The organism is Shimazuella sp. NTD247, assembly GCF_059510415.1.
Genome location: NZ_JCAJZU010000009.1, coordinates 57,672 through 115,342 on the forward strand (window position 1 = coordinate 57,672; position 57,671 = coordinate 115,342).

The 57,671-nt window shown below is 37.3% G+C and carries 66 protein-coding genes (2 of these 66 cut by a window edge); 24 read left to right on the forward strand and 42 right to left on the reverse strand.

Translation table 11 applies throughout. The features are described from left to right. The 3 genes in view from AC5WOC_RS19295 to AC5WOC_RS19305 are tightly spaced (at most 15 nt apart) and all read right to left on the reverse strand, a layout consistent with a single transcriptional unit that may run on beyond the window. Positions 1-273: the 5' portion of a DUF1462 family protein gene (locus AC5WOC_RS19295; protein WP_496057046.1), read on the reverse strand. Its footprint begins 39 nt before the window's first position; the window shows 273 of its 312 coding nt (coding positions 1-273); its start codon is at positions 271-273; its stop codon lies off the left edge, out of view. 15 nt (positions 274-288) lie between these two features. Next, positions 289-1,419 (reverse strand): bifunctional cystathionine gamma-lyase/homocysteine desulfhydrase, encoded by a 1,131-nt coding sequence (locus tag AC5WOC_RS19300; protein WP_496057047.1) that lies wholly within the window; start codon positions 1,417-1,419, stop codon positions 289-291. A gap of 2 nt (positions 1,420-1,421) precedes the next feature. Beyond that, positions 1,422-2,342 carry a PLP-dependent cysteine synthase family protein gene (locus AC5WOC_RS19305; protein WP_496057048.1) on the reverse strand — a complete coding sequence of 307 codons (921 nt, stop codon included), beginning with the start codon at positions 2,340-2,342 and terminating at the stop codon, positions 1,422-1,424. A 142-nt stretch (positions 2,343-2,484) separates the two neighbouring features. Here AC5WOC_RS19305 and AC5WOC_RS19310 point away from each other — a divergent pair, with 142 nt between their 5' ends. After that, positions 2,485-2,706 (forward strand): NifU family protein, encoded by a 222-nt coding sequence (locus AC5WOC_RS19310; RefSeq protein WP_160802915.1) that lies wholly within the window; start codon positions 2,485-2,487, stop codon positions 2,704-2,706. A 16-nt stretch (positions 2,707-2,722) separates the two neighbouring features. Here the strand turns inward: AC5WOC_RS19310 and AC5WOC_RS19315 are convergent, their stop codons facing one another. From AC5WOC_RS19315 to AC5WOC_RS19325, 3 genes are all read right to left on the reverse strand, one after another. Further along, positions 2,723-4,378 (reverse strand): peptide ABC transporter substrate-binding protein, encoded by a 1,656-nt coding sequence (locus tag AC5WOC_RS19315; RefSeq protein ID WP_496057049.1) that lies wholly within the window; start codon positions 4,376-4,378, stop codon positions 2,723-2,725. Positions 4,379-4,461: 83 nt separating this feature from the next. Further along, complete coding sequence (locus AC5WOC_RS19320) at positions 4,462-4,797, reverse strand: PqqD family protein (protein WP_496057050.1); 336 nt, start codon at positions 4,795-4,797, stop codon at positions 4,462-4,464. Then, positions 4,790-6,664, reverse strand: coding sequence for an OPT family oligopeptide transporter (locus AC5WOC_RS19325; protein WP_496057051.1), 1,875 nt, complete (start codon positions 6,662-6,664; stop codon positions 4,790-4,792). The genes AC5WOC_RS19320 and AC5WOC_RS19325 overlap by 8 nt, the downstream gene beginning before the upstream one ends. A 132-nt stretch (positions 6,665-6,796) precedes the next feature. Between AC5WOC_RS19325 and AC5WOC_RS19330 the strand changes: the two genes are divergently transcribed. Then, positions 6,797-7,291: a phosphatidylglycerophosphatase A family protein gene (locus AC5WOC_RS19330; protein ID WP_496057052.1), complete on the forward strand. Its 495-nt coding sequence runs from the start codon at positions 6,797-6,799 to the stop codon at positions 7,289-7,291. A 36-nt stretch (positions 7,292-7,327) separates the two neighbouring features. Here AC5WOC_RS19330 and AC5WOC_RS19335 read toward each other — a convergent pair whose 3' ends face one another. Both AC5WOC_RS19335 and AC5WOC_RS19340 read right to left on the reverse strand, forming a co-directional pair. Beyond that, positions 7,328-8,290 carry an MBL fold metallo-hydrolase gene (locus AC5WOC_RS19335; RefSeq protein ID WP_496057053.1) on the reverse strand — a complete coding sequence of 321 codons (963 nt, stop codon included), beginning with the start codon at positions 8,288-8,290 and terminating at the stop codon, positions 7,328-7,330. Beyond that, complete coding sequence (locus tag AC5WOC_RS19340; protein WP_496057054.1) at positions 8,280-8,720, reverse strand: DUF86 domain-containing protein; 441 nt, start codon at positions 8,718-8,720, stop codon at positions 8,280-8,282. The genes AC5WOC_RS19335 and AC5WOC_RS19340 overlap by 11 nt, the downstream gene beginning before the upstream one ends. A gap of 33 nt (positions 8,721-8,753) precedes the next feature. Here AC5WOC_RS19340 and AC5WOC_RS19345 point away from each other — a divergent pair, with 33 nt between their 5' ends. From AC5WOC_RS19345 to AC5WOC_RS19370, 6 genes are all read left to right on the forward strand, one after another. Continuing rightward, on the forward strand, positions 8,754-9,608 hold the full coding sequence (locus tag AC5WOC_RS19345; protein ID WP_496057055.1) for a DUF4349 domain-containing protein: 855 nt from the start codon (positions 8,754-8,756) through the stop codon (positions 9,606-9,608). A gap of 64 nt (positions 9,609-9,672) precedes the next feature. Next, on the forward strand, positions 9,673-9,909 hold the full coding sequence (locus AC5WOC_RS19350) for a hypothetical protein (RefSeq protein ID WP_496057056.1): 237 nt from the start codon (positions 9,673-9,675) through the stop codon (positions 9,907-9,909). A gap of 14 nt (positions 9,910-9,923) precedes the next feature. Continuing rightward, entirely contained in the window at positions 9,924-10,247 is a 324-nt protein-coding gene (locus tag AC5WOC_RS19355) for a spore coat protein (protein ID WP_496057057.1), read from the forward strand. A gap of 157 nt (positions 10,248-10,404) precedes the next feature. Then, positions 10,405-11,010 (forward strand): hypothetical protein, encoded by a 606-nt coding sequence (locus AC5WOC_RS19360; protein ID WP_496057058.1) that lies wholly within the window; start codon positions 10,405-10,407, stop codon positions 11,008-11,010. Positions 11,011-11,053: 43 nt separating this feature from the next. After that, complete coding sequence (locus tag AC5WOC_RS19365; protein ID WP_496057059.1) at positions 11,054-11,320, forward strand: DUF3055 domain-containing protein; 267 nt, start codon at positions 11,054-11,056, stop codon at positions 11,318-11,320. 32 nt (positions 11,321-11,352) lie between these two features. Next, entirely contained in the window at positions 11,353-11,604 is a 252-nt protein-coding gene (locus AC5WOC_RS19370) for a hypothetical protein (RefSeq protein ID WP_496057060.1), read from the forward strand. Between the two features lie 7 nt (positions 11,605-11,611). Here AC5WOC_RS19370 and AC5WOC_RS19375 read toward each other — a convergent pair whose 3' ends face one another. Further along, positions 11,612-11,896 (reverse strand): YutD family protein, encoded by a 285-nt coding sequence (locus AC5WOC_RS19375; RefSeq protein WP_496057061.1) that lies wholly within the window; start codon positions 11,894-11,896, stop codon positions 11,612-11,614. A 187-nt stretch (positions 11,897-12,083) separates the two neighbouring features. On the opposite strand from AC5WOC_RS19375, the gene AC5WOC_RS19380 reads away from it, so the two are divergent. Further along, positions 12,084-12,266, forward strand: a complete 183-nt coding sequence (locus tag AC5WOC_RS19380) for a hypothetical protein (RefSeq protein ID WP_496057062.1) — start codon at positions 12,084-12,086, stop codon at positions 12,264-12,266. Between the two features lie 19 nt (positions 12,267-12,285). On the opposite strand, the gene lipA is transcribed toward AC5WOC_RS19380, so the two are convergent. The 3 genes from lipA to AC5WOC_RS19395 are packed head-to-tail and all read right to left on the reverse strand — an operon-like array spanning position 12,286 to position 15,196. After that, positions 12,286-13,158: a lipoyl synthase gene (gene lipA, locus AC5WOC_RS19385; RefSeq protein WP_496057063.1), complete on the reverse strand. Its 873-nt coding sequence runs from the start codon at positions 13,156-13,158 to the stop codon at positions 12,286-12,288. A gap of 59 nt (positions 13,159-13,217) precedes the next feature. Further along, positions 13,218-14,222 (reverse strand): FecCD family ABC transporter permease, encoded by a 1,005-nt coding sequence (locus AC5WOC_RS19390; protein WP_496057064.1) that lies wholly within the window; start codon positions 14,220-14,222, stop codon positions 13,218-13,220. Next, positions 14,219-15,196 carry a FecCD family ABC transporter permease gene (locus AC5WOC_RS19395; protein WP_496057065.1) on the reverse strand — a complete coding sequence of 326 codons (978 nt, stop codon included), beginning with the start codon at positions 15,194-15,196 and terminating at the stop codon, positions 14,219-14,221. Before AC5WOC_RS19395 ends, AC5WOC_RS19390 begins: the two co-directional genes overlap by 4 nt. Positions 15,197-15,436: 240 nt before the next feature. On the opposite strand from AC5WOC_RS19395, the gene AC5WOC_RS19400 reads away from it, so the two are divergent. The 3 genes from AC5WOC_RS19400 to AC5WOC_RS19410 all read left to right on the forward strand — a co-directional run bounded on the left by AC5WOC_RS19400 (position 15,437) and on the right by AC5WOC_RS19410 (position 18,438). Further along, a complete protein-coding gene (locus AC5WOC_RS19400; RefSeq protein ID WP_496057066.1) occupies positions 15,437-16,381 on the forward strand; it encodes an ABC transporter substrate-binding protein in 945 nt (314 codons plus the stop codon). Positions 16,382-16,574: 193 nt separating this feature from the next. Then, positions 16,575-17,354, forward strand: coding sequence for a YjgB family protein (locus AC5WOC_RS19405; protein WP_496057067.1), 780 nt, complete (start codon positions 16,575-16,577; stop codon positions 17,352-17,354). A gap of 130 nt (positions 17,355-17,484) precedes the next feature. Next, complete coding sequence (locus AC5WOC_RS19410; protein ID WP_496057068.1) at positions 17,485-18,438, forward strand: M23 family metallopeptidase; 954 nt, start codon at positions 17,485-17,487, stop codon at positions 18,436-18,438. A gap of 60 nt (positions 18,439-18,498) precedes the next feature. On the opposite strand, the gene bcaP is transcribed toward AC5WOC_RS19410, so the two are convergent. Then, positions 18,499-19,899 carry a branched-chain amino acid transporter BcaP gene (gene bcaP, locus AC5WOC_RS19415; RefSeq protein WP_496057134.1) on the reverse strand — a complete coding sequence of 467 codons (1,401 nt, stop codon included), beginning with the start codon at positions 19,897-19,899 and terminating at the stop codon, positions 18,499-18,501. A 186-nt stretch (positions 19,900-20,085) separates the two neighbouring features. Further along, positions 20,086-20,313: a glutaredoxin family protein gene (locus tag AC5WOC_RS19420; RefSeq protein WP_496057069.1), complete on the reverse strand. Its 228-nt coding sequence runs from the start codon at positions 20,311-20,313 to the stop codon at positions 20,086-20,088. A 73-nt stretch (positions 20,314-20,386) separates the two neighbouring features. Between AC5WOC_RS19420 and AC5WOC_RS19425 the strand changes: the two genes are divergently transcribed. Then, positions 20,387-22,153 (forward strand): menaquinone biosynthesis decarboxylase, encoded by a 1,767-nt coding sequence (locus tag AC5WOC_RS19425; protein WP_496057070.1) that lies wholly within the window; start codon positions 20,387-20,389, stop codon positions 22,151-22,153. Between the two features lie 2 nt (positions 22,154-22,155). Here the strand turns inward: AC5WOC_RS19425 and yunB are convergent, their stop codons facing one another. Then, positions 22,156-22,824: a sporulation protein YunB gene (gene yunB / locus AC5WOC_RS19430; RefSeq protein WP_496057071.1), complete on the reverse strand. Its 669-nt coding sequence runs from the start codon at positions 22,822-22,824 to the stop codon at positions 22,156-22,158. Positions 22,825-22,962: 138 nt separating this feature from the next. Between yunB and AC5WOC_RS19435 the strand changes: the two genes are divergently transcribed. Both AC5WOC_RS19435 and AC5WOC_RS19440 read left to right on the forward strand, forming a co-directional pair. Then, positions 22,963-23,757: a thymidylate synthase gene (locus AC5WOC_RS19435; RefSeq protein ID WP_496057072.1), complete on the forward strand. Its 795-nt coding sequence runs from the start codon at positions 22,963-22,965 to the stop codon at positions 23,755-23,757. Further along, positions 23,754-24,230: a dihydrofolate reductase gene (locus tag AC5WOC_RS19440; RefSeq protein WP_496057073.1), complete on the forward strand. Its 477-nt coding sequence runs from the start codon at positions 23,754-23,756 to the stop codon at positions 24,228-24,230. The genes AC5WOC_RS19435 and AC5WOC_RS19440 overlap by 4 nt, the downstream gene beginning before the upstream one ends. A 7-nt stretch (positions 24,231-24,237) precedes the next feature. Here AC5WOC_RS19440 and AC5WOC_RS19445 read toward each other — a convergent pair whose 3' ends face one another. From AC5WOC_RS19445 to AC5WOC_RS19535, 19 genes are all read right to left on the reverse strand, one after another. Next, positions 24,238-24,804: an isoprenylcysteine carboxyl methyltransferase family protein gene (locus tag AC5WOC_RS19445; protein WP_496057074.1), complete on the reverse strand. Its 567-nt coding sequence runs from the start codon at positions 24,802-24,804 to the stop codon at positions 24,238-24,240. A 2-nt stretch (positions 24,805-24,806) separates the two neighbouring features. Then, a complete protein-coding gene (locus AC5WOC_RS19450; RefSeq protein WP_496057075.1) occupies positions 24,807-25,871 on the reverse strand; it encodes a type III polyketide synthase in 1,065 nt (354 codons plus the stop codon). Positions 25,872-25,996: 125 nt separating this feature from the next. Further along, positions 25,997-26,290, reverse strand: a complete 294-nt coding sequence (locus tag AC5WOC_RS19455) for a hypothetical protein (protein WP_496057076.1) — start codon at positions 26,288-26,290, stop codon at positions 25,997-25,999. 28 nt (positions 26,291-26,318) lie between these two features. Further along, the gene (locus AC5WOC_RS19460; RefSeq protein WP_496057077.1) at positions 26,319-28,916 is read right to left on the reverse strand and encodes an ATP-binding protein; all 2,598 of its coding nucleotides are present in this window, start codon (positions 28,914-28,916) and stop codon (positions 26,319-26,321) included. Between the two features lie 11 nt (positions 28,917-28,927). After that, the gene (locus tag AC5WOC_RS19465) at positions 28,928-30,463 is read right to left on the reverse strand and encodes a CD3337/EF1877 family mobilome membrane protein (RefSeq protein ID WP_496057078.1); all 1,536 of its coding nucleotides are present in this window, start codon (positions 30,461-30,463) and stop codon (positions 28,928-28,930) included. A gap of 20 nt (positions 30,464-30,483) precedes the next feature. Continuing rightward, positions 30,484-32,964 carry an ATP-binding protein gene (locus AC5WOC_RS19470; RefSeq protein WP_496057079.1) on the reverse strand — a complete coding sequence of 827 codons (2,481 nt, stop codon included), beginning with the start codon at positions 32,962-32,964 and terminating at the stop codon, positions 30,484-30,486. After that, positions 32,961-33,362, reverse strand: coding sequence for a TcpE family conjugal transfer membrane protein (locus AC5WOC_RS19475; RefSeq protein ID WP_496057080.1), 402 nt, complete (start codon positions 33,360-33,362; stop codon positions 32,961-32,963). Before AC5WOC_RS19475 ends, AC5WOC_RS19470 begins: the two co-directional genes overlap by 4 nt. After that, complete coding sequence (locus AC5WOC_RS19480; RefSeq protein WP_496057081.1) at positions 33,359-33,622, reverse strand: hypothetical protein; 264 nt, start codon at positions 33,620-33,622, stop codon at positions 33,359-33,361. Before AC5WOC_RS19480 ends, AC5WOC_RS19475 begins: the two co-directional genes overlap by 4 nt. A 4-nt stretch (positions 33,623-33,626) precedes the next feature. Further along, positions 33,627-34,511, reverse strand: a complete 885-nt coding sequence (locus AC5WOC_RS19485) for a conjugal transfer protein (RefSeq protein WP_496057082.1) — start codon at positions 34,509-34,511, stop codon at positions 33,627-33,629. Positions 34,512-34,533: 22 nt separating this feature from the next. Further along, positions 34,534-35,130, reverse strand: coding sequence for a class D sortase, LPxTATN-specific (gene srtD, locus AC5WOC_RS19490; RefSeq protein WP_496057083.1), 597 nt, complete (start codon positions 35,128-35,130; stop codon positions 34,534-34,536). Then, positions 35,130-35,972, reverse strand: coding sequence for an LPXTG cell wall anchor domain-containing protein (locus AC5WOC_RS19495; RefSeq protein WP_496057084.1), 843 nt, complete (start codon positions 35,970-35,972; stop codon positions 35,130-35,132). Before AC5WOC_RS19495 ends, srtD begins: the two co-directional genes overlap by 1 nt. Before the next feature lie 299 nt (positions 35,973-36,271). Then, positions 36,272-36,742 carry an SRPBCC family protein gene (locus tag AC5WOC_RS19500; protein WP_496057085.1) on the reverse strand — a complete coding sequence of 157 codons (471 nt, stop codon included), beginning with the start codon at positions 36,740-36,742 and terminating at the stop codon, positions 36,272-36,274. 13 nt (positions 36,743-36,755) lie between these two features. After that, complete coding sequence (locus AC5WOC_RS19505; protein ID WP_496057086.1) at positions 36,756-37,244, reverse strand: TspO/MBR family protein; 489 nt, start codon at positions 37,242-37,244, stop codon at positions 36,756-36,758. A 13-nt stretch (positions 37,245-37,257) separates the two neighbouring features. Next, positions 37,258-38,160 (reverse strand): TIGR01777 family oxidoreductase, encoded by a 903-nt coding sequence (locus tag AC5WOC_RS19510; RefSeq protein WP_496057087.1) that lies wholly within the window; start codon positions 38,158-38,160, stop codon positions 37,258-37,260. Between the two features lie 67 nt (positions 38,161-38,227). Next, positions 38,228-38,656, reverse strand: coding sequence for a pyrimidine dimer DNA glycosylase/endonuclease V (locus AC5WOC_RS19515; RefSeq protein ID WP_496057088.1), 429 nt, complete (start codon positions 38,654-38,656; stop codon positions 38,228-38,230). A gap of 61 nt (positions 38,657-38,717) precedes the next feature. After that, positions 38,718-39,824: a radical SAM/CxCxxxxC motif protein YfkAB gene (yfkAB, locus tag AC5WOC_RS19520; protein ID WP_496057089.1), complete on the reverse strand. Its 1,107-nt coding sequence runs from the start codon at positions 39,822-39,824 to the stop codon at positions 38,718-38,720. 30 nt (positions 39,825-39,854) lie between these two features. Beyond that, a complete protein-coding gene (locus tag AC5WOC_RS19525; RefSeq protein WP_496057090.1) occupies positions 39,855-41,450 on the reverse strand; it encodes an ABC-F family ATP-binding cassette domain-containing protein in 1,596 nt (531 codons plus the stop codon). 802 nt (positions 41,451-42,252) lie between these two features. Then, a complete protein-coding gene (locus AC5WOC_RS19530; RefSeq protein WP_496057091.1) occupies positions 42,253-42,426 on the reverse strand; it encodes a hypothetical protein in 174 nt (57 codons plus the stop codon). Between the two features lie 94 nt (positions 42,427-42,520). Continuing rightward, positions 42,521-43,165, reverse strand: coding sequence for a hypothetical protein (locus AC5WOC_RS19535; protein ID WP_496057092.1), 645 nt, complete (start codon positions 43,163-43,165; stop codon positions 42,521-42,523). A 250-nt stretch (positions 43,166-43,415) separates the two neighbouring features. Between AC5WOC_RS19535 and AC5WOC_RS19540 the strand changes: the two genes are divergently transcribed. Beyond that, positions 43,416-43,847, forward strand: coding sequence for a DUF2621 family protein (locus tag AC5WOC_RS19540; RefSeq protein WP_496057093.1), 432 nt, complete (start codon positions 43,416-43,418; stop codon positions 43,845-43,847). Positions 43,848-43,983: 136 nt separating this feature from the next. Next, entirely contained in the window at positions 43,984-44,187 is a 204-nt protein-coding gene (locus AC5WOC_RS19545; RefSeq protein ID WP_028776793.1) for a cold shock domain-containing protein, read from the forward strand. Between the two features lie 181 nt (positions 44,188-44,368). On the opposite strand, the gene AC5WOC_RS19550 is transcribed toward AC5WOC_RS19545, so the two are convergent. Further along, positions 44,369-44,677: a YunC family protein gene (locus AC5WOC_RS19550; RefSeq protein WP_496057094.1), complete on the reverse strand. Its 309-nt coding sequence runs from the start codon at positions 44,675-44,677 to the stop codon at positions 44,369-44,371. A gap of 57 nt (positions 44,678-44,734) precedes the next feature. After that, a complete protein-coding gene (locus AC5WOC_RS19555; RefSeq protein WP_496057095.1) occupies positions 44,735-44,992 on the reverse strand; it encodes a DUF6154 family protein in 258 nt (85 codons plus the stop codon). Positions 44,993-45,040: 48 nt separating this feature from the next. Here AC5WOC_RS19555 and AC5WOC_RS19560 point away from each other — a divergent pair, with 48 nt between their 5' ends. Next, a complete protein-coding gene (locus AC5WOC_RS19560; RefSeq protein WP_496057096.1) occupies positions 45,041-45,517 on the forward strand; it encodes a QueT transporter family protein in 477 nt (158 codons plus the stop codon). Here AC5WOC_RS19560 and AC5WOC_RS19565 read toward each other — a convergent pair. From AC5WOC_RS19565 to AC5WOC_RS19575, 3 genes are read right to left on the reverse strand one after another with little or no spacing between them, the layout of a single operon-like run. Beyond that, positions 45,465-46,907, reverse strand: a complete 1,443-nt coding sequence (locus tag AC5WOC_RS19565) for a bifunctional metallophosphatase/5'-nucleotidase (protein ID WP_496057097.1) — start codon at positions 46,905-46,907, stop codon at positions 45,465-45,467. The genes AC5WOC_RS19560 and AC5WOC_RS19565 overlap by 53 nt on opposite strands. 14 nt (positions 46,908-46,921) lie before the next feature. Continuing rightward, positions 46,922-47,752, reverse strand: a complete 831-nt coding sequence (locus AC5WOC_RS19570) for a sulfite exporter TauE/SafE family protein (RefSeq protein ID WP_496057098.1) — start codon at positions 47,750-47,752, stop codon at positions 46,922-46,924. A gap of 26 nt (positions 47,753-47,778) precedes the next feature. Next, on the reverse strand, positions 47,779-48,630 hold the full coding sequence (locus AC5WOC_RS19575; RefSeq protein ID WP_496057099.1) for a DUF72 domain-containing protein: 852 nt from the start codon (positions 48,628-48,630) through the stop codon (positions 47,779-47,781). A 71-nt stretch (positions 48,631-48,701) separates the two neighbouring features. Between AC5WOC_RS19575 and AC5WOC_RS19580 the strand changes: the two genes are divergently transcribed. Both AC5WOC_RS19580 and AC5WOC_RS19585 read left to right on the forward strand, forming a co-directional pair. Beyond that, positions 48,702-49,115, forward strand: coding sequence for a M67 family metallopeptidase (locus AC5WOC_RS19580; RefSeq protein WP_496057100.1), 414 nt, complete (start codon positions 48,702-48,704; stop codon positions 49,113-49,115). 12 nt (positions 49,116-49,127) lie between these two features. Further along, on the forward strand, positions 49,128-50,570 hold the full coding sequence (locus tag AC5WOC_RS19585; protein WP_496057101.1) for a nicotinate phosphoribosyltransferase: 1,443 nt from the start codon (positions 49,128-49,130) through the stop codon (positions 50,568-50,570). Between the two features lie 135 nt (positions 50,571-50,705). Here the strand turns inward: AC5WOC_RS19585 and AC5WOC_RS19590 are convergent, their stop codons facing one another. After that, positions 50,706-51,026, reverse strand: a complete 321-nt coding sequence (locus tag AC5WOC_RS19590) for a hypothetical protein (RefSeq protein ID WP_496057102.1) — start codon at positions 51,024-51,026, stop codon at positions 50,706-50,708. A gap of 362 nt (positions 51,027-51,388) precedes the next feature. Here AC5WOC_RS19590 and AC5WOC_RS19595 point away from each other — a divergent pair, with 362 nt between their 5' ends. Together AC5WOC_RS19595 and AC5WOC_RS19600 are read left to right on the forward strand one after the other, a co-directional pair. After that, positions 51,389-51,964 carry a hypothetical protein gene (locus AC5WOC_RS19595; protein ID WP_496057103.1) on the forward strand — a complete coding sequence of 192 codons (576 nt, stop codon included), beginning with the start codon at positions 51,389-51,391 and terminating at the stop codon, positions 51,962-51,964. After that, a complete protein-coding gene (locus tag AC5WOC_RS19600; protein ID WP_496057104.1) occupies positions 51,942-53,513 on the forward strand; it encodes a transglycosylase SLT domain-containing protein in 1,572 nt (523 codons plus the stop codon). The genes AC5WOC_RS19595 and AC5WOC_RS19600 overlap by 23 nt, the downstream gene beginning before the upstream one ends. A gap of 95 nt (positions 53,514-53,608) precedes the next feature. On the opposite strand, the gene AC5WOC_RS19605 is transcribed toward AC5WOC_RS19600, so the two are convergent. Together AC5WOC_RS19605 and AC5WOC_RS19610 are read right to left on the reverse strand one after the other, a co-directional pair. After that, the gene (locus AC5WOC_RS19605; RefSeq protein WP_496057105.1) at positions 53,609-54,700 is read right to left on the reverse strand and encodes an AI-2E family transporter; all 1,092 of its coding nucleotides are present in this window, start codon (positions 54,698-54,700) and stop codon (positions 53,609-53,611) included. A gap of 89 nt (positions 54,701-54,789) precedes the next feature. Further along, entirely contained in the window at positions 54,790-55,608 is an 819-nt protein-coding gene (locus AC5WOC_RS19610; RefSeq protein ID WP_496057106.1) for a YihY/virulence factor BrkB family protein, read from the reverse strand. 155 nt (positions 55,609-55,763) lie between these two features. Between AC5WOC_RS19610 and AC5WOC_RS19615 the strand changes: the two genes are divergently transcribed. Together AC5WOC_RS19615 and dapD are read left to right on the forward strand one after the other, a co-directional pair. Beyond that, on the forward strand, positions 55,764-57,092 hold the full coding sequence (locus AC5WOC_RS19615) for a helix-turn-helix domain-containing protein (protein WP_496057107.1): 1,329 nt from the start codon (positions 55,764-55,766) through the stop codon (positions 57,090-57,092). 141 nt (positions 57,093-57,233) lie between these two features. After that, on the forward strand, positions 57,234-57,671 hold the 5' portion of the coding sequence (gene dapD, locus AC5WOC_RS19620) for a 2,3,4,5-tetrahydropyridine-2,6-dicarboxylate N-acetyltransferase (RefSeq protein ID WP_496057108.1). 273 nt of this gene lie beyond the right edge of the window; the window shows 438 of its 711 coding nt (coding positions 1-438); the start codon lies at positions 57,234-57,236; its stop codon lies beyond the right edge, outside the window.

Here is a 57,671-nt window from a genome sequence, read left to right on the forward strand (position 1 = left end):
ATAAATTGTTTTTAATTTCGGATTGCCTTCTGCAATTACCTCATTTTGAATTACAACCACAGGATACCATAAATCTTCTTCTAATACTCTTCTAGCAAAAATTTGTTGCTCACTGTCCTTAGGTTGATGTATATCAACATAATGAACTATAACTTGATCGCCATATTTCCGTTCAATAGCGTGGCGAAGCCAAGAAGCAGTCTCCTTCGAAGATGGAAATGATACACAGCTAGGGCAAATTTGCTCTGCCCCATATACATACAAATCTATCATGGTTGTCAACTCTCTTTATGCAAAGATAGCTTGATCCAAATCATTGATTAGATCTTCTACGTCTTCTATACCTACAGAAATTCGAATTAGTCCATCTGTAATACCGAGTTTTGCTCTTGTTTCTGGAGGAATAGATGCATGAGTCATTTTCGCTGGAATGGAAATCAGACTCTCTACAGCACCTAAGCTTTCAGCTAAGGTGAAATATTTCACTCTCGTTAGCGCCCGAGCTGCCTTTTCACCATCTCCTACATCAAATGATATCATACCACCAAATCCACGTGCTTGGTTTTTCGCTATGTTGTGGTTTGGATGAGTAGTTAAGCCGGGGTAGTAAACTTTTTCAGCTTTCGTGGATAACCACTCAGCAATTTTATTTGCTGCAAACTCATGCTGTTTCATTCGCAGCCCTAATGTTTTCATTCCTCTCATCAAAAGCCAAGAATCTTGAGGCCCTAAAACACCGCCAATCGCATTTTGATAAAAATGAAGCTTTTCTCCCAACTCGGCTTCTTTTGTAACGACTAGACCAGCAATGACATCGCTATGTCCACCTAAATATTTTGTTGCACTGTGAACAACAATATCAGCTCCAAGATCAAGCGGATTTTGCCAGTACGGGGTATAAAACGTATTATCGACAATAAAAATTGCTTGTTTCGACTTTGCTATCTTACTCAATTCCGCAATATCAGATACTTTTAAGAGCGGATTAGTCGGAGTTTCGACAAAAAGAGCTTTTGTGTTGGCTTGAAAAGCATTTTCTACTTCCGAGAGATCACTTGTATTTACATAAGATACTTCTAAACCAAAACGAGTAAACACTTTATCCATAATGCGGAATGTGCCCCCATATACATCATCACTGCAAATGATGTGATCTCCTTGTTGAAATAATGAAAGTACTGTTCCTGTTGCTGACATACCAGAGGAAAATGCAAGTCCTCTCGCTCCGTTTTCCAGAGCTGCAATATAGTCTTCTAGAGCTTGACGGGTAGGATTGCCTGTTCGAGAATATTCATAACCCCGATGTTTTCCCACTTCATCTTGTTTATATGTCGATACTTGATAGATCGGAATACTTACTGCACCAGTTTCATCATCCATTAAATGGCTGCCATGGATTAATTTTGTATCTATTTTCATTCTCATTCTCCTCCTTGGAAGATCTTTTTACTGAGATAACGATCGCTTCCATCTGCAAATAGTACCACAATATTAGCATCTTTTGCTGCAAGTTTTTCTTCCTGAACAGCAGCATAGCATGCAGCTCCAGCAGAGCTGCCAACAAGCAATCCTTCTTGTTCTGCTAGTTTATTCACCATGCCAAAGGAGTTTACATCATCAACAGTATACACTTTATCCACTAAAGACTGATCAAAAAAAGGTGGGAAAAATTCCATTCCTATGCCTTCGGTTTTATGTGGGCCTGATTTCCCGCCACCAATAATCGAACCTTGTGGTTCCACAATAACACAACGGATATTTGGATTTTTTTCCTTCAAATATCGAGCCACTCCCATGTATGTACCAGATGATCCAGCACCAGCGATAAAAACGTCTACTTCCCCATTTGTTTGCTGCCAGATTTCCGGACCTGTTGTCTCATAATGAGCAAAGGGGTTTGCAGGATTATCAAACTGTTGGGGGATATAACTTGCAGGGATCTCTTCAGCTAATTCTTTTGCTTTCGTAATCGCTCCCTTAATTCCTTTTTCGGTTGGTGTGTTAATCACTTTTGCGCCTAGAGCACGCATTATCTCTTGCTTTTCCATTGAAAATTTTGATGGAACAACACATATTACTTGATAATCCATGCCAATTGCAGCTAATGCAAGCCCTATCCCAGTGTTTCCAGCAGTTGGTTCGATAATCGTTCCTCCTGGTTTTAACTTTCCCAAACGCTTCCCTTCTTTAATCAACGCAACTCCTAATCTATCCTTTACACTCCCACCAGGGTTAAAAAACTCCAGCTTTGCAAGTATATTGGCATCAGATGAGAAAGATTTTAACCTCATTATCGGTGTATTCCCGATTAAATCATGAATACCTTCATAAATTTTTCCCATTGTCCTTTACTCCCTTGAAATAGCCTAAAAACGTATTCTTTATTTTAACAGGAATTTGAATAAATTTGCCACATTGCTTTCTTTCAAAAGAAGGCATACAATAACAATGATGTATTTTTACACCGAAAGGAGATTCACTACGATGGAAGAAAAAGTACAAGAAATTTTAGATAAATTACGCCCTTATATCCAACGTGATGGTGGCGACGTGGAGTTAGTGGAAGTGGAGGAAGGCATTGTACGCGTTCGTCTGCTCGGAGCATGTGGCAGTTGCCCAAGTTCTACTATTACCCTAAAAGCGGGTATTGAACGTGCTTTGATGGAAGAAATACCTGAAGTTCGTGAAGTGGAACAAGTACTCTAAAGTAACAAGAGGCGGCCTATTTGGTCGCCTCTATTGCTTTTGGAGGGTTATAAGCTGCCCATTTAAGTGAATAGTCTGCTCCAAACGGGTGATAGTAAATATTTTTTACATATTCTTTTTGTAAACGTAAATCGTTCACATAAACCAATGGCATAACCACTGATTTTTCTACAACTAAATAGTGCTCAGCTTCTTGAAATAGCTTCTCTTTTTTTGTTGGATCAACTTCTAAATTAGCATGAGCCAACAGGGAATCGTAGTGGGCATCTTTAAATCCAGAGATGTTTAAATTATTATTTGATACCCAAAGTGATAGAAAATCAATAGGATTCGGATATTTTAAAGACCATTCAGCAATAGACAGATCGAATTCATTCTTATCCTCAATGTTTGTCTTTTGATTCACATCATATTCTCTTACTTCTACATCTAAGCCAATTAAGCTAAGGCTGTTCTTTATTTCATTCGCTAAAATTTTTGATTGACGATCATTATATGTTACGAGGGTAAGTTTTTCTAAATCAGATTGCTTTTTATTAATTTCTTTTAATCCTTCATTTAAAAGTACTCTAGCTTGTTCTATCTGATAAACAAATAAAGCTCTATCTTTATCTTCTTTTTTAATACGGGGTACAAGATTACTTGCAACAGATATTTCCTTTGGGAGCTTTTTTATAATTGAATTTAAATCCAAAGACAATTGTATGGATTTTCTTATTTTTTCATTTTTTAACAAATTGTTATTCTCATTCATCTCCAAAAAATCCGTTACTGCTTTAGGATTGTATTTAATTGATTTACTATCAATTGCCTTAATGTAGTCAGAATCTACTTTTATCATCCCAGTTAATTCTGATTTAAATAAAGCCATTTGCTTAACAGCATCAACATTTATATTTACAGCAACTTCTGGCAATTTTACATGCATCTGATCCCAATAACTACGATTTTTTATTAATACTGCTTTTTTGGGAGTAACTGTTTTTAAAACAAAAGGTCCTGTAAAACTCATTTTTTCTGGCGCAGATGCATATTCATCACCAAATTTATTTACCAAATCACTTCTTTGGGGTAAAAAAGGTGTCAGGGTTAATAAACTCAAAAAATTGGGATCAGGTTTATCTAATTGAATCGTAAGGTGCTTGTCATCTTGCGCAGTGACTCCGACTTGATCAAATCCAATTTCACCATTTGCAAATTTCTCAGCATTATGTATTGGGAAAAATAAAAATGCATATTCGTATTGATTTGCAGCAGATAATGCTCTCTCCCACGCGAATTTAAAATCATTTGCAGTGACGGTTTTCCCATCACTCCAAACTGCATTATTGCGAAGAGAAAAAGTATAAGTACGGTAATCGGAACTAACTTTATATGATTCGGCTAATCCTAAAACCGGCGTATTATTAGGCCCCAATCTCATTAGTCCTTCTTGAACTTGATTCAATAAATTGTATGTAATTTGTTCATTTGCTTTTGAACTATCTAGATTGGAGATAGGTGTAGATTCCGTTATTGTTAATACTTTCGGTGGAGTCAAATAGTGTTTTTCACAACATACCTTCTCTGCATTGTTTTCTTGGAAAAATGTTATATAAATATATCCAGTCGCTATACTTACCAAGACTGCAAGCGTTAAAAACAACCATCTTTTTTTAATATAAAAATGCAAAAAATGTGCCTCCTTTGTGAATTTAAATTTTACCAATTATTTTCATTATAGTCGAAACTACCTGACAAAAAAAGAGAGAGACCTTATGGTTCTCTCCATTCAATCCATCCATTTGCTTCCATAATCGACAAAAAGGTTAATAATCGTTCTCTAATGGGAGAAGCTTTTTGCCCAAACGATTGTGTGAGTCTCTGTTCTAAATCCCCTACACAATTACTTCCATTGCATAATTGAATGACAAAACTACCTAATGGATCCAATTGAATTTTATGATGATCCGGCTGCTTAAAAAAACGAACGGATAACTTCTCAAGCCAATTGGTTCTGGGAATACACACAAAGCAACAAGTATCGTTTGTTTGTTTTAGAATGATCTCATCTTTTACCATTGGTTTCATTTCTAATATATTTTTATTCATTTATTCTCTTCCTTACTACCCAAACAAAAAATAATGCCAGTGCAAGAAACAAACCAAACGGCAAGAATATACTTTCTACATAAACCGGTGCGTCTGGATTAATGAGTCCAGGTATAATTAAAATTGCAATAATAACACTTATTAATGCTTCACCTGCAATAAGCCCTGAAGCAAACAATGTACCTATTCGATCCCGTCTGGCTTTCTCTTCTTGATTTGCAAATAACTCACTTACAATACGTACAACTCCACCAATCATAATAGGTGCACTCACGGAGAGAGGCAGATAAAAGCCTACAGCAACCGTCAAAGAATTTAGTCCCAAAAATTCGATCGTAACTGCTAATGCAACGCCAATGAATATAAATTCCCATGGAAGATCATTTGACATAATACCTTGGGCAATGATTTTCATCAAGGCCGCTTTTGGGGCAGGTAAAGCATCAGAACCTAAACCATAACTTCGATCAAATAATATCAAAATAATCCCGATAAATAATCCGCTCGACAATACTCCAATCATCATAGCCACTTGTTGTTTCCATGGAGTTCCACCAACTAAATATCCTGTCTTTAAATCTTGTGAAATATCCCCTGCAACTCCAAGTGCCACACAAACAATTGCCACAACAATTAAAGAAGCTACCATTCCACTCTGTCCAGTCATACCCGATGCTTTAAAAAGCATCGTAACAACTAGTAGAGTTGCGATCGTCATACCAGAGACGGGCATTGATGTACTTCCAACAATTCCCACAATACGTGAAGCAACAGTAACAAATAAAAAACCGAATATTGCAATTGAAAAAGCACCAATGAGCCCTACATTTGTAAAAGGAGAAAAAGCGATAATCAATACCAAAAGCCCAATACCGATCAATGTAACTTTACTAGGAATATCTCGATCTGTTCTTTCAAAAGTATGCAAATTATCTTTGCTCTTTTTTTGCAAACCTGAAAAAGTATCTGCAATCGTCCGAAATAATAAAGGTAATGTTTTTAAAAGAGTAATCAAACCACCTGTAGCTACTGCTCCTGCACCTATATAACGAATATAATTGACATAAATATCGTGAGCCGTTAGTTTGCCTACTGGTGCAATTGCTGGGAAAATAGCTGCAGGATTACTGGAACCAAAAAAACCAATCAAGGGGACAAAAACAATAGAAGACAGCAAACCGCCTGCAATCATCTGCCCTGCAATCCTTGGACCGATAATATAACCAACACCAAGGAGTGCTGGCATCGTATCCATGCTCAATGTAGCAAACTTAAACTTTCCCAGACCAGTTTCAATAGAGGTTTTAAAAAAATGGAATCCATCTCCTACAAGTTTGAACAAACCACCAATTCCAAAACCAAGCCCGATCATTTTTGCTTGACTGCCGCCTTGTTCTCCAGACTTCAATACTTCTGCACAAGCCGTTCCTTCTGGATACGGTAAAATTTCATGTTCCCTAACGATTAACATTCTCCGTAAAGGAACCATCATAAAAACTCCTAGAAATCCCCCTACTAAAACAATAAAGGTTATTGTTATTTGATTCGGAGCTGCATGAATAAAAAAAAGTGCTGGCAGCGTAAAAATTGTTCCAGCTGCAAGTGCTTCACCAGCTGTAGTCATCGTCTGAACGATATTATTTTCCAAAATCGATTGTCTTCGAAACAATCCTCTTAAAATAGCCATTGATATTACTGCAGCTGGAATAGAAGCGCTTACAGTCAATCCTGTTTTTAACCCTAAATAAGCATTGGCAGCACCAAATACAATCGCTAATACAAACCCAATTATAATTGCAATGACAGTAAGTTCAGGTAAAGACTTATTCGCAGGAATATAAGGCACAAAATTCGGTTTTTTATTCATATCTTAGCTCCTCTCTATCTCTTTATCGTATAATAAATTCACTATTTAGAAAACCATCTTTTTCCATGATTTTGCAGGATATCATTATGTCTTCCGGCAAAAATAATAAAAAAGTTGGAAGGGGCATAATCAATGACACCACTAGAACAGACTGTTTATTTGTGGTTAGAAGAAAGAGGTGTACAAATAGAAGAAATAGCGGAGTTGACCTTTTTTTTGCAAATAGACTATATTCCTGATGTAACAATGGCAGAATGCATTGAAAACGTCCAAACTGTGCTTACCAAAAGAGAAGTGCAAAATGCTATCTTAACAGGTATTCAACTGGATATTTTAGCGGAAAAAGAAATTTTGCGAGAGCCGCTACTGCAAATGCTCCGTGCTGACGAAAGTTTATATGGGATTGACGAAGTGATTTCACTAGCTATTCTTAATGTATATGGAAGTATTGGTTTCACCAATTTTGGATATATCGACAGGCTGAAACCCGGTATTTTATGTCGCCTAAATAGCAAAAATGATGGGAAAATACATACCTATTTAGATGATTTGGTTGCCGCAGTCGCTGCAGCAGCAGCTTCTCGGCTTGCTCACACTCGTCATTTAGGAACAAATATGATTGAATAAAAAAGAAACACCCGTGGAATTCCACGGGTGTTTCTTTTACATGTGATAAATAAAAATACCATTTTTCTCGATTCGTTGAATAATCGCCTCGCATCGTAAAAATTCGAGATGAGCGATCGTCTCTGAAAATGCAAATCGCAAATTATGAGTATCTAGTTTGCGATGAAAAAATAACTTCTCACATACTTCATAAGCTGTCATTAGGTGATTCTCTCGCAGCATCGTAACCATATCTTGTAAACGGATATCGTGATGCCGTTTCAATTCACCTATCCTCTTACTGGCAGTGTGAAAAGGATATCCATGCCCAGGGTAAACAACATTTATATCAAAACTGCTCAACTTTTCCAATGTTGTAAAAAAAGTTGCTAATGGGTTCGGATCACTGTATGGCATAAAAGGAATATTAGGTGTTATTTTTGGCAAAAGTACATCTCCAGCAAATAATATCCCATTTTTCCCTTCGTATAAACTCAAGTGTCCATCGGAATGTCCAGGTGTTTCTACCAATTGGTAATCCATGTTTCCAACTGTGATCATTTGATCGGCTTCCAACCACTTAAATTCAATTGGGTGAGGTTCGATTACCTTTCGAAAACCTTCCATATGCCTGGTTATTGCTGGCAACTTTTCTTCTGGAAAACCATATTGAAAAAATAAATCAGCCATCAGGGAAGGTTCACCTTTTGTAGTATGCCAATATCGTTGGATCTGTTCATATTCTATTTTGGCAAGCCAAACAGGAGCATCAGTCCATTGCTGAAGTACACCAGCAAATCCATAGTGATCTGGATGATAATGAGTTAAAATAATTTTTTCTACTTGGCGCCAATGCCAATTCTGTCTTTGAAAAAATTCCATCCAAGCCATTTCAGTATCTTTCGTATGTAAACCAGTATCAATAATCGTTAATTTCCCTTCCCATTCAATCACATAAGAACTAATCTGTTTGAGAGAGAAAGGTAATGGGAGTGATACATGATGGATGTTAGGGAACATATACATTTCCAGCCGCTTTTTCTTTCTCTAGAAAAAGAATAACTTGTTTAATAAACAAGGAAAACACATTGAGTTTTCTCATATAAGGCTGCAACTGTTCTTCTTCATAAACTTCTTCATAATTTCTGACCAATTGTTCCCTCAATTTCACAAAACTTTTTAAATCATTTGCTAAAATGGTAGAAATCACTTTTTCATCCTCTAAAATATCTATTATGTCGGAGTATCCACCTGGATCTCTCATAATAAAACCATCAATGATGGTATTTCCAACATCAATCACACATTCTACTCCGATATGAAAAGCTCGCATAACAGCAAATTTTTCTACATTATTTCGAGTTGACTTCACATCCTTCACTACTTCTATACAAGTTTGTAAGTAATGAAGCTGGCTCTGAATTTTTTCAAGATTAATTTCGTACAACATGAAATACCTCCATCAGGAAAGGGGTCTAAAGTTTTGAGTAAAAAAAAGATTTGGTCTACCTTTGCAATTATTATTATCTTTGTCATGATTGGGAGCTATCTATTCGGTTCTTATCAGGATGAAAATGTAAATTCCTCCTATTCACCTAACATGCAGGCAAATTCAGAAAAGAGCAGTACAACAAACTCAATCCCTTCTTCGAACAGTCAAATAACGGAAAGATCACAGCAAATGGTTTACCAAGCAGATATCCAATTACAAGTGGATAAACTCGATTTCGCAAAAAAGAAATTAGATGAAATTACCAAGCAGTTTTCCGCTGCTTTAGTCAATAGTTCAGAAACAACAGATTACGATATGAAACAAATTCGTATCACTTACCATGTACCACAAAATAAATTCCAAATCTTTTTAGATCACATTAAAAAGATATCAGAAAATCCAGCTAGTGTACAAATATCAGGAGAAGATGTTGGAGAAGAATTAGTAGACCTGCAAGCGAGAATCAAAGCCAAAAAGGCGATGGAAACACGTTTACTTTCCATGATGAACAAAGCAAGTACAACTAGTGATTTGTTGGATATTGAAACAACACTGGGAAATGTACAAGAGCAGCTGGAACAACTTACAGCAAGACAACAATACTTACAATACCATGTTGCTTATTCTACAGTTACAGTTGAATTAAAAACATCTACTTTCCAGCTACCACAAACAAAAAATTCTTTTCTGCAAGCAGTCATTCGAAGCTTTATTAATTCCTGCTCCGATATGGGTATTGGCTTACAATTATTAGTTATTTACCTTGCCAAAGCTCTGCCTTACCTTATTTTGATTGGATTTATCGGCTTGGCAATCGTATTTATACGCAGAAAACGCAGATCATAGTTAGGTATAAATGCTCTCTTTTTGGTTACAGTATGATCGTAAACCACAAAGGGAGTGTTTTCTTATGCAGATTTCTTCGAAAGATCTTTCTTATCTTAGCGATGAAATGTCTTGGGAATTGATTGCATTTAAAAAATGTAATCATTTCGCGGGTGAAGTTCAAGATCCTCAAGTAAAAGCAGCAATCAATAAAATTGGCGCGATGCATCAACAACATTATCAAGAGCTTCTACAATGCTTACAATCCGCGAATGGAACAAATGCTCAGTCACAGATGCAATCAAATTCTTATATTCAATAAGGAGATCGATACTCATGCAAAATCAACAGATGGGACAGCAAAACATCGGGGTAAATGCACAGCAATCACCACAAATGACTGATAGAGACTTTATCAATGATATTTTATCAACCGAAAAATATCTTTCCAACAGTTATAATACTGCTGTGCATGAAGCTAGCATTTCGCAGCTTTACCAAATTCAATTAAAGCATCTAAATAACACCCATAAAGCAGCTTGGGAATTATACCAGATCATGCAACAAAAAGACTGGTACCAAGTGGAACCAGCAGAAAATCAAAAAGTCAGCCAAAAAACGACACAATTCGAAGGTTATAAAAGTCAATTCCCTTATTAGAGTCTAAAAAAAGCGATTATCAACACGATAATCGCTTTCTTCTTTTGAACTTTCTGGCTTCCTTTGTCAAGTAGTGACTTCCTTTGTCAACGAGCAGGATAGAAAGACTTTATGGTAGAAAAAGGTATTAATATCTTTTTATAGGAGGTAATCTATCATGGATCAACCAGAAGTATTCTCCATTTCTACTCGTGAAGTTGCTGCCAGACTAAAAGTAAATGCACGCTGTATTCGGAAATGGATTGATATGTATGGAGAGTATGTAGGCTATGATGTTAGCGAAAAGGGGCATTACCTTCTGTCGGAGAAAAGTATTGGACGGTTAACAGAAATCCAAGAACAACTTCAAAAACCTAACAATTCTATGCGGAAATTACGAGAAGAAATGATCAAAGAAGGAAAATTATCGCAACCAGTTGAAACTTATTACTCTCAACAAACCTTCGATGAAATGATCAATTCCATGCACCAAATGGGACACATGATGGAAGAATTGTTCACTCGTATGGAGCGAATGGAAGAACATCTATACGGGATCTATGACTCTTTTGAAGATATGGAACAAAAGATGGGTGTGGTCGCTCAAGATGCAGTATCATCTGGAGAAGTACATAAAATGTTCGATGAAATCCGCAAAAAGCAAGATCAGCTAAAAATTGAACTGCGCAATGTTCATTTTACCCAGAGATTAACATCTGCTACTTCGGAACAGGGTTTGTTACCCCGTCGTCAGAAAAAAAATCGTTTTCTGTTCTTTTTCTAGTATACTAAACATATTATATGCATCTTAGATAGGAGCCTTTCCAATGGAAGAATTTGAGTTTTTGTATGATGATACCGAAGAAACAAAGACACGATTCGTCAGTTTCGTCGGACAAGAAAACCGCTATGATCTTGTTATTATGATGTCAGGTCGTTTTTATGGAAAACACCTTATTATGCATTTGCAATCCAATCAATTTGCAATTATAGGTCCAGATGATTTGGAAGAAGAAGGATATTTAGAGGAAGCATATTCTTTATCGGAAGCGGAAGCTGCTGAACTTCATTCCTTTTTACATACCCTCGTATAATTTGGACACCTTAACAAAGAGGTGAACAAATCATGGCTGAAGACAAAAAAAAGTACGAGGAACTCGACACCGTTATTGCTTATCATTCGGAACTAGCGCCAGAAGAATTTCCAGAAGGACCTTATGGAGCTGCTCATAACGAAGAAAAATTGGGTAAAAATTCTCCTTGGCTTCCTGGACAGCATGCTTCTCCTAGATTCACATATGAAGACCGGGAACTGCACGAAGGATTACAGCGACAAATGCCAGGCAGTCACCCTACCCATGACGAAGAGGAAAGCTAGCCCAAGGTTAGCTTTTTTGGATTTTTTTCAAGATAAAGTAGGCACATCCATAATTGCAATATTCGGAAAGATATTCATCAAAAAAACTAAACTTTGTTTCCCTTTCCGCTAATTCATTCGTATCTTCATAAAATCCTTTTAGCCGGAGCTGGCCATATCCCCAGTCACCAACAATATAATCATATTTTTCCAATAAATCCACGTAACGTTTGCGAAACGCATTTTGTTTCCAACCTTTGCGATAGCTTTTTATCAGCTTGTACTGATTCTCTTCCACTTGGAAAATATCCATTTCATTCTCTCCTCTCGAAATGAAATGGAACTAGCCGAAAAGGCTAGTTCATTTATATGAAAAATAAATTTTCGGCGTTGAATGGAGAAGATTCCCCATGCAACCCAATGACTAACTAATTCCCACATGCCGGACATGCGCCACGTACATCCTGTGGCCGGTTATTTTCGATGAAATTGGTGAATGCATGCTTGACAACATTCCCATCGGACCAGTTGGAATCAGCGTTCACCCCACCTTCAATGGTACAAATCAGTCGGCTGACCTCTTCACGAAGACAAATGGGCTTGCGGTTCCTCGCTGTAACCGTGTGAACATGTCGATTAGCCATTGTTTTCTCCTTAGAGAATTGATTGCTGTATTATTATAAAATAATTTTTGTCGATTAACTAGACCCCTACTCTCGCTTCTGCAGACTTTACCTGCTCATGCGCATGATAAGAGCTGCGCACCAATGGACCAGACTCCACATGAGAGAAACCCATATCCAGCCCAATTTGTTTCCAGGAAGCAAACTCATCTGGAGTATAATATTTTTCGATTTTCAAATGTTTTTTTGTCGGTTGTAAATATTGTCCGATCGTTACAATATTAACGTTATGTGCTTGCAAATCCTGCATCGCTTCAATTACTTCATCAAATGTTTCCCCTACCCCTACCATAATACTAGATTTGGTTGGGATTTGCGGCTGCATTGCTTTCGCTCTTTTTAATAACTCCAAAGACCGAGGATATTTTGCTTTGGAACGTACACGATCCGATCTTCTTTTTACCGTTTCAATATTGTGATTGAGGATATCTGGTTTAGCGTCCATCACCACCTGCAACGCTTCCCAATTGCCTTGAAAATCAGGGATCAGTACTTCTACGGAAGTTAATGGATTGCGCTCACGAATCGCACGGATAGTCGCAGCAAAAATCGATGCTCCACCATCTTGTAAATCATCACGGGCAACAGAAGTTACTACTGCATGACGTACTCCCATCTGCTCAACAGCTTCAGCAACGCGGTCTGGTTCCTGTAAATCCAATTCGGTTGGTTTTCCTGTTTTCACCGCACAAAAACGGCATGCTCGTGTACAAATATCTCCTAAAATCATAAAGGTTGCTGTACGATTTGCCCAGCATTCATATATATTAGGGCAGCGAGCTTCTTCACAAACAGTATGTAAAGTTTTGCTTCGCATCATTTTTTTTAATTCTTGAAAATTCTCGCCTGTGCTCAATTTTACTTTTAGCCACTCCGGCTTGCGCTCTGTCATATGATCACTCCCACACCTCTAGGCATCTATCCTATCTTACCACATTGTTACCGATAATTTTAGGAAGATACCTGTCTTCTATTTTGATAGATTAGATAAAGAAAATATGGTACTCCAATTAGAGCGGTAAACACACCTGCTGGGATCTCACGGGGAGACAATATTGTACGTCCAACGAAATCTGCCCCAACTACCATAATAGCACCAATTAAAGCTGCTGTCGGCAAAATATATCGATATTGATTACCAACCAAACGGCGAGCAAGATGGGGACCGATTAATCCAATAAAAGTAATACCTCCGACAAATGCCACAGCAGATCCTGTCAATGCTGTACAGAGCAGGAGTAAGACAAAACGCTCCCATTTTGTTTTTACACCCAGTCCGATCGCCGTATTTTCGCCTAGTTCATGGATAGTCAAACTGCGGGAGAATAAAAAGACAATCGGTACTAATATACAAAGCCAAGGGAAAAAGACCATTACTTCTTTCCAGGTTGTCCCATATATACTTCCAGCTAGCCATGTTTTTGCTTGTACTGCACGAAACAATGGACCTAACAAAACAATAAGATGAACAAATGAATTGAGCAATGTATAAAACCCAATTCCAACTAAAATCAGTCGCAACGAGGAGACACCTTGCTTCCAAGCAAGCAGGTAAATCAACAATGCAACGATTGTTGCACCGATAAACGCAAAGATAGGCAAAAAATGCAAGTTAATAGAAAGCGAATTTTTGTTATCACTGAAAATCATAATAACAGAAACAGCAGCTACAGATGCCCCACCACTTATTCCCATCATTTCAGGAGTAGCCAATGAATTTCTGGTAATCGCCTGCAATATTGCGCCTGCTACTGCTAGAGCAATCCCGGCAAGCGCTGCGATAATAATTCTCGGGATGCGCAGTTGGAAAATAATTAAAGATTCAAATGGATTTGCTTGTCCAAAAAAAGCACGAATGACCGTTAGCGGAGAAAGTCTTACTTCTCCAATACCGATACTCAATACAATAAGTCCAAATAATATAAGTACTAGAACAATCCAAACATACTTTTTCATAAGCTCTGCCCCCAAGATTTCCGGACCAAATACAAAAAGATAGGAGCACCAATCACTGCTGTCATCACTCCCACAGGGATGGCTTGCTGGATCATGATAATCCGAGCGAGCATATCTGCCAACAGTAATAAGATTGCGCCAAGTAAGGCTGCAAATGGAATAACAATACGATGATCTTGTCCAACCCAAAGCTTTGCTAAATGCGGCACCAGTAATCCAACGAAAAGAATTGGGCCAGCAATAGCAACGGAACTACCAGCTAATAGAACAACTGCAAATCCAGCCATTATTTTATTCATCGTAATAGATAATCCTAAACCTCTTGAAACTTCCTCTCCCAGTGCCATTAAGTTGAGCGAGCGCGACAAAAATAGCGCTATTACTATCCCAAGACACATATAAGGTAAAACAGGGTATATATCTGTTAATTTTCTCCCTTCTACTGAACCTGTTAACCAATACAACATTTGCTCCAAACTACGATCATTTAATACAAGAAAGCCTTGTGTCATCGAATTAAATAATGCAGCAATACTCGTTCCAGCTAATGTTAACTGTAATGGAGAGTGACCGCGCCCAATTAGAAACACCAGCACATATGTGATTCCAGAACCAAGAAAACTCACCCAAATCAACTCACGAAGTGTCCAATCGGTAAAAAGTGTTACCGTTAGAACCATGATAAAACTGGCTCCACCATTGATACCCAGTGTAGTTTCAGAAGCCAATGGATTTCGAAAAATAACTTGTGTGATCGCGCCAGCGACTGCCAAGCTAGCACCAACCAAAACTGCTATCAGCGTGCGGGGTAAACGATCCGTTATAATTATCAACTGATTTACAGTTGCATGATAATCTCGAAATGTATCTATCACAGTTTGTAATGGAATATCTCTTGTACCAACGACTAAACTCAAACCCATTAAACATACGAGGAAGATTCCCCCTCCTAGAAAACCAATCCAACTCTTCATTTGACCCAACCTTTACATTTTCTGTCTACTTTTTCAGTTTAAAAAAAGGAAAAGTCATGGTCAATGATTTTCATTCTCAATTGGTGTTTTTTTGTCTTAAAATATAAAAATCATGCTATTTTTATATAAAATAAAATAACTCAAAAATATTTTGTCATAAATACGTTGACGAATGTTTTCATTTTAGATACATTTTATATGAGAATGATTATCACTATTGAGAAGGGAATCACCGAATACATGCGTAAAATCTTATCGTCTATTGCTATATTATCAATGTTTGTCTTGCTATTGGCTGGATGCAATCCAGAAAAGACACAACAAACAAATTCTAACTCCACTATTTCGATTACCCATGCGATGGGTACAACGAAAGTACCAACTGCGCCAAAAAGAATCGTTGTATTAACAAGCGAGGGCACAGAAGCACTTTTAGCTTTAGGGATCAAACCAGTAGGAGCTGTTCAACCATACAATGGTAACCCTTGGTATCCTCATACCAGCAGCCAATTACAAGGAGTAAAATTACTTGGTAATGAAAGTACTCCCAATCTTGAAGCTATTGCGAGTTTGAAACCAGATCTCATTCTCGGAAACAAAATGCGTCAGGAAAAAGTTTATAATCAACTTTCTGCAATCGCTCCAACGGTCTTTACTGAAGAACTACGTGGAGACTGGAGTCAAAATCTTCAATTATATGCAAAAGCAGTGAACAAAGAAGAGCAAGGGAAAAAAGTACTTGCTGCTTACAATCAGCATGTTGAACAAACAAAGAAAGCATTAGGCGATCTTGTAAATAAAAAAGTATCTGTTGTTCGTTTTATGCCTGGTCAAACGAGAATATATCAATTGAATACATTCACAGGAGTAATCTTTAAACAACTCGGTTTTCAACGCCCAGCTAATCAAAATAAAAACAGTTTTGCCATTCAAATAACAAGAGAACAAATTCCAGATATTGATGCAGATATCCTTTTCTATTTAACTTATGATAAGCCAAGTGATAAAGGCGGGACAAAATTAGAACAAGAATTTACCACTGATCCGCTTTGGAAAAATTTAAATGCTGTCAAACAGAAACATGCTTTTCAAGTAGATGATGTAATTTGGAATACTGCTGGGGGAATATTAGCAGCCAATAAAATGCTGGATCAGTTAGTAGAATTATCCAAACAGATGAAGTAAAACTCAGAAAACCGTTGGAATTGTTCCAATGGTTTTTTTATATGAGCAAATTTCATCAAACGATCACACCAAAGAAATTACAATATTTTAAGTTACGATAAACTATTAGAGCCTGTTGAGTTTTAATATTGTGTTATTTCGAGTTAGGTAAAATAATATTTTTTATTTTTGGGTAATAAGGGAGATGTTAGGTTTGGAAGAAAGAGATACGATTAAATATGAGCGAATAAAACCAAATGAAGGAAATAAAGATCTATCTATCAGAGAAATTAAGCATCCCAATACCAACCAAAGAAAATCAATAAACAAAAAAACAACCCTAGAAGATGCACCTGCAGAGAACAAAGAAAAGGCAATAAAATTACAAATGATTTTTAAATTCATGGGTATTATTATTACTACTATTTTAGTTCCAATCATTTTATCTGCGTATCAAGACACAACAAACCAGTGGGTTAAAAATTTGTTCGGTCAAAAAGAGACAAATCAACTTTCTGCTAAATCAAAACAAGTTACTGCAACGCCAAAGCAAAATAATATAGACTCAAATGAACAAATATTAATTAAACTTAATCAATTAGCTACAAACGGAAGAATTATAAACTGTCCCTTTCCAATGGAAACTAATGAGCAAAATGTCCGCGAAAAATGGGGTGAACCCGACTATAAATCAAAATCAGGTTTAATCGATTATTGGACTTACAATAAAAATAAAATCACTCTTGGAATTTATAAAAATCATATCATTGATCTCCGTTCTTCCGATTCCACCATAACAAAAATAACAATGAATCAATTAAAAGACTCAGGAAAACCTGATCAAGAGTATAATCACATGAGTTTGGATCAGCATTTTCTTGTATACCATATGGGTCAATACAAACTTCGCTTCGTTTTTCCCAAATCAACAGCTGAAGTCCCCTCGCCACAGCTGTTAAGTATCTCATTGGTCGATTTAAATTATTCCAATTAATTCCATCTCAAGGTTGCAGCATTAACTAGAACAGCTGACACTGGTTTCGGTTGGTAGTTTTATTTTTCTATTCAAATAGGTATACTTCCCATTCTTCTTTTGCAAACTAACAGCAAAAGGAGTGGGGCTCGTGCGTTATTTGCTATTCATTATCTTTTTATTTCCTATCTTTCTTCCCAATCAAACCTTTGCAGAAAAAACTGAAGTGCAACAGTTATTCGAGTCAATGGAAACATTAACAGGAGTTCCATGGGAATATTTAGCTGCTATTGATCAATATGAATCCAACATACATAAAGAAAAATTAAAAAATCGATTAACTCATATACAAGTACCCTCCTATTTATGGGCAGGGTTTAGTAATCCTTATCCAGATGACGACTCGCTTGTTTCCATTCATTACTTTGGTGGTATGGGACTTGATGGTGATGGAGATGGCAGAGCAAACGCAGCAAGCGATCGAGATGTTTTGTATACACTTTCACGGTATTTGACTGTGAATGGTCCCTCTATCTCTCATATTCGCGAACAAATTTGGCATTATTACCACCAGCCCACAGCAGTAGATGTAATCACACATATTGCTAAGATATATGCAAAATATAAAACGATAAACCTAGAAGGAAGTGCTTTCCCCATTCCAAAAGGATATATTTATACCTATAGAAGTACATGGGGCGATCGCCGCGGATACGGAGGACTTCGTATTCATGAAGGAACAGACATTTTTGCACACTATGGCACTCCTGTTTTAAGTACTTGTTATGGATATGTAGAATTAAAAGGATGGAATCGTTTTGGCGGATGGAGACTTGGAATACGTGATGTCAACAATCGTTATCACTACTTTGGACACTTAAATGGATTTGAAAAAGGAATTAAAAAAGGAACGATTGTACATCCAGGACAAAAGATTGGCTCTGTAGGTTCATCTGGTTACGGGCCACCTGGTACAGCTGGCAAATTTCCTCCTCATTTACATTATGGAATTTATAAATTCAATGGTAAAAAGACCTATTCTTATGATCCCTTTTCTTCATTAAAAAAATGGGAACGGGAATCACGAAAAAAATCTTCTTCCTAGCTTCATGAATTCTAAAATAGTTGGAGCAGCTACAAATAAGCAGCTGCTCCGCATTGTTTTTTATTTTTCACTTAACAAGGAATGCTTTTTACTGTAAGCAAAATATACAATTATACCTAATGATATCCAAATTGCGAAAAATATCCAAGTAGTAGTTCCTAATAAGATCATAAGGTATCCACAACTGATGATTGCTAAAATTGGTACCCACGGAACAAATGGTGTCCGGAATTTCCTTGGTAAATCTGGTTCCGTTTTTCGAAGCACCAGTACTGCTATAGAAACAGAAACAAAAGCAGCCAGTGTTCCAATATTCACTAGTGTTGCTATTTGGTTAAGTGGAACTAGTCCTCCAATTAACCCTGCAACGATCCCGCAAAACCAAGTTACTCTAGTAGGAACTTGTCTTTTTACATTCATTTTTGCTAATGAACGAGGAAATAGTCCATCCCGAGACAAAGACAAAATAATTCTCGTTAAACCATACAACATAACCAAAATAACTGTCATCATACCTAAAACCGTACCAATGGTAACCAAAATAATAAGCCAATTCAAACCAGTTGCTTGCAATGCAAATGCTACCGGACGATCTTCATGGCCAACAAAAGTTCCAGCAGGAGTTAATCCAGTAATAATCAATGTAATGAGAATATACAGTACAGTACAGATTAGTAAGGAATAGATAATACCTCTTGGTAAATCTTTCGCTGGATTTTTTGTTTCTTCTGCTGCTGTGCTCACTGCATCAAATCCAAGAAAAGCAAAAAATACAAGAGCAGCTGCACTAAACACACTTGACCAACCATGAGGAATAAATGGTTTCCAATGAGAAGGCTCGATATAAAAAACACCAACGGCAATAATGAGAACGATTACAAAAATTTTGATTGTTACCATTATATTATTTAATCGTTTGGATTCTTTTACCCCAAGTGACAATAATAATGTAATGACCATAACGATAAAAAATGCTGGTAAGTTAAAAACAGTTGCTACCCCTTTAACAGCTCCAGGAGCACCTGTCAAAGCAGTTGGCAAGTGGACCCCTATACTTTCTAGAAAAGCTTGTGCATATCCAGACCAACCAGCAGATACAGCACTAACAGCGAGCAAATACTCTGAAATTAAATCCCATCCAATAAGAAAAGCAAAAAATTCACCCAGCGTTGCATATGCATATGTGTACGCAGATCCAGAAACTGGAACGGTAGAAGCAAATTCTGCATAAGTTAAGGCTGCAAACAGACATGCTAAGCCAGCAACAATAAAGGATACGATAACTCCAGGGCCAGCCATAATAGCACCTGTCCCGGATAACACGAATATACCTGTCCCAACAACTGCTCCAACACCTAATAAAGTTAAATCCCATGTACCCAAATCACGCTTCAAACCTGTTTGAGATTGTCTAGCAATTAATTCATGGATATCCTTTTTACGTAATATACTCATCATTATCCTCCAATCTTTATATTCAGAAAAAAATAACAATTATTTTTTTCAGCGTATTGCCATTATATCGGAACAACCTATATTTTTGGAAGGGAATTGGAAAATAAACTACTCTTAAGAATATATTAAAAATATAAAAATAATAAAAAAACCAACCAAATTACATGGTTGGTTTTTTTGAAAAAATAGAAATTAACGACCAAGCGCTTTTAAAATTTCATCTGGTTTCAAACCTTGAATCTTATTGTCTCCAATAACAGTGACAGGAACTCCAAGAAATCCCATCGCCTTCACTTCGGCAATTCTCTCTTCATTGTGACCACAATCTCTCAACTCATAGGAGATGTCATGATCAGCCAGAAATTGTTTCAATATCGTGCATTCTATGCAATGTGGCTTTGTATAGACAATCACTTCCATAGAAACTGCCTCCAAACTTATATATAATAAAAACATCGTTTCCCAACACTATCATATAGGAGAATTTCATTTTATGCATCTCAACTTACGTTCATTCCTAAAGCAACTTCGTCAAGAAGACGAATTACATACTATATCGGCACCGGTTGACCCTTACCTGGAATTGGCCGAAATTCACCGCAGAGTAATCGAAGAAGGAGGCCCGGCATTACTTTTTACAAATGTAAAAGGAAGTTCTTTTCCTGTGGTGACAAACTTATTTGGTACCACTCGAAGGGTTGAATTGGCTTTTGGCCCTAGACCAGAACAACTGATGAAAGAAGCAGTGCAACTTGTGCACCGCTTAATGCCGCCAACACTAGGAGCCATATGGGGAGAGAAAAAGTGGCTGTCAGAGTTGATGAAAATTGGATTTCGCTCTGTATCAGCAGAAAGGTCACCTGTACTAGAAACGCATCAGACAAAAGTAGATTTAAATCAACTTCCCGTGCTTACATCTTGGCAAGATGATGGAGGACCTTTTGTGACTCTGCCACTTGTTTATACGCAACATCCCCAAACGCATCAACATAATTTAGGCATGTATCGCATGCAGATTTTTGATACTACAACAACTGGCATGCATTGGCAAATTCATAAAGGCGGAGGATTTCATTATCATGAAGCTGAACAAAAAAATGAATCGTTACCTGTACATGTCTTTTTAGGCGGACCTCCGGCCTTGATTGCTTCCGCAATCGCACCTGTACCGGAATTTTTACCAGAATTGCTGCTTACTTCCTTGATTCTAGGAAGTAAATTACCTGTTGTTAAAGATGAAAAAACAGGATATCACATTGTCTCTGAAGCGGAATTTTTGTTAAAAGGCACAGTTGCCCCACAGGAAAGAAGATTAGAAGGACCATTTGGCGATCACTATGGATATTATTCATTAGCCCATCCCTTTCCCGTCTTCCAAGTAGATCAAGTTTATCACCGGAAAGATGCGATCTATCCTGCAACCATCGTTGGCAAACCACGTCAAGAAGATTATTTTCTTGGTGAATTTTTACAAAAATTATTATCACCTGCTTTTCCAATGGTGATGCCTGGTGTAAAGGAATTATGGACTTATGCGGAAACAGGATTCCATCCGCTTGCTGCTGCTCGTGTTCGTGAAAGTTACAAGAGAGAAGCTTTAGCACATGCCTTTCGTATTTTGGGAGAAGGTCAGCTAACATTAACGAAATTTTTATTGGTTACAGACCAACTAGTTTCATTAGAAGACTTCCCAGCTTTGCTGACAGCAATTTTGGAGAGATTTGATCCAACAAGCGATCTTTTTGTTTTAGGCAATACATCAATGGATACATTGGACTATACAGGACGCAGACTAAACCATGGCAGTAAAGCGATTCTTCTCGGTGTTGGCGAGAAAAAAAGAGAACTGCCACGGGGTTATGAAGGCAATGCACTATCTGGAGTTTCTCATATTGCCTCCTATATCCCGGGTGTACTAGTGCTAGAAGCAAAAGATAGCTTTGCATTGCAACCAAATCTTGCAAATGAACTATTGGATTCCTATTCGGACCAATTAAAAGACTGGCCATTTATATTTTTAGTAGATGACAAAAATGTCATCGACAATCAGACTTCCTTTTTATGGTCTGTGTTTACACGCTTTGACCCTGCTTTGGATATTTTCGCTAAAAGCAAACTGGTAAATCATCATCCTCAATATGAGTTCCCAATCATCGTAGATGCAAGGATGAAACCAGACTATCCTGCCGAATTAGAAGTTGATCTTGGTATAAAAAATACAGTGGATTCCAAATGGAAAGAGTATGGAATCCGTTTATAGATTTATTTCACTGGAGGGACAGGCATTTGTTTGACTGTCCCTTGATCATTGTAAAAATAGTAGTTTGGCACCTTTCCAACAACTAAAGCTTGAGCAATCGGATACTCTACATCTACTGGTAGTATTTCTTTTGAAAATGGAATAATCAAATCCATCTCTGTTTGCATTTTTGCTATCATTGTCACCATCACCATATTAATTCCTTGTGATTCTAATTTCGGGATAATATTAACTTTCACGGTTCCTTTCGGCCATAAGTCTACAGTTAACGGAGGCCCATAGTTAGCAAAAATATCACTATCTAATGCCTGCCCTAAACTAATTTCAATCGGCTTATCTTTTAAATGCTTTAAGACTTCTTGTATTTTGGTTGTTGTATTTTGATATATTTTCGCTTGTACTTGTGGATTCATTTGAATATACGTAATATTCCCCTGATTATCTTTTTGAATAGTCATCACTTGGTTTAATTGATTTCCCAATTTCACTTGTTCTCCGATTCCTTCAACAATTGCTTCTTGTGCCATTCTCTTTGCTTCTGTTTTTGCAATTTGCACCAAAATAGGATGAATATTCCGATCGACCCACCAAACAGATAAAAAAATGAGAAAAGCAATACAAAAAAGCGTGAAATAAACTTTTGTTTTTCTTCTTATGCGTTTTTGAAACAAATTCACCACCACCTTATTACCAACGAAAAAGAATTGACACCTAAACAAAGAAAGCTGAAACTAGTAAAGGAGTTAACACCTTTGTTCCTTTCAGCTTATTCGATAAATGAGAAAGTATGGCAAAACAGGAGGACAAAAATGAAACAATACTTAAATTTGCTGACAGAAATATTGGAGAAAGGAGAAAAAAGGGAGGATCGAACTGGCACGGGAACTATTAGTGTTTTTGGACATCAAATGCGCTTTTCATTAGAAGAAGGATTCCCATTGATCACAACAAAAAAATTGCATCTGCGATCCATTATTTATGAACTGCTGTGGTTTCTAAAAGGAGAAACAAATATTAAATATTTGGTGGATAACAATGTATCTATTTGGAACGAATGGGCTGATGAAAATGGAGATTTAGGCCCAATTTATGGAAAGCAATGGCGGTCCTTTCCAAGTTCAGATGGAAAAACAATCGATCAAATTAGTTTGGTAATCGAAGAAATTAAAAAAAATCCAACCTCAAGAAGATTAATTGTCAGTGCATGGAATCCAGGAGACATCGATAAAATGGCACTCCCGCCATGCCATTTACTCTTTCAATTTTACGTATCAAAAGGAAAACTTTCTTGTCAGCTCTATCAGCGGAGTGCTGATTCATTTTTAGGAGTTCCATTTAACATAGCTAGTTATGCTCTACTCACGCATATGATTGCACAAGTTACCAATTTACAAGTGGGAGATTTTGTCCACACATTAGGGGATGCACACATTTACTTAAACCATATAGAGCAAGTGAAAGAACAGCTGACCAGAACACCCTATTCTTTACCTAAATTAAAATTAAATCCTAATGTTAAATCTATTTTTGACTTCCAATATGAAGATATCTCCATCGATGACTATAAGGCTCATCCCCATATTAAAGGAGAAGTCTCTGTATGATATCTCTAGTTGCGGCGTATGACGAAAGACAAGTGATTGGTTACCAAAATCAATTAATATGGCATCTTCCAAATGACCTACAACACTTTAAACGTCTAACAACAGGGAAAACCGTTGTCATGGGGCGTTCTACTTTTGAATCTATTGGCAAAGCGTTACCGGATCGGCGAAACATCGTACTAACAAAAGACACATCGTTCAAAGCAGATAATGTGGAAACAATTCATCAATTAAAAGAAATTTTCCAACTGGAAGATCCAATGATTATTGGCGGTTCTTCTATCTATGAACAACTACTTCCTTATACTGAACACCTGTATATTACAGTTATTCATCATCTATTTAAAGGTGATGCCTATTTTCCGCAATGGAATAAATCAGAGTATCAGTTATTATCTCAAGAGGAAGGAATAGTAGACAAAAGAAATAAATATCCTCACACATTTTACCATTATCAAAAGAAACAAAAATAAAAATTTATTACTCTACATTTGGGAGAAACCGCCTTTTTTCTCCCATCTCTTCTTCATAATTAGTAGCGTTTTTTAAAGCAAATTCTTCCATTGGAATTCTAATTAATACCATTGTTAGAGTATTCATAAAGGTTACTAATATCGCTGTTAAGTACGCACCAAAAATGACAGGAAAAACTAGTAACTCAATTGCTACTACAACATAGTTTGGATGTCTTATATATTTATATGGACCTGAAACTTGTGGTCTATGCCCAGGAACAACCCAAATTCTTGTATTCCAGTACTTACCTAATGATTTTATACACCAATAACGTAAAATTTGTGTGCAAACAAACAATAGGAAAGGAACCCAAGCCCAAAATGGAGGCTTAGCATGAAAAAACAATATCTCTCCCCATATACCAGCAAAAAGCAAAAAATGAATGGACAAAATCAATTTGTAATGTTCCTGTCCAACTTCATATCCACCTTGGCTTTGCATCCATTTACTATTTCGTCTTGCCACTGCTAATTCTCCGATTCTTTGTACCACCACGATCCACCACAATAAAATCAGCCATGAGTTCATCATATTTAATCCATCTCACTCCAATCTAATAAAATTAACTCTGAACTAAATCCTGGACCAAGAGCCGTCATCAAACCGTAGCCATTTGGTCTATTCATTTGTAATATTTGTTGTAAGACAAAAAGTACCGTTACAGAGGACATATTTCCAAACTTCGCTAAAACATCATAGGAAAAAGCAAACTTCTCCTTAGGAATTTGAAGAGCGGATTCATATGCCTGTAAAACTTTTACTCCACCTGGATGAGACACCATATAGGATATTTGATCGATAGTAATGTTACATTTTCGGAAAAAATCATCAACCACTGTTCTGACTTGCTGCTCCACAATACTTGGAATATCACGAGAAAAAACTACTTTTAGCCCATCATCTACTACTTTCCATCCCATAACATCCAATGAGTTTGGCCAAATGGTGCTCATACTGTTTATCACAGTCGGTTTGTTTGTTTTTTTTGGAACATCTTTTCCTTCTATTAAAACAGCAGCAACCCCATCCCCAAATAAAGAAGTAGCTACAATATTGCTTTTACTCACATCCTGAGGACGAAAACTCAAACTACATAGTTCAATCGCAAGAAACAAAACACGCGAAGTTGGGTATGCTTTGGTATAGTCATAGGCTCTCGCTAAACCCGCGACTCCACCTGCACAACCAAGTCCCCAAATTGGTGTTCGTTTAATCGTTTGGGACATTTGCAATTGATTGATTACATATGCATCGATACTAGGTGTAGCTATTCCAGTTGTAGAGACAAAAATAAGATGATCAATATCCTTTGCATGAATTGATGCTTGTTCTAAACACTGTCTTATTGCGTCTTCTGCTAATTTGCACGCTATTTCCACATATATTTTGTTTCTGTCCATAAATGAATGCTGTTGATAATACCAATCAATCGGACAACTAATATAGCGTTTCTCAATGGTTGTATTCTCAAAAACAGGCAGCATTTTTTCGATCTGCTCATAAGAACTGCCAAATAGTTCATATGCAAAGGCTTTGGCATCTGACTGCGGTAAAACATATGGCGGTACTGCCGTTCCAATCGCAACTATTTTGGACAATGCAAGAAACCCCTTTTGTTTTTTTCTAGCTTAACCATTTTTATATAAAAAAATAGCCTACCAGCAGGTAGACTAATTTTAAGAGATAGATAAATCTAGAAAAAGTTAGAAATGTATTAAACTTACTATCTTGTAATGCGAATAATTAAATATCGTAATCCGCCGACTAAAAGTCCAGCGAATATTTGAAACCAAATACTCTGACTTGGAATCAAATGTGCCAGAATCAATGTAGTTGTTATTCCCCAAGCAATAGATCGTACTAAAGCCGACCAAATGTAAACGGTAATCAGCAATAACAAAAATACAACGATCGCTGTGGCTGAACTTTCTAAGGCGATACCAATTACAAAGCTGAGGATAATGATTTCAAAAAAAGGTAGAATAGAACGAGAAAACCCATGAAGCGTTTTTAACATCTGTTTTCCCCCTTAGAACATTTTCTTACTATGTTGATTCTTGTCTTTGTTGCTCCATGTAATGGGAGATTTCTTTATCTAGTTCCTCCACCTCTCTTGCCTCAGAAGAGTCAATCATCCTCTTTATGCCCCAATCCAATCCCCATTGAAAAGCTTCTTGTCTTTCATTTGTTTTATAATTTGCTGTTTTACCATCCGGCAAAAAAACAGATGGTGGATGATTGGACACCACACAAGTAGTAACTGTTTTACGTTGATTCTTTTTAGAGTGAATATAAACTGCTGCTGTTCGCTCGGCTAGTTTTTCTACAAAAGACGCTTTTAGATGGTTTCTTGTTAAATCTTCAATTTCATCTGCACCTTCTAGCTGAGCACAACTAATAACCATCCCAATATTTCCTTTGATTGCCTGCATTAATTCTTCATTATTAAATTGATCAATTTCTCTCGTAATTAGTCCAAGACCTAATTCACATTTTGTATCACTGAGCAAAATATCTGTAAAAAGAGGAATTTGAACCATATGCGCTTCTTCAATAAGCATTAAATGAAATTTTGCTCCTACTGGTCGTTTGATAGCTGCTTGGTAATAGTGATTTACAAACTGTCCAACAGTTACCTTTAATTCGTGATCTTTCATACCATCTAAATCTATAAAAACCAAGTGACCTTCGTCCATATATTTTAGAATATTCAAAGACATCTCTTTTTGTAAATACATGCGGCGCATGGTTGGATCTTGGAGTAATGGATCGATATGATTCAAAATTCCCTCCACTTCTTTTTTCAACTCTTGCTGATCCAACTTTGTCCAGAATCGTTTTACATACGGATCTTTTCCTTTTTGCACTATTTTTGTTCGGAATGCAGGATCACGGAAAAACTCATCTACACATAACACTGTGTGCTGTTCATCATGTTCCATCAAACTATGAACTGCTAACGTCAGTAAACGTTTCATCCGAGTCAACGATTCACTCTTTCCATGTTTGTGTAAAAGCACTTCGGCAATTTGTTCGGCAATTTGATCAATCGGAATATTGTTAGGATTTGCTAATAAATTGAGCCCCACGATATGAGTAGAGTCGCTGGAGAGATTAAAATGATGAATTTTTTCTCTTGGGATTTTTTCACCACTCTCTTCCAAAAAACGAAGCCGATTCTCAATAATAGCGATAATTTCACGTGCAGGATCGAGAATGGTAAAACCAGGGTGTTTATCAGGATCTTTTAGCCAGTCGTCAATCATGGATTGAATAATTTGTGTGGATGCGCTCGATCTCCCCATCCCACTCGTACCTGAAAGAATAAAATGTTTTGTTAGTTGGCTGTGGCTGATTCTAACTTCTCGTACATGTAAAGGATGTTTTGCAACACCAATCAACACACCTTCACTCAATTCATCCGCTTCCAATGTTCGTTGATCATTTACTAGGTGTAACAAATAGCCGCGGCTATTTTTATCAATTTTTTCTGGTTCTTTGTAGATCCAGTGATTGGAAGGTGGGAGATGAAATAAATTGGCCAACTCATTTCCGTCCCAAATCATAAAGGTGGATGGGTAAGGGTATGGTATCGGATTTTTATCGCTTATAGGATTCCACCATTTTTGCGGCCAAAAGCGAATTGCACCATCATAATTCATTGCAGTCTCAATTGCATTTGCAGTAGAACGAACCACCGATACGGAATGTTCGTGGTTGGACCACAAACTCAGCCGAACTCTAAAAGACAATTCTCGACCAGTTAATCGTTTCATCAGACTTATCCGTCGAGCTTTTTCCTCTGGTTCCATCTCAGATATTTTTTTGTCTTTGAAACTATCTAATATATCTTCCGAGCGGTCTTCTAGCTTAGACCAACTCACAGGAGAAAATTGGATATCTAGGAACGTCCCAGGACGAAGTGAATTTAATATATTGCCAATTGGGCTTTCTTTCTTTTGTTCCAAAGATGACAGTGGCAAACCTTTCCTTTTACCAAATTGAAAAGTAAATATTCCGCCAGATCCGCCTTTTTCTGTTTCAGGGAATTGATCTTTGGTAATTTCATGTATTTCAGCAGAAGGATAAACACTTTTAATCGTATCAAATACACTGTTTCCTTTGTCTTTCGGATAGGACATATAAATACCAATTTCATTGGAACCCACTGGAATAGCAAATCGAATACGAAACCAAGGATTCCCAAACTGTATCCTTCTTGTAAGATGTCGGATCATCCCTCCGAAAGTTCGTGCCATCGTAGTAATTTTATCGATCTCCAGTTCGATATTATCCGCTGGTAAAATACGCAGATAACGAACACCTTTCACCGCCTGTCGACGATAGTACATAATCATTAGCCAACGAATGGCGATATACAATATCGGGATGCAAATAAGAATACCGAATACAGTCGGCAGCCAAGATAACAAAAATTTTCCAGAAGCAGTTACTGTTGAGTTAACAGTATCTACTGCTTCTGATGTATCTGGCGATTTCCCTTCCAATCTAGGTTGTAAAAAGTTCCAGACTTCTATCAGGAGATACAATAAAGCTATTGGCAAAACTGCATAAAACAAAAAATACCGAGGTATTTTTGCCAAATCATCAGGACCACCTTTTGGCATCTTCAACCAGCTCATTTTTCCCCCACCTATCTTGGAAATCTAATTTTTTCTAATCTAGTAGTTGCATTTGCAATGTATGCTTTAAATTGCTTAGACAGATCTTTGGAATTATCGGTATACTGTGTAAATTTACCCAATGATCCATTGACAATACTAATTAACTCGCCACGTTTCCAAATGATTCCTACAGTCAAAATCAACTGCATTATTATTGTCCAGGCATATCCAAAGTCTTGTGGTGGTGTCAAGTTATACAAGATTTGGGATAGAGTTAATATCATGCTCAACAAAACACCAATTACAATTTTTAGTATTTGATAGCCAACAAACTTTTTGGCCCAATCCATCGCGAGTCCTGACCAAGCAGGATACAATGCCATGAGAAGGGCAAAAGGAGCGAAGAGGGCAAAGATCACAAAAATAAATTGGTACACTAAAATCGCACCTGCCACAAACAAAAATACAGCACCTAAAATCAAATGCGATACAACCAATAAGCCAAGCAGAGTTAGTCGCTGAAAGACCCCTAAACTTGTCACCATGACATTTGGCTCATATCCTAATGCAGAATTTCCGACTCGTTCTTCATTTACTGCTTGAACCCTCGCTGCACTGCCAGGTTTATTATTTAAAATCCGGCCAATTCGTTCATCTGTCAACTTTGGATCTCCAGAAGTAGATCCATACTGCAGCATCAAATAGGGCTGGTAAATAAGCATGTCATACATCTTATCTGCTACAACAAAAGATGACACTTGTGAGGAATACTGAACATTTGTGTTGCTAGATTGAGAACTATGTCTTCTAGCTGCTTCTTTATCTTGAGTTGAATTTTCATGAACTTGATTATTACTGACCATATCTGCCTGTAAACCAACTCCCATAATCTCTTGACTTATCCCACTACTGATTCCATTGAGATAATGCATGATTCCACTAGAGTTGTTAAAGAATGCTAACGAAGCCATCAAAATAAAAATTGTAGAAAGGATCCCTGTCCAAGCACTAGATGTATCGCGTTTATACAATCCTTTGTATGCGATCCATGCTCCCGCCAACAAGATGACAAATGTCAGAAAGTTACCCCATATCCCTGTACTCCCTACCTCCGAACCATTAAATCCCACAAATTTTTGGATAATCGCATCGATTTTGTCAGCGAATATATCAACAATATCCAAAGAAAAACCGCTTTCTACTCCTGATATCACCAAAAAGTCCCATATCAAAAGCAACTGCCAAACTGAATTGATGATAAAGGAGTGAATCAAAGCATAGCCGGAATCATAAAAATTCCCGTTTAAATCCCAGCTATCATGATCCGGAAACTGAATCTCTAAATAGTACCTGCTAGGTTTATATTTGGTATATTCTACATCGTATCCTTTTTGTTTTGCTTCTTTCACACGATCTTCTGGAAAATGCACCAAGGAATCAAACATGAAATTGTATCCTGTTTGTTCAGGGGCAGTTTGTGTCTCTGCACTTACTCTTCCTAACATGGATGACCAAAGATAACAGACAAGGATACCGATGACCAATCCTTTGTTTATTTTTTTCATCAAATCTCTCCACTTCTAGGCTAAACTTTCATTGTCTTTGTCTCGATATGCAGCTTCTTTGAGCCGGGTCTGGTATCAAAAGCTTGTAAGAGTCTATCTTCCATAATGAGAATTTCCAATTCATTTACTCTTTTTTCAAGATCCGACATCAAACATGTACCTGTTGGAAGATTTCTTACTTTCTCGATATTACTCTCGCTTGCTTCAATTCCAAGAATGTGACAAGCAGCTTCAGCTTCTTTGTTATCTCGACAACGAAATACAAATCGACAACCTAGGTTGGAGCGAATCTCTTCTCCTAACATATCTTTTGCATTTTGACTAATAAGGTAAATAGCAGCATTTTTACTTCTGCCAGTCCTAACTAATTCTTCTAAAATAGCACGTCCTTCACGAACTTTTGCTAAACGCCAAGACTCATCAAACAAAACCATTTTAAATTGATCGGAAGATTGATTCGAAAAGCGGCGAGAAAAGTCTGAAATAGCCATCAGTAATGCGATACCCATGCGTCCAAAATCCGTCTGGCTCTCATCCGGTAGTTGCAAGTCTTCAATTTGTAAAATAGTAAGCGGCTTAGATAAATCAATCGCTTCTTGCGTTCCATCACCAAATAAAAGTTGGCCTTGACCGGAAGTGGCTAAATAACTAAGCACATCAATCATTTCCTCTAAACTATCTTGTCTCTTTTCTGGTAACTTTTGAACTCCCTCAATTAATACTTCTAAAACCATCGTCATGGAAGGATTATCCGCTTTTATCACTTGATCGACTACTTTACCTAAAACGATTGCTTCATAAGTTCCATCAGCAGCTCGAGCCAAAAATTGAAGAATACGTTTTGCCGTTTCCGCAGCAGCAAATTTATCGGATTGTGTTTTTGCTCCCATTAATGGGTCGAGTTTTCCTCTGTCTGTTAATCCAGAGCGAAGCGTTATTGTACTAGTAATTGGTGCTAATTCAGGTAACATCTCAGGCCAATGGGCTCGTTCATCTTTCGGGTCAAAAATAAGTACTTTTGAACCTTTTAGCAGTGCTTGATATGCAAGTAAGTTTGCTCCTAGCGACTTACCAGCTCCCAAAGAACCAATAAAAGCAGCCGATGCAGTCGTACTTAATTTTTTATCTTTTGGACCTCGATCATGCTCAAAGAAAACAGGCAAATTTTTTGACATACCGATAAAAAAGCCTTGGTCATCTCCTAATTTTCTCACTGCACCTAACATACTTGCTGCGGCTGCAGTTGGATCCATATGATGGATATAATCGGTGATATATCGTTTACTACCTGGTATAAATTCATTAAATCCACGCCATTGATCACCATAAGGAATTTCTATCTGCACTAACATTTCACTATACAAATCTTTGATTAATTGAATGCGAAGTTGTAATTCATCTTTGCTTTTTGCTGAAATACACAACACAATGGATGTTGTTAACAAGGGAAATTTGTCTATACGTAAATTATTTTCTAATTCCAGTGCTTCTTGCCTGCTATTTAAAATATGGAAAGATGTATCTTCTCCACTCTCCGCAGCATGTTCGTCCTCAGCCTTTAATTCTTTTTTCTTATTTTGAACTTGTGAGAGTGCTTTTCGATATTCAATCGTCTCCGTTCGCACAGATGCCTCAACTGGAAAAGGCAACTTTCCTAATGCATAGAGCCATTCTGTCCCTGGAAAAACGGCTTTATCTGGAATATGAGAAATTGTTAGAAAAGCCATGTAACCTTGTCTTGGCTTGCCTGAAACAAATTGTTCTACCACTAGCTGGCGTCCGCCTGAAGCATCGAAACGACCTTCTGTAAGGGTCAAAATATCACGTGTTGGGCGAATTGCTTTTTTCCCTTTTACTTCAACAGGTATTGCTTTTGGTTTCCATTGATATCTTCCAGGTGGGTCCCCTATTCCTCGGTAAAATCCTCTGCGTATGAGCCATTCTAGTTCACTTGTTTTTAATCGTTTTACGGATAAAAAACCATTGAGTCTAGAAAAAATCGTCTCTTCTTGAATTTGATATGCTAGCATTTCTTCTTCCAATATTTCAGGATAATCTGTCCCGGAGTTATTCAAAAGATAGCGTTTAAAATCTTTCCATGCATACGAAAGTTCTTTTAAAAAGGATAGCCCAGATACTTGTGTCTCTTTTAATTTGATCCCAATAAAAAAGCGATATTGATTTAAATCTTTTTCTTTTAAATGCTTTACACTTGCATTAATATGATCTTCTCCGGCTTGTAATAGATCCGAGACCAATGATTGTTTCATGAACAGTTTCTTTTCTTCTAGATCTTGCGAAACAGGGATCATAAGCGAATGAATATCTGCGTTCATATTCCAATAAAAAGCCTCCAATTTCCCATGGAGGCTGAGTTTGTCATCAACTTTGAGGTAATCGTAAGTATAGCCTGCAAGTTCATAATAGGCTGTAACAGTTCCATCTTGGGCAAAAACGATATTTTTTTCAAAATATTTAAGCGGAAAAGGAAAAGTACTCAAATATTGTCACCTCCACTATTAAATCGAAAAGAGACTTCACCCTCGTATTGATACTGTTTATTCGATGTTTTCTCTAATTTTTGATAACGTGCAAAAAATTGATGAGAAAAAAGATGTTCGAAATAACGAAAAAGAAATCGATGCGGGGCTTTGCCATCCAACGTTTTCCGTGTAAAAAACCATGATACCAGAATAGGTATCCCTACAAATTTTAATAAGTAATAATTTCCGAACCAACTAAAAAACGGCAGCGTATTTAAAAGTAACATCACAAACAAAGCACCTACAAAAAAAGCCAACTGTCGATAAGATACAGGGATCGGCAATGGAATCCCCTGTATAGAATAAACCGTTTTTTCAATACGAAACACTTGGTTGTAGATCCGGATTTGCTTCATTTTAGATATGCCTCAAACAACCATTGAAATCCGTTTTGTCCTAACTGTTGAACAAACTCTGGTTTAAATACAAAGACGCTTACTAACATGGCAAAGAGTACAAATCCGAGAAATGCAGTAAATGCTCTTTTCCAAAATAACGTTACACTTACAAAGATGATAATGAGCAGAAAAATCGCACCAATTTCACTTCCCATCGACTCTTCCAATTTTTTACCAGGGCCTTCAGCCGCTAACCAAATCAGGGCATTCCAATTCATACTTTTATATCTCTCCTTGTTTCATGGAAATAACATACCAGCGATCTGTTTCTTTCACTAACGTAAACTTATAATGGCTTACTAACTGAACTCCTGTCTGAACATCCTTTAACGTTACATTACAATCTACAATATATTGGTCGTCTACTTGGGAAACAACTAAATTATCCATACTAACAAAGCTTTGAATTGAGGTTAATCCAGCAGGTGCTTGTTTATCTTTAAAGTAATAAGCTATTTCTTGTGGCTCTCCGTTCGTATATACCTTCCAGAAAGTTTGCATAAAATTTTCTGCTTGATTGGCGATCTCTCCAGTAACAGGGCTACCTTCTTCTGTAGGTTCTTTTACAGTAATATCTGCGGCTACAGGTGGAGGAATCAAATATGGGAAATCGACTACTCGAAATGAATCTCCTGCTTTTTTAATCGGCACTACTAAATACCTGTCTACTCTTTTTTGATCAGATTGATTGGTTGTATTTGTTAAAATGGTTTCTGCATAAACGGTGACATCCTTTACTCCATTCGCTCGATTCGTGATTTTCCAGGCATTTATATTTTGGGTATATGAATTATATTTCGTACTCTTCATATCCAAACCAGCTTGGGAATCAATCGTACTGATCAGAAAAGGCTGTAATCGCTGTTTTCTGCTGTCTTCTTTTCCTAATGTCCAGAAAAAATATTCTTTGGTAAATTGTTCCGCAAATGCGAGTTCTTGCGTTTCATCAACTGGAGCTTTTTTCTCCTCAGTCGCTTGTACTCTTCGCGGTTCTACCGGAATAAGTCCAAATTGTATAGACCAGGCTATGGTGGAGCTGAGAGCTGTATATATTAGCAACCCCCAAAACAACGTTCGAGTCATCCTCTGTTTACTTAAACGGTTCATGGATGATATTTCTCCTCTAAATTTACTTCACTAATATTGCTTCCATTATGTAACGTTTCGGAGCAGGTCCAATAAAACTAAATGGGTAACAAGTTGCTAATGTTAAAATAGGCTCGTCATGCGAAACAATAACTGTGTGATCATCCGGATCTGTGATCCACATTTTTCGAATCTTATACGTAAAAACACCTTGCTTGGTGAATATTTTTAGTAAATCTCCTTTTTTTAACTGTCCCATTTTTCGGAATACCGTATCGCGATGACCTGCAATTACGCAGTTATCTCCTTCTCCAGGTAAAACACTTCCAGCATAATGCCCTGCTCCTACACTGAGTTCATCTTCATCGGTTCCTTCAATAACTGGAATTTTCACCTGTAGTCGTGGAATGATAAGATCAGCAAAATGTTCTCCAGTTTTTGGCCTTAGTTTCGTCGGGACAATAATTGGCAGCTTTTCTGATTGGTGATCAGTGGCAATATTCTCCTGATTTGAAACTTCTGCGGCAGTTAACTCAGTTTCATTATTTTGTAATTTTTGGAAGTACAGAATAAGAGAGTAGCTTCCATATGCTACTCCTACTGTGATAATAATCAAAGCAACAATACGGTCCAGCTTCATTATGATTTTGCCTTTTTACGTTTGAGTAATAATGATCCTGCTAAAACCATGCCAGCACCCATAACAACTTGGTTCAAATCATTCCCTGCAGTCTTTGGAAGTTCCCCGCCATCTTCTGTTTCGGGCAAATAAATATCATTTTGTCCAACAGACTCATTTTGCTTGTGTTCATCTACTTCATGTGTATTATTTGTTACTTTATTCTCTGATTCATTCTGTTTACTAGACTTCTTCTGCTCAGAATGGGGTAAATCTTGCTTATTATCATCTTGACTGGCATGCTGTTCTTCTACATGGTTCTTTGATTGTTTTTCTTGCTTTTGCTGCTTGTTTGTTGTCTCATTATGGTCTTCATGAGATTTTTTTTCTTCTTTTTCATTTTGGTTCGATTGTGTAGCTTTTTTGTTTTCCTCTTTTTCTGGTTTGGAAGTTTCGCTATTACCCTTCTCTATTTCTTTATGCTTATTATTGTTGTTTTCGGGTTGTTGCTCATGTGCATCAGATGCAGGTTCATCTAGTGGAGGATTTGTCGGGATAATCTCATCAGTCTTATTTTGAGGAGCTTGATGTTGATTCACATCCACTTTATCCTCAATTTCGACTTTAGACGGTGGTTCATCTAGTGGTTGATTCATATTTGCTTTTTCATCTAGGGTGTTTGCAAATGCACTTCCCACACCAGAAGTTAATCCAGTAACTAGACAAAGGGAAAGAATTGCTGTATTGGATACTTGACTCAATTCGTTTTTTCGCTTGCGAAACTTCCTGGGGCGATGATGTAATAGCGGATCTTCTTCTTCCACTCGTAATGATTCCAATACACGTTTTGGATCCTTTTGCAACGGTATGCCTCCTTCAAATTCTGAGCGAAAAAAGATTTGGCAAACAAAACCAAATCTTGAAATTGTCATCATTCAGCAAATTTCATCTAACCTGCTTCGAAATATGAAAAAAATTAGAATTAAATGTGTGTCTTTTCTCTATATTATTACAGATCCAGACCCTATTTCAACACTTTTTCATATATTCCGGAGATTAGGTATTGACAAATCACCTTTTATTTCGACAAAAATATTTGTTACAGGGAAAAAATACAAAAATAAACCTTCCTATTATTGAAGGAAGGCTTTTTCGATAAAACTTAATTTTCGCCAATTGGCAACAAAACTTTTTGTATTTTCTTTCTCCTGTACTGAAAAATATCTTGTACCTTCCTTTCGACAAGAAAAGGATGCAATAAATTCCCTATCGGTCCAAAAGGCAATGCATAGTGAACAATATCTGTCATTTCAATCGTATTGTTCACCTCTCGAAAATGATGCTGATGATGCCAGAATACATATGGTCCATATCTTTGTTCATCGATAAAATATTCTTTTTCTTTCACTTGTGTAATCTCTGTAACCCAAGTAATAGGGATACGGGCTATTGGTGTTATTTGATAAGTAAGTATCAATCCAGGATATATTTTTTCTGGGAGTGAGCTGGTCAAACGAAAAGATAACCAGCTAGGTGTAATTTCTGACAAATTAACAGGGCTAGAAAAATAAGACCAAGCCTCATCTAAGGAAACATTAAGATGTTGCGTATTTTCCACACGGTATATCTTCATCTTGACACTCCTACTATACCGGATTTAACATCCATATTGATAAATTTAATAAAGTCGCAAACAAAACCCAAATACTGTATGGAATAAATAATATCGCTGAATTTCTCGATAACTTACGTGTAAGAAAAATATAATAAAAGATGGTAAACAACAAAATGATAATATCAACAAGACCAAAAAGTATCGAATGTAATCCAAAAAATAAAAAAGTCCATAATAGATTTAAAATCAGTTGAATAAAATAAACCTGTAGCACAAATTTTCGAATGGACGATTTTTCTTTTATGTATACAAGCCAGCCAGAGACAGCAATACATATATACAGAACTGTCCAGACAGGACCAAAGATCCAGTTAGGAGGTTGAAAAGTTGGTTTCTGTAATTGATCAAACCAACTTTTATCACCAACTTCAGTGATCATTCCTCCTACTAACGCAATAAAACAACAAATTGAGAGAAACATAACGAATGGAATAATTGAACTCTTTTGTTCCTTTGTCATCATCATCCCCCTTCTAGTTGTTAAACATATGCTCTAGAGTCCCTTTTAAGTCCGAAAATTGAAAAGTATATCCATTTTCTTCTAATACTTTTGGGGTTACTCTACTTCCTTCAAGTAGTAAACTTTCTGCCATCTCTCCAAAAAGAATTTTTAAGGCGAATGACGGTACAGAAAATACAGTAGGACGACGAAGTACATTGCCCAATGTTTTTGTAAATCGATAGTTTGTTACAGGTTCAGGACTTACGAGGTTCACTGCTCCATTTACGTTTTCATTTTCCAGTAAAAATTGAATAATGTTAGGGAGTTCATCAATCGAAATCCAACTCATTACTTGCCTTCCGGAACCAAATTTCCCTCCTAGTCCCAGTTGAAAAGCATGCAACATCTTCTTTAATGCACCAGCCCGCTTATCTAATATCATTCCAAAGCGCATATGAACGACTCTTATTCCTTTTTCTTGTGCAGGTTTTGTTGCGTCTTCCCAATCAGATACGATATCCGACAGAAAACCATTCCCTTTATTACATTGTTCATGAAGTAAATTAGAACTTGGATGATTGCCATAAAATCCAATAGCTGACGCAGACAATAAACATTTCGGCGGATTTTTCAAATGAGCCAGAGAAGAAGATAATAGACTTGTCCCATTTACCCTACTTGAATGAATCTTTGCTTTTTGTTTTGCACTCCACCGTTTACTAATATTTTCTCCTGCCAAATGAATGACCGTGTCCATACCGTCCAGTTGTTGTAGATCAAGAAATTGCTTTTCTGGGTCCCATGAGATAGTAGGTTCATTAAAATTAGTATTACGAGACCGAACTATCCGAAAAATTTCATGTCCTTGTTCCTTTAGGGCAGGAACCAATCGTTCTCCTACCATTCCAGTTGAACCAGTGATTGCAATTTTCAAGAAATTTCCTCCCTCTAGATTACAAACTTTGTCATACATTCCCTAATTTTTACAATGTAATCTATTATTATAATTTCTCCCATGGTTCTATTTCCCCTTCTACAACATAAAACAACGGATGAAGTCTTATTTCATTATCTAGCATTAACAATGAGGAATGCTCTGGTGCCCTTTCTTGTAATTTTTGTAAAAGCCAATTTTTCTCATACGCAATCTGCTCAGTTGTTACAGAAATCAATTCAGTCGTTGACAATCCTTCGATTTTATTTTGATCAAAACGATAACCTCTCTCGCATGCATGCTGAAAAATTCCATTTAAATAGACAGCTATTGCTGAAAGAGGGGAAGAATGCTTTTTAAATCGAATTAATTGAGGATGTTTTTTATAACCTTTTGTATTACCGCCCAGTACAGCTTGGGCAAGCAATGACTCCCTCCAAAGAGCAACTAACCCTTTAGCATCCAAATACTTTGGATGAATACTCCACAAACGCATAAAAAACACCTCTTTTTGAAAATATTAACAATTAATTGGATAAGAAAACCCCTGATTGGGGTTAACTAACTTGGATATTGGCTTTTCTTTCAGCAAAATTCCACTGTGGATAATAACTATCCGCCACAAGTAAATTTGGTCCTGTACACTTTGCAGACGGACACATGCAATGTATTCTTTTTGCCATTGGATGAGCTAACCAAGATTGAAAAATATCATTTAATGAATGTGTAAAAATATTTCCAAATGATTTTAGCTCTGCAAAATCTGTAATGGTAACCTCTCCTGTGAACAAATTGATATTCAATCGATTTCTACCATCAGGGTCTTGTCGAACAGTCACGTCGCTTTTTCGATACAAATTTTTCCATAATAATTGATCTTTTTCATCCTCACTACAAGGAAAAAAAGGAAGGGTTCCAAAAAGAATCCAAATTTTTGGGTTAATCATCAATTTTTCAACAGCATTACGATAATCTGCTAAAGAAAGCAGAGACATATCTTTCGCGAAATCGCTAGGATAAAGTGGATGAACTTCATGTCGACGACAGCCCATTTCTACAATGTCTTCATGCATTTGCAAAATATGGGGTGCTGTGAATGGACTGAGAAATGTTTCTGCTGAAACAAAAATATTTTCTTCAGCCAAACGCTTTGCATTTTCTTTCATCAAATCAAACGTTTTTTCTGCTACTTTTGCTGATACTGTCCGATTCGTTCGAGCATAGACCATGCGATGAAAATCTTCATAGTCTCGGTAATTATAAGAAATGTGCACAACATCCACATCTTGAATCCAACCTTCGTAACGGTGAAAAGGCAGAGTCAAGTTGGTGTTCAACTGTATATAAATTCCGCGCTTTTTCGCATATTGTAACAAAGGTTTGATTGATTTCTCTACTGTATCTGGATGAAAAACAGGCTCTCCACCTGTTATGCTAATAGTTTGTAATGTCTCTAACTCATCCAAACGATTGAAAACTTTTTCTAAAGATATATACGGTTCTTCTTTATCTAAGAGCGTCTCTCCCACTGCACAATGCTCACAGCGAAGGTTACACAAATTCGTAACTGTAAACTCAATACTTGTCAACTCATATCGATGTTTTACTTGGACTGTATGCCAAGCATCCCATGGGTCCCACTGTGGGGAAATTGGCTTTTTCATGATTTACCCTACCTACTTCGACAATATTTCCTAGGAAATAGACAAACGCCAATCCAAATATTCGTCATATGTCATTTGTTTGTCGATTATTCCATTTGATGTAAATTCAATAATACGATTTGCTATCGTTTGTATAAATTGATGGTCATGAGATGCAAATAAGATGGAACCTGGGAAATTTGTTAAACCTTTATTCAATGCGGTGATGGATTCAAGATCTAGATGGTTGGTCGGTTCATCTAAAATCAATACATTTGCACCACTCATCATCATTCTAGATAACATCGATCTCACTTTTTCCCCACCTGACAACACACTTGGTTTCTTTAAAACTTCATCCCCAGAAAATAGCATTCTTCCTAAAAACCCACGAAGGTAGCTTTCTGTCTGATCTTTGGAAAAAGGACGCAGCCAATCGACAAGACTTGATTCATTTCCTTGAAAATAATCAGCATGATCTTTCGGGAAGTATGCTTTTGTAATGGTGATTCCCCAGTGAATGTCTCCTGAATCGGGTTCCAATTCACTCATTAACAATTGAAATAATGTTGTTTTTGCCAATTCCATGTCTCCAACAAATGCAATTTTATCTCCTTTGTTGAGTGTAAAACTAATCTCATCTAAAACTTTCTCGCCTTCCACACTTTTACTCAATCTGTCCACTCGTAAAATATCATTACCCGCTTCTCGATCCGGTTCAAAATGAATAAATGGATAGCGTCGTGTTGATGGTTTGATATCTTCCAAAGTAATTTTTTCCAGCTGTTTTTTTCGCGAAGTAGCCTGCTTTGATTTTGATGCATTCGCACTAAATCTTGCAATAAATGTCTCTAATTCTTTTCGTTTCTCTTCTAATTTCTTATTCTTTTCTCTGGTTAGAGTTAAAGCAAGTTGACTTGATTCATACCAAAAATCATAGTTTCCAACATACAATCGTATTTCTCCAAAATCAATATCAACCATGTGTGTACAAACTTGATTCAAAAAATGCCGATCATGAGAAACTACAATTACGGTATTTTCAAATTGGGCAAGAAAATCTTCTAACCAACGAATTGCTGCTATGTCTAAGTGGTTTGTTGGTTCATCCAATAACAAGATGTCCGGTTTTCCAAAGAGTGCTTGAGCTAATAATACCTTTACTTTTTCCGGACCAGCGAGCTCTGCCATTTTTTTGAGATGTAAATCTTCTGTAATCCCTAGACCTGACAGCAATATAGCTGCTTCGGATTCCGCTTCCCATCCATTTAATTCTGCAAATTCCCCTTCTAACTCAGCAGCACGCATTCCATCTTCTTCAGAGAAATCGGTCTTTGCATATAATGCATCTTTTTCTTTCATAATGTTATAAAGTCTCTCGTGACCAATGATTACTGTTTCCATTACAGAGTAATTATCGTATTGGAAATGATCCTGTTTTAAAACAGCCAATCTCTCTCCGGAACCGATAGAGATTTCTCCGGTATTTGCTTCTAGCTCACCCGCTAAAATCTTTAGAAAAGTTGACTTTCCTGCACCATTCGCCCCAATAACACCATAACAATTACCAGGTGTAAACTTTATATTTACGTCTTCAAACAATTTTCTACCGCCGATCCGGTAGCTTACATTACTTACATGAATCATTACTTAGCTTCCTCTCCTATCAACTGAATGACTTTTATTGTAAACACGCTAGAAGGCTCCTACTTCATAAGTAGTGAGTTGTGTTTGTTCCATATCACCTTTTGAGATAATGTTGAACAAATTTTCTTTCCGTAAGAAGGATAAGAAAAATATGTTCATAGAATAAGATAAGGACATATGAGTACGGAACTTTTAAAACGAAAGATACAAGGTTGCTCCAGGAACTGGACTGTAACAAATAATCTTCCACCATCTAAGCACACCGAAGTTGCAAAAACCAAGCCAAAGTAGGGAGCAAATAATCACTGCAGGAACTGCGGATAGAGCCTGCTTAGATAATCGGTTGTACTACGGGTATTCGAAGGAAATCTCACTTCAGGCATTTAGCTAAACTCAGTGGTAGAAGTTCAATGTAACAAATAACAACATATTGTTGTTTAATTACAGCTTTTTCTCCCTAACTTTACATATAGATTACATTGTAGCAATTTTTAAGACAAAACGCATGAGGCAAGGTATACTAAATTCATCAAGTTAACCACGACTTTTAAATAACTTACATAGATGAAAAACACAAACCTAAAGGGGAAATGAACTATGAACGCAACTGTTGGTATTCTAAACGCAAGTCTAATGAGTATTCCATTATGGGCATCCATCTACGCAATCGTACAATTGTGCTTCTAATAAAATTACCTCACTACATAAGAAAGGAGCTCTTCCAAAAAGGAGGGCTCTTTTTTATTTCTATTAAAAATGACGAGCACCTTTCTTGTATATGGAGAAAGGTGCTATTTTCATATCAATTTTTTCCATTCAACATCCGAAGGAGTTTCGCTACGATAGTATCATGACTCTGAATTTCTCTAATTATTCTCCCTTGCTCAGAAGCATTCAAATCGAATGGCCCAATGCGACCAGCTGAAATGAACTTCAGCAAATCATCCAAACTAGTCGGCTGCTTTTTTGATGCCACTTTATCCTCACTATGTTTAATGAATATCCTTTTCCATTTAATTATAATACAAAAGTTCTTCCGAATAGAAATTCAAAAAAATTTTTCAAGGTCATTAACCATTCTTAAACAGATCTTCCACTTGTGATCCATAATTACTTCGAACTAATTGCAACTGTTCTTTGCTAGGCTTTATTACTTCGACTGACAACTTTTGATTTTTTAAATAGGTCAACAACTTGCTGAATTCTTGTTTACCAATAGTAGAAATATTTATATCATATGTTTTTCCGTTACGAAACACCAAGTGATTGATGATTGATACTGTATCGCTGTTCGTATCGCCTAAAACCGTCAGTACTGCTTTTTTTAAATCTTTCCAGTCCACTTTTTCCTTATCCCCGACATTCCAAAACTTTGATTCAACCACCTCTTTATCGGTTATATAAAAATAAGAATCCATGCTAAATACTTGTAAAGGTAGCAATATTACAAACAAAATAGTGTTGATAGTTAGACACCAGCGCTTCATTATTTTTCCAGTATCATCTTTTCTTTTCGTCAATAGATAAAAATACACGGCTATAGTACAGGCAAATAGAGCGAAAAATAAGGTACCTGGTTTTCCTTGAAAATAAAATACCTTCATTTTATCTGTATAAATTAGCTTTTGACCTGCTAAAAGAATTCCGCCTAATATCAAAGTTAATAGGAGGGAAGTAATCAACCGAATTCGATTATGGTTTTTTGTCCAGCTCATAAAAAAACTCCTCTCCTGTTGATTTATCTATTATACATATAACTATACTGTTTACTATCCCCTTATTGTGGCATCGATTCATTACAAAAAGAAAAAAATTCTTTTACAGATTTACTACAACAATACAACTTTACGAAATAAAACCCAATTTTCATATATTTTTCACTCTTTGTTTCCTTTTTATAGGGGAACAAAAGAGGTTCATTTCTGCAATCCTTTTCATTATAATAACGTTAGAGGTGAATAACTGGTGAATACTCCTTATTTTTTATCGATCTTTTACCAAATGTTTTGGGTGGCACTGATTGGAACAATGGCAATCGGTGGATACTTTATGTTCCGTAAATTTCTCAAAAGTTTACCAAAAGCAGATGGTAGATCAGAACTGGACTGGCAAAATCATTATATAGAACAAACCATACACCTTTGGAATCCAGATCAAAAAATATTTTTAAACGAATTGGTAGCACCTGTACCTGAATTATTTCGAGATATTGCAAAACAAAAGATAGCAGGCAAAATTGGTGAAATTGCTTTGCAGCACCATGCGAAAAATATGACAGAGGCATTCATAATAGAAGGATACATCCGAGCGACCCCAAAACGGGATCATAAATGGCTTTTAAAAACATTGGAAAAGAAAAACATTGATCTCAAACCTTATGAGCACTTGCTAAGTTGAATCCATTTGTGGCATAATAGGTTACAGAATTAAAAAGTGGAATACCCAAGTATGGTCTTGTGGCCTCTTGTAAGATGGTTCATCGATCCAGTTCCTTAGGATCCGCTTTTTAATAGACAAAAGGAGGCCCAAGAGAATGAAGGGTAAAGTAAAATGGTTTAACGCAGAAAAAGGTTATGGTTTTATCGAGCGTGAAGATGGTGGCGATGTATTCGTACACTTCTCCGCTATTCAAGGAGATGGCTTCAAAACTTTAGAAGAAGGCGAAGCTGTTGAATTTGAAATCGTTGATGGCGATCGTGGTCCACAATCTGCAAACGTTGTTCGTGTAAACGGATAATAATCATAAAAAAAGGAAGCACATTTGTGCTTCCTTTTCTTTTTGTTTTATAGTAAATAATAAGTAACTAGTTCAGAGGAGGAACCAAGATGAGTAAACAGAGAATGGTTTCCCACATCTTTCGTTTTGCTGCCAAGTATGTTTTGCCAATTGTACTCCGCAAATTACTAAAAAAAAGACGTTAGACAAGCATTTTACGCAGAGCTTGTTCTCCAATCATACCTTCCGTAATACCCATATCCCGTGCCGTATGGGTAACAGATTCTAGCGGAGCATAAAGTAACTCCTCTAATGTTTTTACACCCACTGCTCTGCCTGCAACAATGTTTCTGCTGGCTAATCGGTCATTTAAAAGCCCTACATCAAGCGCACCACACATAATGTACCCAACATCAGTAGTGATTGCGATCAATGTCGTTTTTGGCAGTTTCACTTCCACACCTAGTACAGTAACATCGCCTTCTAAAGTTATTGGTTTTACTTGTATCAAAAAAAACACTCCTTTCCTTTTGCTAGCCTATGAGCAAATGCGGAAAAGAGTGTTTTTTTAATGCAGTCGATTACTATCCAAAAAAGATTTTGGAACCGTTAATTTTCCATCTTGTATCATTTTAATTTTCAACATTTCCACTAAGTAAACACCTAACATCTGGGATAATTCGTCGACACTTAGTTTCTCTAATAGACGAAGTATATCCTGATGGGATTGATCTTCAAGTAAATTAAGTACAACAGAAACCGCATCTTCTTCCTTATCATGTAACTGATTACGATACATCGAATAGACTTCGTCAGCAAAACTCATGGAAAATCCTCCTCAAATTAGTCATAATATGCTATGGGGGGAATCATTATGACAACTAAAAACATTACCATCGTAGCAATGATCGCAGCTATTTATGTCTTATTAACATATTTTTTTGCACCGCTATCATTTAACTACATTCAATTTCGTGTTTCAGAAGTACTTACGGTATTGCCATTTTTCACACGCCTTGCTATCCCTGGTTTATTTATTGGTACATTGCTGGCCAATTTATTAAGTCCCGCTGGTATTTACGATGTAATCTTTGGAAGCTTGGCTACTTTAATTGCTGCTTATCTCACATCATTAACTAAAAATAAATTTCTCGCGCCACTCCCACCTGTTATTGTAAATGCTATTATTGTCGGCATCTTACTAGGTATTGTTGGAGGACTGCCAGTGAGCATACCGTGGCTAATGATCTATGTCGGTATAGGAGAATTGGGCGTGTGTTATTTATTAGGTATACCTTTTATCTTCTTGTTGGAAAAATACCAAGCTTTTCTTCCTTGGGGAAAGAAGTAAGCCATCGTCTTTGCCAACTTTCCTTTCGCAGCTGGTACGAATGAAGACCATTCGCTAGTACAATGCGCAATGATTCTGGAACATAGTAGTGTATTACTTCTGCTTTTTTTAACAATGAGTATCCAACACCATATACAAACATACTGATGGTTGCTATAGAATATATGTTATCATCCATGAGTATGTCTTTACCCATGTATATTTGTTGTATTTTTTGGTACGGGGGATTTGTGGGATCATATATAACAGTAATTCCCGAAATAGCTAGACACCCCAACTTCTTCCCCCGGAAACCAAATCCTTGTATATCTTTCTCTATAAACTCATTTAACAGTGATTGTTCTAATGTCTCTTTTAAATCCCTTCCTTTTACTGCTAGTACTACAGGATTGATTGGGTGGGGACATGCCGTGTGTAATGCCCGCTTTGTCACTATTCCTTCGGGTAAAGAGTACAACAACTGACCACTATTTACTAAACCATAAGGTACTCCTGTCCACTTTACTAAACTATCAGCAAGTAAATTTGCAAAAGGTGTCTCTTCTCCCCAGTTTACAATGAGCTCCTTCTCTAAATCTGCTACTGATTCATTTAATTTTTTTTCTGCAATTGGCCGATAATGGGAGAATACTTCCTTTATTTCTTTGCTCTGCCTCTCTTCTAATAAGCTTGCTCTTCCATTCACTTCGAGTAAATTATTACCCTCATCAAAATCTAAAGTTAAATGACCGATATATTTGCCATATTTACCAGCAGCAGCAATGTAAGTTTTATTTATCTTCTCAGGTACTTCGAGTAAATGATGGGTATGTCCTCCCATAATTATATCGATATCTTCCATTTCGTTTGCCATTTTTACGTCATTCGGATAGCCAAGATGCGATAAAACTAGGATATGATAACCATCTTTTCTTAATCTCATCACTTGTTCTTGCACAGCTCGAAAAGGGTTTACAACTTCCCAGCCAAGGGATTTATACAGTTCATAGTATGCAACAGTGACACCGATAAAAGCTAATTTAATTCCATTGATTTCATACGTTTGGCAAGGGGCAAAAAGAGGATCAATCACGTTGCAACAAATAACTCGGAACGGTGAATTGGTATAAAGCCGATCGAGTTGTTCATGAGAAAACGTAAGCAATTCATTGTTTCCAAGGGTAACAACATCATAACCCGTTGTATCCAATATTGCCTTATTAATCAATCCATCCGTTCCTTCTGTTTCCCATCTAGCTCGATCTAAATGATCCCCAATATCTACCAAAAAACCAATTTCACCATCCAATTCCCATTGTTTCTTTTGTCTCCTGACATATGTGTCAATCATCGACATTTCCTCTAGATGACTATGCACATCATTTGTATGGATTAGATGTATTCGTTTCATACGCTTTCCTCTCTCTACATAAGATGTAACCCATCCAAAATCATTTTTATCGCAACAATAACCAAAGTCGTCCGAAAAATAATCAACAATATACGATTGCTCATCTTGTTTGACAAAAACGCACCTAGTCTACCACCAATCCATGATCCAGGAGCAATAAGCACAAGAGCTAACCATGAAATATGTCCTTGCAATACATGTGTCACACTTCCTGTCACGGATGATAAAAAAATAACAAACATAGAGGTTGCAGTAGCTACAAGTGGTGGAAATTGAAAAACTAACAACATCATCGGGACAAGCATTGCTCCTCCACCAATGCCAAATAAACTTGAAATGATTCCGATTACAAATGAAATTGCAATTGCGGTTGTAACATGGAATCCATATGCGTGTTCTTCTCCAGAAGTATCGACATACTTTCGTTGCACAATACGTGAAAACTTTATCGGCTTTAATTTACCCTGAAATAACATTAACAAAAATAAAAACAACAGAAATAAACCAAATCCAATCATAAAACTATCTGCAGAAAAATACTGAGAAAAAAAAGCTCCAACAAAAGATCCCGGTCCCGCTCCAATAAAAAAGAGCAAACCACTACGATAATCGATTCTTTTTTGTTTATGGAATGCCAGAATGGATGAAATAGCAGTCAGCATGACAATAAGCAATGATGTGCCTGCTGCTATCTGAGGGGTAATTGTTAAGGAGTCAGAAAAGTTAGATGATATATATAATAAGGCGGGTACAATGATAATACCCCCGCCAATGCCTACCAAACTCCCTAACGTACCTGCAAATAAACCAATAGCAAATAAAATGATCCCAATTAAGCCCAACATTTTTTACGCTCCTAAAATCTTGATGTCTAAAATAATTCGCTTTGCCTTGGTGCTAAATTATCGTATATAATCCCATATTTTTCGATAAACTGCTTTGCGTTATCTACTGCATCACCCTGGGAATTATTGTTAAACAATAGAATGATTTGCTTTGTTTCTTTTTCTAATTGATGAATACGATCTACCCATTCATTTAATTCACTAGATGAGTAACGATAAGCGTAGCGAACATCTCTCCAGTTTGGATTTTTGTGATCATTCCAACCTGCTATGTTTCGTCCGTGAAATCGAATAAGTACCTGCTCCTTATTGGTAACCTCTGTTATAATGGGAACGGAGCCCTCAGATGTCTGTGGTTCATCACAGATGACATATACCAAATTCTCACTCGTGAGAAAGTCAATTGTTCTATTTCGATAAGCAGGGAGAAACCAACTCTGATGTCGAAATTCAATCGCAACAGGATAATCAAGAAATGCTTGACGAATCTTCTGGATATATCGCACGTGTGATTCTTTGCAGTCATACCAAGGTGGAAACTGAAACAGGATCGAAGACAATTTCCCAGCCTCTTGCAATGGTACAAGACTGTCTTTTGTTTCTTGAACAAGTTCGTTCCAAGTGCGTTCAGGTGCTTTTCCAATTCTTCCATGACCCGTCAGCTCTCGGTATGCCTTTACTACAAAACGAAAGGATTCAGGGGTTGATTTTACCCATTTTTCCATGCGCTCAGAGGTAGCGATGGCATAAAAAGTACTATCTACTTCTACTACAGGAAAATGACCTGCATACAATGCTAATTTTTCTGTCGGTTTGGTTCCGGGTGGATAGATTTCATGATCTCCCCAACCACATACACCAACTAGAATACTGCTCATGTTGTCGCCTCACTAAGATAAAAAGTTATTGTCTATTTTATCATAGGTAAAAGGGAAAGGAGGTACAAAACTTGGGGTCTTCCCTTCATTTATCCATACATAGCAAAGTAATTGATGAATTGACAGCTTATTGTTATCATCAACTCCCTGCGGAAGGATACGGCTTTTTAGCAGGAGTAGGCAAAGAAATCACACATTTCTTTCCTTTGCATATACTCGATCCATCTCCCTGCTCTTTTGGTTATGTACCCGAAACATATTGGGAAACGATCAAAAAAATTCGCATGAATCAGTTGACTTGCCTTGGAATTATTCATACACATCCACATTTACCTGCATATCCGTCCAAATCGGACGCAAAATATTGGGAAAGGCCAGAGTTAAGTTGCTGGATCATTTCCTTTCGAGAAGCAGAAAAAAAATTAAGTGCATTTCAGATACGAGATGGGCAAATCAACCCACTAATATATGAAATCATCTACTAGGAGAACATCAAGATGTCTATCTCATTACATACGGATAAATACCAACTAACAATGATGTACGCACACTGGAAAAATGGCACACACACCCATCGCCGATCTTTTGAACTTTTTTTTCGATCCTTACCATTTGGCAATGGATATGCTGTTTTCGCCGGATTGGAACGAGCAGTAGAATATCTCCATAATCTCCATTTCACAAAAGAAGATATTGCATATTTGCAAGAAAATTGCCCTGACTTTGAGGCGAGTTTTTTTGATTACTTGCGGAAATTTCGCTTTCAAGCTGACATCGATGCCCTTGCCGAAGGTACACTGATTTTTCCAGAGGAACCGCTGATGCGTTTAGATGGAACCATTTTTGAATTACACCTTGTCGAAACTGCATTGCTCAATTTTATAGGATACCAAACGCTCGTTGCCACCAAAGCCGCTCGAATTCGCCATATTGCACCACAAGATACATTATTGGAATTTGGTAGCAGGCGAGCGCAAGAACATGATGCTGCTGTTTGGGGTGCGAGAGCAACCTACCTTGCTGGCTTTGATGCAACTTCTAATTTATTAGCTGGACAAACATTTGGCATTCCAACTAGCGGTACACATGCCCATGCATGGGTGCAAGATTTCCCAAGTGAACTGGATGCATTTCGCGCTTATGCTTTCGCATTTCCTGATTCTTCTGTTTTACTTGTAGATACATACGATACATTAAAGAGCGGGGTGCCGCATGCGATTCAAGTAGGACTAGAATTGAAAGAAAAAGGACATCAATTGTTAGGGATACGATTGGATAGCGGTGACTTATCATTCTTGTCCAAACAAGCACGGATCATGCTCGATGAAGCAGGGCTGCAAGATACAAAAATTATTGCCAGCAGTGATTTAGACGAAGAAACCATCTTAAACTTAAAGCAGCAAGGTGCAAAAATCGATGGATGGGGTGTTGGGACAAAACTGATCACTGCATATGATCAACCAGCACTAGGAGCAGTATACAAGATGGTCGCAAAAGAAAACGACGGCACATGGGAACCGACGATCAAAATCTCTTCTAACCCAGCAAAAATTTCCACACCTGGCCGCAAGACCATCTTTCGTATTGTCGATCGGGAAACGGGTAAAGCAAGAGGAGACTGGATCGCGTCTTATGAGCAGTTGCTAAAGGAAGAAGAACCGCTCACCTTGTTCCACCCAGATCATCCCTATAAACAAAAAGTCGTAACAAACTTTTTAGCAATTCCATTGCTGCAGCCGCTGCTCAGAAATGGAAAATCAGTGCACAAACTCCCTACGCTAGAAGAGAGCAGAGCATATCACCAAGCACAGATCGGGCTGTTTTGGGAGGAACAACTGCGCATCTTAAATCCAGAGGAATACCATGTGGATTTATCCAAGCAACTGTGGGAACAAAAACAAAAAATGATCAAAGATATCTACACAGAAGTACATCGTTAAAGGGAAAAGGGCTAATGCAAAATGCATTAGCCCTTTATTTATGTGGTCTATCCTTATATGCTGGTGCCCTGTGTTTGGAGCACTTCTCATCTGGGTGATGAGCAGCTCAAATACAAACACAGGACAGGCGGTTCCTTACGGAACCAGTTGGTAGGCGTTCTCGTCGACCTTGACCTTCTCACCGCTCGACTGAGTCGGAGCAGGCATGTCGTCCAGGACGGACTTCTCCGGCTTGGGCGTGTGCTTGGTCGGAGCGTGGTGCGGCTTGTGGTGGTAACTGTCCTTGATCTCCTGCCGGAGCAGGAAGAATGCCGACACGAGCAGCACAGCGAGAGTGACCGCGGTGATGAGAATCCACTTGATGATCCGCCGGACAAGACGGAACCACCACTTGCGGGAGAAACGCTTGATCTCCTTCTTGGCGGACTTCTTGGTCTTGCCGTTCCTGCGGAACATCACGGACTCCTTCATTCCATACAACGATTAACCTACGGATGTTATTTTCATTTTATAAGATTCCTATCTTTCTTGCTAGTAGAATCTAATGAAAATTTATAGCCGAAAATGCCATTTTTCATTTATACTTAGGGATAATAAAAAAGTTTTGTTTGAACTCTACTTGAGCAAATATCTGCGAAAATATGCACCGACTCTTGAGCACTGTCCTCGCTCTGCTCCTATTCCTGCCATACTTGGCTGTAAGTGAACAGTTGTGTAGGTCATGCGAAAATCGAGCGGTTTAGCAAAAAATGTGCAAGTGAAATTATCGTCAGGCGTTTGAAGTCGCATTTGTAAATTTTCGGATAAAAAGGAGACGAATGATGGATAAACAAGCTGCTGTAATCATTGGAGTGATCGCTGTTGTATTGTCATTGATTCTCTATTGGATTTTTGGCGGTACGGATAATGAAGCAGAGAAACAAACTCCTCCTCAGACGACACCTCCTGTAACCAATACAACACCGTCGGATGAGGAACAAAATGCCAAAGGCAATGTAAACAGTGAAGACCTTACCCAAGCACAAAACGACTCAATCAAAGCATTTGCTCGCGATTTTACACAAAAATATTTAAATTATAATCCCAGCAAACCAACGGCACATGTTGAGAGCTTAAAATCAGTAATGGCAAATGATTTATACGCACAGCAAATGGCCTTATTTAAAACTGGCAATCCAAATATCAAAAGTATTCAAATTAAAAAAATCTATTTCACCGATATTGAAAGAGGAGAATGGTACAATACACTCACTGTACCAATTGATGTAACCGTTAATACTACCCAAGGACAAAAGGTGGATGCTACTTACATTTATATTTACAATATCTCCCAAGACGGCAACAAGGGATGGAAAATGGTGGGGATAACCGATGAGTCCGATATCCACGAATGATAACAAAGATACATTAAAAACAGTAGGAATTGTCGCATTAATCGTTGTCTTACTCGGATTTATATCATTGCAATTTGCTATAACCTTATTCACCGCAATCATTGGCGGCAATGAGGCAAGTAAGGAATCGCAACAGGAACAATCAAACGATATACCCTTTCAAGCACTTTATCAAGAAGTAGCCGGTAAATACCCCAGTGTACCATGGACGATTTTAGCAGCTGTGCACTATTACTCGGATGTTTACGACATTCATCTGAAAGCACTTGGAGGATCAGCTGCTACCTTAAAAGGAAAAGATACAAAAGTATTAAACCTTATTGATACGTATGCGAAACAGCATAATATTGATCCCTTGCTTGTGGCTGGCTTAATACAACAGGAGAGCAACTGGAATCCCAAAGCTAAGTCAGGAGCTACTGGCTGCGGGAATGGTGCCCGTGGTCTTATGCAGGTCATGCCTTGTCACTTTATATCCAAACATCTTAACCCAGATACCGATGGATATGATCCAGAACAAAATATCAAATTGGGAACGGAAATCTTAGCGAGCTGTATCAAACAATTCGTAGCAACTGATGTAGCGTTGGCTTGTTACAATGGGGGCCCTGGTGCGGTGAAAAACGGGCAAGTACCTACTTCCCCAAAAGAAACAGCAGAGTACCCAGGAAAAGTACTCGGCTACTATCATCAATTCCAAAATGAGAGTAATGCTTCAGAAGTAAGCAAAGAAAAAGATGATAAAAACAAAGTGAGCATGGATGATGTAAAAAAATGGCTGGAAGATACGGCCAAAAAATTATCAGAACAAATTCGTATTCAATCCGATTCATCCAGAAGCAGCGGAACATGTGTAAAAACAGCAAAAGAAAAACGGGAAAAAGGAGCGACACTTGGAACTTTTTCTTACCCTGTTACCTGTGCGGTCTTTTATACTGCACCACCCAAGTATAGCGGCAGTGATGATACATCATGGGATTATACCGAAAAAGTAGAAAAAAAATCACAAGAATATATGGGGGCAAATGGTCCAACATCGTATGGAAATTTGATCATGGCTGGCGGTGCATTACCAATGCCCACAACAGCAAAAATCACTGTTTCGTCTAGCTTTGGATGCCGGATTCACCCTGTAACTGGTGTCTATAAATTTCACTATGGTGATGATATCCCGATCCCGACAGGAACTCCTGTAATTTCTGTACTGGATGGAAAAGTAATTAAATCTACTAATGATAACTTGATCGGTCACGCAGTTATGATCGATCACGGGAAAGTCACAGTAACTTCCAATGGGCAGAAAAAACAAGTGAATCTGCAAACAAGATATCTGCATATGATCTCAGTAAATGTCACCGTAGGCCAGCAAGTTAAACAAGGACAAATTATCGCCAAATCTGGTGGAGCCCAAGGGATTGTATATAGTACTGGGGCGCACTTACATTTTGAAGTTTATATTGACGGAAATGTTGTAAATCCTTACCCTCTTTTAACCGGAAAAGATGACCATCCAAAGCTAGACTGCCCACATAATAATGTAGGTTATTAAAATAAAACCCGATCCATTAAAGGATCGGGTTTTTCTGTTTAAAATTTTTAAAACTATATCTTTTTATAATAAATTTAATTATAATGAGATTAGTCTTATTCTTCAGCTGATAATACTGTTTTCTCTTGATTTCGAAGTTTTATGAGCTGATACACATGGCTGACTACCACTTTGCAGACAGCATAGGTAGGAATAGCGAGCAACATTCCTAAAAAACCTGCCAAACTGCCTGCGACTAAGAGCAGCAAAATGATAGTCAATGGATGAATGTTTAAGTTTTTCCCCATTACGTTAGGTGTAACAAAGTTCCCTTCTACCTGTTGTGCAATGAATGCAACAATTAAAACTTTGATAATCATCGAAGGGGAGTGAATAGAGGCGACAATAGCAGCAGGTGCTAGTCCAATCAATGGGCCGATATACGGTATCACATTCGTAAACATCGCAAACATAGCGAGCAGCAATGCATAAGGCATTCCAATAATGAGATATCCAATAAAAACGATCAACCCGATTGTAATAGCAACTAATACTTGACCTTTGATATACGAACTGAGGGCATGGTCTAAATCATGTAAAATTGATTCTCCATGTGCCCGCTCACGATCAGGCAAGAGACGCAGCATGTAAGGCGCCGCTTTTTCCCCTTCTTTTAACATGTAATACAAGATAAACGGAACGGTTACAAAGACAAGAATAATGTTGGTAACAATTCCAAAAAAACCGGCTAGATTACTGCCTATTGTGGTGTAACTAGTCTTTACGTAATTGATAACACTGTTGGAGATCATATCCCAATCCACATATTTATTTACCCATGGGTTGTGGCTCAACTTGATCAATTGTTCCTTTGCAGTTTCCAGCATGGAAGGAAAGTTTTGAATCAACGCTTCAAATTGATTACCCAAAAGCGGTCCGACTGAAAATCCGAGTAAAACAAGTAAACCTAAAATCACCAAGTAAATAATCAAGATGGAAATCCCTTTTGGAATTTTAAAGCGATAGAGAAACGAAACGATTGGGCGAAATAAATAAAACAAAACACCTGATATCAAAAAAGGGAAAAACAAAGTTTGAACAAAAACAACAACTGGACGAAATACAAAACTCACTTTACTTCCCAACAAAACGATGAGAAGTAAAAATATGATTGCATAAAGTGCTCGAAAAAATTTAGTTTGCGGCAATATCTCCATCCCTTTCAATATCACAATCTATTCTATCGTACATCGTAACATATTATTGAAAAAGAAGGATTTCTGACAAATAAGAAGAACTAACTAATCACTCTAGCTTTCTTTTCTTCTGCATATGCGGCATTAATATGACCGCCGATGATTAGAACAAGCGCAGAGACATAAAACCAACCAGTTAGGATGATAATTCCTCCCAAACTGCCATAAACGAGAGAGTAATCTCTTGTAGAAGCATAGAAAGAAAAACCATAGGAACTGAGCTGCCAACCGAGTGTTGCAAAAACCGCACCTGGCAAAGCATCCAAAAAGGTAACTTTCGTATAGGGAGCAAACTTATATAGACAAAGGAGAACCAAAAACACAACTGCACTGCTAAAAAACCAGCGGACATATGTCACTAAATGTACAAATAATGTGTCAACCGCTATTTTCCCAAAAAAATAACTCGCCATCAATTGACCGAACACGGATAATGCTAGCGTTACGAGTAATCCAGCAAGCAGCCCAAACATCGTTAAAAAGCCCAAAAGCGCTCCTTTCCAAAAACTTCGATTATTTTTCACTTGATATGCGATATCCAAACTGCGGATAATCGATTGGAAGACGAGTGATGCTGTGTAAATCGTTGAAATGATACTCAATGACAATATACCGCTATTTTGTTCATCTAAGATAGCAACCAAATTATCTTGTATTAAATGATACGTATCCCCAGGAATCACGGGCTTTATAACAGACAGTACGTTTTCACTGCTATACGGTAAGTATCCTATCAATGTTACTGCTAAAAGTAGAAATGGAAAAAAAGATAACAAAATATAGTAGGAAAGTTGCGCTGCTGTATCAAACACGTCATTATTCCTTAAACGGTAAATTATGGTTTTTAATAAATGTGCCAATATTTTACCCTCCAATTTCTCTTACCTACAATATTGACGGTTTATTTGTAGGTTAATCTTTTGCAATGTGTGCAATTTTTACAAAACTCGGTTTTCTTTTGTTTTATAAAAGTTTAATATATTTATGTCCAAACTTTTCCGTTGAGGTGATAATAATGAAAACATTAGCTTTACATGAAATGGGGGAAGTCATTCGTAAAGTTCGTAAAGAACGCGGTCTGCGTCTAGAAGACCTAGCCGACGAAAATATTTCTCCTGCTACTGTTAGTAATATTGAGCGAGGAGTAGCACATGTCAGTCCTGAAAAAGTTACCTATTTGCTTGAAAAATTAGAATTACCAATGAGCAAACTTCCCGAAATGCTCGTCCAAGAACAAGTTGAATTAAAAAAAGTAAAGTTTGCCTTATTAACAATTTCTACCCTTAGACAAATTGGTTACGTAGAAGATGCTCTGACAAAATTAGAAGAATTAAAGTTAGATGATAGTCATCCTTATATTGCACATGCATATTTTTACAAGGGCGAATGTTATGTTGCAAAAAAGAAATGGAAACAAGCAGAGCGTTCTTTTTACAATGCACTCCGCAGTGCACAACAAAATTCATTTCAAGAAAACAATATGGAAGCTGCAAGTTACTTGCTATTAGGAATTTGTAGTGATCATCAAGGAAACCTAGATCAAGCACTAGAGTATGTAAATGATGGTCTATTGGCATTTTATGAAGGAGGAGAAATGCAGCATGTAAAACACCTTCTTCATAAACATAAAGGAATTATGTTGCAAAAACTAGGCAGAGTCACAGAAGCAATGCAGTTAGTACAAGACTCTTGGCATTTGTTAACAGAAGTAGACGATATAGAAACAACACTCGGCTTCTATTGGTTACGTTCTGAACTTTCCAGACGTACTGGTCTTATTGAAGAAGCAATCGAATATGCAGTAGAAGGAATCGACGTAGCTAGAAGAAACAAGCAATATAGTGCCATGTTTGATCTATGGATTGTACTTGGAACCATTTATACAGCTCAAAAAGATTGGGAAATGGCAGAGACCTCCTTCCTAATGGCTAGAAAATTAGAAGAAAAGATTCCTATCGACCACCGCTGGGTAACTGTATATAGCAGAACTGGTGTCTTATACTTAAGACAAAACAAATTATCAGAAGCCTTTGAGTACTTCCAGCATGCCATTCGTTATGCAACAAAATTCCAAGATGCCCCTCAGTTGGTATCTAACTTAGTACTAACTGGTGAACTTTGTCAAATGATGAATGACACCAATAAAGCGATTCATTTCTTTGAACAAGGCATTGAGATCGCTCAGAAGTATAATTTCTCCGATATGGAGTGGAAAATCTGGTATAATCTCGCTGGATGCTTTAACGGACACGACGAAGAGAAGTTCCAACACTGCATGCGTAAGACTTATGAAATTAAAGAAAATTTATTAGACAATCCTACAAACTTAGGTCTAGCAAACTAATTTTCAAAAAACTCTACACAGCTGACCAAATTGGCAATAGTATATGGACATTTACTTATTGAAAGAACTCCAATTGGGGTTCTATTTGTTTTTACTTATGCTATACTTTTGTTTTAGACAAATAGGAAAGGGTGACTTTTTGTGCAGCATTTAAACTCCGAAGAAATCATTCAGTATATAGCGAAATCTACTAAAAAAACTCCCGTTAAAGTTTACATAAAGGGTGATATCCATAATCTGAATTTTCCAGAGGAAGTGAAAACATTCTTCTCTGGCGACTCTGGCGTTTTATTTGGAAATTGGGATGATATCGAGCCTGTACTCACTGCGTCTGCAGATCTGATATCAGACTATGTGATAGAAAATGACCGCCGCAATTCTGCTGTTCCCTTAATTGATCTCAAAGACATCAAAGCTCGAATTGAACCAGGTGCGATCATCCGTGAACATGTACAGATTGAAAAACAAGCAGTCATTATGATGGGGGCAGTTATCAATATCGGGGCAGTTATCGGTGAAGGCACGATGATTGATATGAATGCTGTTATCGGTGGACGCGGACATATCGGAAAGCATTGC

Coding starts and splice junctions, on each gene's coding strand:
- AC5WOC_RS19355 (WP_496057057.1), top strand. CDS start 9,924: ATGCAAAATCAACAGATGGGACAGCAAAACATCGGGGTAAATGCACAG.
- AC5WOC_RS19440 (WP_496057073.1), top strand. CDS start 23,754: ATGATATCTCTAGTTGCGGCGTATGACGAAAGACAAGTGATTGGTTAC.
- AC5WOC_RS19585 (WP_496057101.1), top strand. CDS start 49,128: ATGTCTATCTCATTACATACGGATAAATACCAACTAACAATGATGTAC.
- AC5WOC_RS19330 (WP_496057052.1), top strand. CDS start 6,797: ATGACACCACTAGAACAGACTGTTTATTTGTGGTTAGAAGAAAGAGGT.
- AC5WOC_RS19420 (WP_496057069.1), bottom strand. CDS start 20,313: ATGGAAGTGATTGTCTATACAAAGCCACATTGCATAGAATGCACGATA.
- AC5WOC_RS19325 (WP_496057051.1), bottom strand. CDS start 6,664: ATGAATAAAAAACCGAATTTTGTGCCTTATATTCCTGCGAATAAGTCT.
- yfkAB (WP_496057089.1), bottom strand. CDS start 39,824: ATGAAAAAGCCAATTTCCCCACAGTGGGACCCATGGGATGCTTGGCAT.
- AC5WOC_RS19480 (WP_496057081.1), bottom strand. CDS start 33,622: ATGAATTGGAATGCCCTGATTTGGTTAGCGGCTGAAGGCCCTGGTAAA.
- AC5WOC_RS19570 (WP_496057098.1), bottom strand. CDS start 47,752: ATGTTGGGCTTAATTGGGATCATTTTATTTGCTATTGGTTTATTTGCA.
- AC5WOC_RS19535 (WP_496057092.1), bottom strand. CDS start 43,165: ATGAGCTGGACAAAAAACCATAATCGAATTCGGTTGATTACTTCCCTC.
- AC5WOC_RS19400 (WP_496057066.1), top strand. CDS start 15,437: ATGCGTAAAATCTTATCGTCTATTGCTATATTATCAATGTTTGTCTTG.
- srtD (WP_496057083.1), bottom strand. CDS start 35,130: ATGAAGCTGGACCGTATTGTTGCTTTGATTATTATCACAGTAGGAGTA.
- AC5WOC_RS19560 (WP_496057096.1), top strand. CDS start 45,041: ATGACAACTAAAAACATTACCATCGTAGCAATGATCGCAGCTATTTAT.
- AC5WOC_RS19555 (WP_496057095.1), bottom strand. CDS start 44,992: ATGAGTTTTGCTGACGAAGTCTATTCGATGTATCGTAATCAGTTACAT.
- AC5WOC_RS19365 (WP_496057059.1), top strand. CDS start 11,054: ATGGAAGAATTTGAGTTTTTGTATGATGATACCGAAGAAACAAAGACA.
- AC5WOC_RS19465 (WP_496057078.1), bottom strand. CDS start 30,463: ATGAAAAAAATAAACAAAGGATTGGTCATCGGTATCCTTGTCTGTTAT.
- AC5WOC_RS19600 (WP_496057104.1), top strand. CDS start 51,942: ATGAGTCCGATATCCACGAATGATAACAAAGATACATTAAAAACAGTA.
- AC5WOC_RS19335 (WP_496057053.1), bottom strand. CDS start 8,290: ATGTTCCCTAACATCCATCATGTATCACTCCCATTACCTTTCTCTCTC.
- AC5WOC_RS19615 (WP_496057107.1), top strand. CDS start 55,764: ATGAAAACATTAGCTTTACATGAAATGGGGGAAGTCATTCGTAAAGTT.
- AC5WOC_RS19310 (WP_160802915.1), top strand. CDS start 2,485: ATGGAAGAAAAAGTACAAGAAATTTTAGATAAATTACGCCCTTATATC.
- AC5WOC_RS19390 (WP_496057064.1), bottom strand. CDS start 14,222: ATGAAAAAGTATGTTTGGATTGTTCTAGTACTTATATTATTTGGACTT.
- AC5WOC_RS19370 (WP_496057060.1), top strand. CDS start 11,353: ATGGCTGAAGACAAAAAAAAGTACGAGGAACTCGACACCGTTATTGCT.
- AC5WOC_RS19375 (WP_496057061.1), bottom strand. CDS start 11,896: ATGGATATTTTCCAAGTGGAAGAGAATCAGTACAAGCTGATAAAAAGC.
- AC5WOC_RS19305 (WP_496057048.1), bottom strand. CDS start 2,342: ATGGGAAAAATTTATGAAGGTATTCATGATTTAATCGGGAATACACCG.
- AC5WOC_RS19395 (WP_496057065.1), bottom strand. CDS start 15,196: ATGAAGAGTTGGATTGGTTTTCTAGGAGGGGGAATCTTCCTCGTATGT.
- AC5WOC_RS19565 (WP_496057097.1), bottom strand. CDS start 46,907: ATGAAACGAATACATCTAATCCATACAAATGATGTGCATAGTCATCTA.
- AC5WOC_RS19545 (WP_028776793.1), top strand. CDS start 43,984: ATGAAGGGTAAAGTAAAATGGTTTAACGCAGAAAAAGGTTATGGTTTT.
- AC5WOC_RS19595 (WP_496057103.1), top strand. CDS start 51,389: ATGATGGATAAACAAGCTGCTGTAATCATTGGAGTGATCGCTGTTGTA.
- AC5WOC_RS19425 (WP_496057070.1), top strand. CDS start 20,387: ATGCATCTCAACTTACGTTCATTCCTAAAGCAACTTCGTCAAGAAGAC.
- AC5WOC_RS19475 (WP_496057080.1), bottom strand. CDS start 33,362: ATGAAGCAAATCCGGATCTACAACCAAGTGTTTCGTATTGAAAAAACG.
- AC5WOC_RS19380 (WP_496057062.1), top strand. CDS start 12,084: ATGCTTGACAACATTCCCATCGGACCAGTTGGAATCAGCGTTCACCCC.
- AC5WOC_RS19320 (WP_496057050.1), bottom strand. CDS start 4,797: ATGAATAAAAATATATTAGAAATGAAACCAATGGTAAAAGATGAGATC.
- AC5WOC_RS19350 (WP_496057056.1), top strand. CDS start 9,673: ATGCAGATTTCTTCGAAAGATCTTTCTTATCTTAGCGATGAAATGTCT.
- AC5WOC_RS19515 (WP_496057088.1), bottom strand. CDS start 38,656: ATGCGTTTGTGGAGTATTCATCCAAAGTATTTGGATGCTAAAGGGTTA.
- lipA (WP_496057063.1), bottom strand. CDS start 13,158: ATGACAGAGCGCAAGCCGGAGTGGCTAAAAGTAAAATTGAGCACAGGC.
- AC5WOC_RS19445 (WP_496057074.1), bottom strand. CDS start 24,804: ATGATGAACTCATGGCTGATTTTATTGTGGTGGATCGTGGTGGTACAA.
- AC5WOC_RS19485 (WP_496057082.1), bottom strand. CDS start 34,511: ATGAACCGTTTAAGTAAACAGAGGATGACTCGAACGTTGTTTTGGGGG.
- AC5WOC_RS19455 (WP_496057076.1), bottom strand. CDS start 26,290: ATGTTAAAAACGCTTCATGGGTTTTCTCGTTCTATTCTACCTTTTTTT.
- AC5WOC_RS19340 (WP_496057054.1), bottom strand. CDS start 8,720: ATGTTGTACGAAATTAATCTTGAAAAAATTCAGAGCCAGCTTCATTAC.
- AC5WOC_RS19505 (WP_496057086.1), bottom strand. CDS start 37,244: ATGACAAAGGAACAAAAGAGTTCAATTATTCCATTCGTTATGTTTCTC.
- AC5WOC_RS19500 (WP_496057085.1), bottom strand. CDS start 36,742: ATGAAGATATACCGTGTGGAAAATACGCAACATCTTAATGTTTCCTTA.
- AC5WOC_RS19460 (WP_496057077.1), bottom strand. CDS start 28,916: ATGAGCTGGTTGAAGATGCCAAAAGGTGGTCCTGATGATTTGGCAAAA.
- AC5WOC_RS19300 (WP_496057047.1), bottom strand. CDS start 1,419: ATGAAAATAGATACAAAATTAATCCATGGCAGCCATTTAATGGATGAT.
- AC5WOC_RS19360 (WP_496057058.1), top strand. CDS start 10,405: ATGGATCAACCAGAAGTATTCTCCATTTCTACTCGTGAAGTTGCTGCC.
- AC5WOC_RS19435 (WP_496057072.1), top strand. CDS start 22,963: ATGAAACAATACTTAAATTTGCTGACAGAAATATTGGAGAAAGGAGAA.
- AC5WOC_RS19590 (WP_496057102.1), bottom strand. CDS start 51,026: ATGTTCCGCAGGAACGGCAAGACCAAGAAGTCCGCCAAGAAGGAGATC.
- AC5WOC_RS19575 (WP_496057099.1), bottom strand. CDS start 48,630: ATGAGCAGTATTCTAGTTGGTGTATGTGGTTGGGGAGATCATGAAATC.
- AC5WOC_RS19525 (WP_496057090.1), bottom strand. CDS start 41,450: ATGATTCATGTAAGTAATGTAAGCTACCGGATCGGCGGTAGAAAATTG.